The organism is Clostridium grantii DSM 8605, from assembly GCF_900129965.1.
GTDB classification, from domain to species: Bacteria; Bacillota; Clostridia; order Clostridiales; family Clostridiaceae; genus Clostridium_AF; species Clostridium_AF grantii.
This window is the reverse complement of the sequence record NZ_FQXM01000030.1, coordinates 1-44010: the sequence shown is the minus strand read 5'-3', so window position 1 is coordinate 44010 and position 44010 is coordinate 1. Positions and strand designations below refer to the sequence as shown.

Annotated in this window: 42 protein-coding genes and 2 other annotated features; of the genes, 29 read left to right on the top strand and 13 right to left on the bottom strand. The window is 28.9% G+C overall.

Annotation, left to right across the window (positions count from 1 at the left end; genetic code table 11):
- The 17 genes from BUB83_RS18175 to BUB83_RS18095 form a co-directional block, all read left to right on the top strand.
- On the top strand, nt 1-1149 hold a 1149-nt coding region (locus tag BUB83_RS18175), incomplete at its 5' end, for a flagellar hook-length control protein FliK (protein ID WP_143160590.1).
- Between the two features lie 10 nt (nt 1150-1159).
- Entirely contained in the window at nt 1160-1576 is a 417-nt protein-coding gene (locus BUB83_RS18170) for a flagellar hook capping FlgD N-terminal domain-containing protein (protein ID WP_073340508.1), read from the top strand.
- Nucleotides 1577-1590: 14 nt separating this feature from the next.
- On the top strand, nt 1591-2532 hold the full coding sequence (locus BUB83_RS18165; protein ID WP_073340505.1) for a flagellar hook-basal body complex protein: 942 nt from the start codon (nt 1591-1593) through the stop codon (nt 2530-2532).
- 136 nt (nt 2533-2668) lie between these two features.
- The gene (locus BUB83_RS18160; RefSeq protein ID WP_084133671.1) at nt 2669-3472 is read left to right on the top strand and encodes a motility protein A; all 804 of its coding nucleotides are present in this window, start codon (nt 2669-2671) and stop codon (nt 3470-3472) included.
- Complete coding sequence (locus BUB83_RS18155; protein WP_073340502.1) at nt 3465-4232, top strand: OmpA/MotB family protein; 768 nt, start codon at nt 3465-3467, stop codon at nt 4230-4232. The genes BUB83_RS18160 and BUB83_RS18155 overlap by 8 nt, the downstream gene beginning before the upstream one ends.
- A 15-nt stretch (nt 4233-4247) precedes the next feature.
- Nucleotides 4248-4712: a flagellar basal body-associated FliL family protein gene (locus BUB83_RS18150; protein ID WP_073340500.1), complete on the top strand. Its 465-nt coding sequence runs from the start codon at nt 4248-4250 to the stop codon at nt 4710-4712.
- A 15-nt stretch (nt 4713-4727) separates the two neighbouring features.
- Nucleotides 4728-5087 carry a flagellar biosynthetic protein FliO gene (fliO, locus tag BUB83_RS18145; RefSeq protein ID WP_073340497.1) on the top strand — a complete coding sequence of 120 codons (360 nt, stop codon included), beginning with the start codon at nt 4728-4730 and terminating at the stop codon, nt 5085-5087.
- A 2-nt stretch (nt 5088-5089) separates the two neighbouring features.
- Nucleotides 5090-5848 carry a flagellar type III secretion system pore protein FliP gene (fliP, locus tag BUB83_RS18140; protein ID WP_073340494.1) on the top strand — a complete coding sequence of 253 codons (759 nt, stop codon included), beginning with the start codon at nt 5090-5092 and terminating at the stop codon, nt 5846-5848.
- 10 nt (nt 5849-5858) lie between these two features.
- On the top strand, nt 5859-6128 hold the full coding sequence (gene fliQ / locus BUB83_RS18135) for a flagellar biosynthesis protein FliQ (RefSeq protein ID WP_073340491.1): 270 nt from the start codon (nt 5859-5861) through the stop codon (nt 6126-6128).
- Between the two features lie 6 nt (nt 6129-6134).
- Nucleotides 6135-6908: a flagellar biosynthetic protein FliR gene (locus tag BUB83_RS18130; RefSeq protein WP_073340488.1), complete on the top strand. Its 774-nt coding sequence runs from the start codon at nt 6135-6137 to the stop codon at nt 6906-6908.
- 10 nt (nt 6909-6918) lie between these two features.
- Nucleotides 6919-8151 carry a flagellar biosynthesis protein FlhB gene (flhB, locus tag BUB83_RS18125; protein WP_084133670.1) on the top strand — a complete coding sequence of 411 codons (1233 nt, stop codon included), beginning with the start codon at nt 6919-6921 and terminating at the stop codon, nt 8149-8151.
- Nucleotides 8152-8205: 54 nt separating this feature from the next.
- On the top strand, nt 8206-10233 hold the full coding sequence (gene flhA, locus BUB83_RS18120) for a flagellar biosynthesis protein FlhA (protein ID WP_242950710.1): 2028 nt from the start codon (nt 8206-8208) through the stop codon (nt 10231-10233).
- Nucleotides 10223-11212 carry a flagellar biosynthesis protein FlhF gene (locus BUB83_RS18115; protein WP_073340485.1) on the top strand — a complete coding sequence of 330 codons (990 nt, stop codon included), beginning with the start codon at nt 10223-10225 and terminating at the stop codon, nt 11210-11212. The genes flhA and BUB83_RS18115 overlap by 11 nt, the downstream gene beginning before the upstream one ends.
- On the top strand, nt 11209-12096 hold the full coding sequence (locus BUB83_RS18110; RefSeq protein ID WP_073340483.1) for a MinD/ParA family protein: 888 nt from the start codon (nt 11209-11211) through the stop codon (nt 12094-12096). Before BUB83_RS18115 ends, BUB83_RS18110 begins: the two co-directional genes overlap by 4 nt.
- A 72-nt stretch (nt 12097-12168) precedes the next feature.
- The gene (locus BUB83_RS18105) at nt 12169-12888 is read left to right on the top strand and encodes a sigma-70 family RNA polymerase sigma factor (protein WP_084133669.1); all 720 of its coding nucleotides are present in this window, start codon (nt 12169-12171) and stop codon (nt 12886-12888) included.
- 26 nt (nt 12889-12914) lie between these two features.
- Nucleotides 12915-13775: a hypothetical protein gene (locus BUB83_RS18100; protein ID WP_073340480.1), complete on the top strand. Its 861-nt coding sequence runs from the start codon at nt 12915-12917 to the stop codon at nt 13773-13775.
- Between the two features lie 172 nt (nt 13776-13947).
- Nucleotides 13948-14706 carry a flagellar hook-basal body complex protein gene (locus BUB83_RS18095; RefSeq protein WP_073340478.1) on the top strand — a complete coding sequence of 253 codons (759 nt, stop codon included), beginning with the start codon at nt 13948-13950 and terminating at the stop codon, nt 14704-14706.
- A 57-nt stretch (nt 14707-14763) separates the two neighbouring features.
- Here the strand turns inward: BUB83_RS18095 and ispF are convergent, their stop codons facing one another.
- Nucleotides 14764-15240: a 2-C-methyl-D-erythritol 2,4-cyclodiphosphate synthase gene (ispF, locus tag BUB83_RS18090; protein WP_073340475.1), complete on the bottom strand. Its 477-nt coding sequence runs from the start codon at nt 15238-15240 to the stop codon at nt 14764-14766.
- A gap of 337 nt (nt 15241-15577) precedes the next feature.
- Here ispF and BUB83_RS18085 point away from each other — a divergent pair, with 337 nt between their 5' ends.
- Nucleotides 15578-16489, top strand: a complete 912-nt coding sequence (locus tag BUB83_RS18085; protein ID WP_073340473.1) for an alpha/beta hydrolase — start codon at nt 15578-15580, stop codon at nt 16487-16489.
- Between the two features lie 90 nt (nt 16490-16579).
- On the opposite strand, the gene BUB83_RS18080 is transcribed toward BUB83_RS18085, so the two are convergent.
- On the bottom strand, nt 16580-17005 hold the full coding sequence (locus tag BUB83_RS18080) for a lipopolysaccharide assembly protein LapA domain-containing protein (protein WP_073340470.1): 426 nt from the start codon (nt 17003-17005) through the stop codon (nt 16580-16582).
- 179 nt (nt 17006-17184) lie between these two features.
- Nucleotides 17185-17384, top strand: a binding site (T-box leader).
- 80 nt (nt 17385-17464) lie between these two features.
- On the opposite strand from BUB83_RS18080, the gene BUB83_RS18075 reads away from it, so the two are divergent.
- The 4 genes from BUB83_RS18075 (at nt 17465) to BUB83_RS18060 (ending at nt 23188) form a co-directional block, all read left to right on the top strand.
- Nucleotides 17465-18538: a pyridoxal-phosphate-dependent aminotransferase family protein gene (locus tag BUB83_RS18075; RefSeq protein ID WP_073340467.1), complete on the top strand. Its 1074-nt coding sequence runs from the start codon at nt 17465-17467 to the stop codon at nt 18536-18538.
- A gap of 57 nt (nt 18539-18595) precedes the next feature.
- On the top strand, nt 18596-20185 hold the full coding sequence (gene serA, locus BUB83_RS18070) for a phosphoglycerate dehydrogenase (RefSeq protein ID WP_073340464.1): 1590 nt from the start codon (nt 18596-18598) through the stop codon (nt 20183-20185).
- A gap of 12 nt (nt 20186-20197) precedes the next feature.
- A complete protein-coding gene (locus BUB83_RS18065; protein ID WP_073340462.1) occupies nt 20198-21445 on the top strand; it encodes a DUF1015 domain-containing protein in 1248 nt (415 codons plus the stop codon).
- 210 nt (nt 21446-21655) lie between these two features.
- Nucleotides 21656-23188: a glucosaminidase domain-containing protein gene (locus BUB83_RS18060; protein ID WP_073340460.1), complete on the top strand. Its 1533-nt coding sequence runs from the start codon at nt 21656-21658 to the stop codon at nt 23186-23188.
- A 22-nt stretch (nt 23189-23210) separates the two neighbouring features.
- Here the strand turns inward: BUB83_RS18060 and BUB83_RS18055 are convergent, their stop codons facing one another.
- From BUB83_RS18055 to BUB83_RS18045, 3 genes are all read right to left on the bottom strand, one after another.
- On the bottom strand, nt 23211-23708 hold the full coding sequence (locus BUB83_RS18055) for an anti-sigma-I factor RsgI family protein (RefSeq protein ID WP_073340457.1): 498 nt from the start codon (nt 23706-23708) through the stop codon (nt 23211-23213).
- A gap of 126 nt (nt 23709-23834) precedes the next feature.
- Nucleotides 23835-24950, bottom strand: coding sequence for a glucose-1-phosphate adenylyltransferase subunit GlgD (gene glgD, locus BUB83_RS18050; protein ID WP_073340456.1), 1116 nt, complete (start codon nt 24948-24950; stop codon nt 23835-23837).
- 21 nt (nt 24951-24971) lie between these two features.
- Complete coding sequence (locus BUB83_RS18045; RefSeq protein ID WP_073340452.1) at nt 24972-26117, bottom strand: glucose-1-phosphate adenylyltransferase; 1146 nt, start codon at nt 26115-26117, stop codon at nt 24972-24974.
- A 244-nt stretch (nt 26118-26361) separates the two neighbouring features.
- On the opposite strand from BUB83_RS18045, the gene BUB83_RS18040 reads away from it, so the two are divergent.
- The 6 genes from BUB83_RS18040 (at nt 26362) to thrB (ending at nt 32055) form a co-directional block, all read left to right on the top strand.
- Complete coding sequence (locus BUB83_RS18040) at nt 26362-27300, top strand: DUF6263 family protein (protein WP_242950709.1); 939 nt, start codon at nt 26362-26364, stop codon at nt 27298-27300.
- A 68-nt stretch (nt 27301-27368) separates the two neighbouring features.
- Nucleotides 27369-28592 (top strand): peptidase T, encoded by a 1224-nt coding sequence (gene pepT / locus BUB83_RS18035; protein WP_073340447.1) that lies wholly within the window; start codon nt 27369-27371, stop codon nt 28590-28592.
- A 116-nt stretch (nt 28593-28708) separates the two neighbouring features.
- Complete coding sequence (locus tag BUB83_RS18030; RefSeq protein WP_073340444.1) at nt 28709-29278, top strand: nucleoside recognition domain-containing protein; 570 nt, start codon at nt 28709-28711, stop codon at nt 29276-29278.
- Between the two features lie 35 nt (nt 29279-29313).
- Nucleotides 29314-29838, top strand: coding sequence for a spore maturation protein (locus BUB83_RS18025; protein ID WP_073340443.1), 525 nt, complete (start codon nt 29314-29316; stop codon nt 29836-29838).
- 116 nt (nt 29839-29954) lie between these two features.
- Nucleotides 29955-31016 (top strand): GGDEF domain-containing protein, encoded by a 1062-nt coding sequence (locus BUB83_RS18020; RefSeq protein ID WP_073340440.1) that lies wholly within the window; start codon nt 29955-29957, stop codon nt 31014-31016.
- Between the two features lie 148 nt (nt 31017-31164).
- Nucleotides 31165-32055: a homoserine kinase gene (gene thrB, locus BUB83_RS18015; protein ID WP_073340439.1), complete on the top strand. Its 891-nt coding sequence runs from the start codon at nt 31165-31167 to the stop codon at nt 32053-32055.
- 100 nt (nt 32056-32155) lie between these two features.
- On the opposite strand, the gene BUB83_RS18010 is transcribed toward thrB, so the two are convergent.
- The 5 genes from BUB83_RS18010 to BUB83_RS17990 form a co-directional block, all read right to left on the bottom strand.
- Nucleotides 32156-33505 carry an MATE family efflux transporter gene (locus BUB83_RS18010; protein WP_073340436.1) on the bottom strand — a complete coding sequence of 450 codons (1350 nt, stop codon included), beginning with the start codon at nt 33503-33505 and terminating at the stop codon, nt 32156-32158.
- Between the two features lie 93 nt (nt 33506-33598).
- Nucleotides 33599-34441 (bottom strand): polysaccharide deacetylase family protein, encoded by an 843-nt coding sequence (locus BUB83_RS18005; protein WP_073340434.1) that lies wholly within the window; start codon nt 34439-34441, stop codon nt 33599-33601.
- Between the two features lie 4 nt (nt 34442-34445).
- Nucleotides 34446-36050: a hypothetical protein gene (locus BUB83_RS18000; RefSeq protein ID WP_073340431.1), complete on the bottom strand. Its 1605-nt coding sequence runs from the start codon at nt 36048-36050 to the stop codon at nt 34446-34448.
- Nucleotides 36051-36140: 90 nt separating this feature from the next.
- Entirely contained in the window at nt 36141-37526 is a 1386-nt protein-coding gene (locus BUB83_RS17995; protein WP_073340428.1) for a sensor histidine kinase, read from the bottom strand.
- 1 nt (nt 37527) lies between these two features.
- Nucleotides 37528-38211 (bottom strand): response regulator transcription factor, encoded by a 684-nt coding sequence (locus BUB83_RS17990; RefSeq protein ID WP_073340426.1) that lies wholly within the window; start codon nt 38209-38211, stop codon nt 37528-37530.
- Nucleotides 38212-38396: 185 nt separating this feature from the next.
- Nucleotides 38397-38643 (top strand) — a binding site (T-box leader).
- A 58-nt stretch (nt 38644-38701) separates the two neighbouring features.
- On the opposite strand from BUB83_RS17990, the gene metG reads away from it, so the two are divergent.
- Nucleotides 38702-40633, top strand: a complete 1932-nt coding sequence (metG, locus tag BUB83_RS17985; protein ID WP_073340423.1) for a methionine--tRNA ligase — start codon at nt 38702-38704, stop codon at nt 40631-40633.
- A gap of 92 nt (nt 40634-40725) precedes the next feature.
- On the opposite strand, the gene BUB83_RS17980 is transcribed toward metG, so the two are convergent.
- The 3 genes from BUB83_RS17980 to BUB83_RS17970 all read right to left on the bottom strand — a co-directional run bounded on the left by BUB83_RS17980 (nt 40726) and on the right by BUB83_RS17970 (nt 43535).
- Complete coding sequence (locus BUB83_RS17980) at nt 40726-41952, bottom strand: SLC45 family MFS transporter (protein WP_073340422.1); 1227 nt, start codon at nt 41950-41952, stop codon at nt 40726-40728.
- Nucleotides 41953-41954: 2 nt separating this feature from the next.
- On the bottom strand, nt 41955-42686 hold the full coding sequence (locus tag BUB83_RS17975) for a glycerophosphodiester phosphodiesterase (protein ID WP_073340419.1): 732 nt from the start codon (nt 42684-42686) through the stop codon (nt 41955-41957).
- A 126-nt stretch (nt 42687-42812) separates the two neighbouring features.
- The gene (locus BUB83_RS17970) at nt 42813-43535 is read right to left on the bottom strand and encodes a lytic transglycosylase domain-containing protein (RefSeq protein WP_073340418.1); all 723 of its coding nucleotides are present in this window, start codon (nt 43533-43535) and stop codon (nt 42813-42815) included.
- Between the last annotated feature and the right edge of the window lie 475 nt (nt 43536-44010).

Below are 44010 nucleotides of genomic sequence, written 5' to 3'. Positions count from 1 at the left end.
GAAGCTTTTAGTAAAGAATTAAAAAGTGTAGAACAACCAGTTAAAGCAATAGAAAATCAAAAGTTCGAAGCTATAAGAGCTATAAGAAATACCAATTTTCAAGATATAAATATAGAAACAACAAATATAAAAAATGGTATCAAAAGCTTAGAATCAGTCAATTATGCGATAGAAGAAGTTTTCACAGAAAACAAGGAATTAAAACCAGAAAATATAGAACAATTAAAACCAGAAAATATAGAACAATTAAAAGAGAAAATCCAAGAAGTAATAAAAGAAGTAGAAGCTTTTAGTAAAGAATTAAAAAGTGTAGAACAACCAGTTAAAGGAATAGAAAATGTAAGGTTTGAACCTATAAAAGATATAAGAAATACCAATTTTCAAGATACAAGTATGCAAATCACTAATACCGAGAATGGTATCAAGGAATTAGAAGCAACCAATTATACGATAGAAGAATTAAAAGAGAATTTACAAGAGGCAATAAAAGGAGTAGATTTAAAAGGGGAAGAATTAAAAACAGATGATAAATCAAAAGAGTCACTAGATAATAAACAAATAAATTATTTGACTGGCATAAGTGAAACTAGTAGTACAAAGATTTCTCCTCATAAAGCTAATATAAACAATTCGCAAGAAATTAAAAATTTGGATGAAGTTGTTGAAAATATAGTTAATAAAACAAGTATAATGAAAAATGATGAAAACTCCATTATAAAAGTAAAATTAAAACCTCAAGAACTAGGGGAACTATTTATTCAATTAGAGAAAAAAGATGGTATTATAGTAGCTAAGTTGCAAGTACAGTCAAATGAAATTAAGCAATTAGTTGAAAAAAATATGAATTTAATACAGGAAACACTTGATAATAAAAACATAAAGATTTCTCAAATTAATGTAGAATCCAAGCAAAATATTTCATCAAATCTTTCTTTTAATCAAGAAGGCAATAAAGGAAATAGTAATGAAGGAAATCCGAATGCAGACAGTAATAAGAATTTCAACCAGAATCAGAGTAAGAATCAAAATCAGTATGAGGTGAGTGGAAATACAAGAAAAAAACTTTATACTGAAACAATAAATAATCAAAGCTATGGAAATAAAAACAGAAAAAATAATGTTAATGGAAATATTAACATTCTAATGTAGGAGGAAAACAATGGCAATAGATTCGTTAAGTATAAATAGTTCATCTTATACTACTACAGGAAGTCAATCTCAACAGAATGCAACTAACAATCTAGGTAAAGATGCATTTTTAAAGATATTATCAGCACAGTTACAGTATCAAGACCCAATGGAATCTGTGGATGATTCGGCATATATAGCTCAATTAGCTCAGTTTTCAACTTTGGAACAAATGGATAATTTAAATACGAATATGCTTACTTTAATTAATCTACAAAATGTTCAATTAGGGACATCTTTGATTGGAAAAGAAGTTAAAGTTACATATGAGGGACAATCACAAACAGGAATTATAGAAAAAGTGAAAAATCTTAACGGAGAATTAACTTTTACGTGCAATGGACAAGAATATAGTATTGATAATATAAATGAAATTATAAATGAATAAGGGGGATTTTTAAAATGTTAAGATCGTTATACTCAGGCGTAAGTGGTATGAAAAGTAATCAAGTTAAAATGGACGTTATAGGTAATAATATTGCCAATGTTAATACAACAGCTTTTAAATCTAGTAGAGTTAAATTTCAAGAAACGCTTAGTAATACAATGTCTACTGCCTTAGGACCTGATACCAGTGGAAAAGGAGCAAAAAATCCAAAGCAAGTAGGACTTGGAACAACTGTAAGCTCTATCGATACAATGACCTCAGATGGAGTTCAACAACCAACTGGTAGAGAATTTGATTTTGCAATTGAGAGAGAGGGTTTCTTTGTAGTTTCATCAAATATTAATGCAGCAACAGGGGCTCCGAATACTGTAAGTTATACAAGAGATGGGTCTTTTTATAAAGATTCTGATGGAAATCTTGTGAATTCTTCGGGAAATAAAGTTTTAGGGTATGAAGTTGATATTAATGGAATTAGCAAAGACTTGGATGCCGATGGTACTACATCTGAAGGCGATTTAAGAGAATTGAAAATACCTACAGAGCTTGTCCCTGCGGTAGCTGCGTCAGCTGGCCCTCCTCCCACTACAGCTATTCCGGCAGTTACTCTAGAAACGTTCAATGTAGATAGCTCAGGATTGATAACAGCCATAGGAAGTGATCAAAACAGTTATAAACTGGGTCGGATAGCGATAGCAAAATTTACTAATCAAGAAGGTTTAACTAAAGAAGGGGCAAATACTTACGGAAAAACTGCTAACTCGGCGGAACCTATGTATGGAAAAGCTGGTGAAAACTCTTTTGGTATAATTAATCAAGGGGTACTAGAAGTTTCCAACGTAGATTTAGCTAATGAGTTCACAGAAATGATAATAACAAGTAGAGCTTATCAAGCAAACTCAAGATCAATAACAACATCAGATGAAATGTTACAAGAATTATTGAGCTTAAAAAGATAAAATAGCAAGTTAAGAAAAATAAAAAATCATTGATAGAAGACAAAGGATTTTTAGTCTTCTATCAATGATTAAAACATATTTTAGCCAATAAACTTAGCATCTAGGTGAATTGCATAGAACCAAAGGGGTGGAATATTTGAAACGTAGTTTGACCACATTGATAGGATTGGTTATGGGTTTTGTTTTGATTGTGGGATCCATAATGATGGCGGGAAGCATAAATGGATATATTGATTTACCTTCATTTCTTATAACCATAGGTGGATCAATGATGGCTTTATTTATAGGGGAACCTTTTGATAATGTGAAAAAGATACCAGCTCTTTTAAAAATAGCTTTTTCAGAAATAAATACTGATAAATCACAGTTGATTGATACATTTATAGATTTATCTAAAAAAGCAAAAAAAGATGGATTTAATTCTATAGAAGAGCAAGTTGAAGAGATTCAAGATAAATTCTTAAAAAGAGGATTGTTAATGGTTATAGATGCCATGGAAGTTGAACTTATAAAGGAAATCTTAGAATTAGAAATTGATGCAGCAGAGGAAAGACATACAGAGGGACAAAGACTCTTTAAAAAATGGGGAGAATATGCACCGGCTTTTGGTATGTTAGGAACAATTATTGGTCTTATAGGAATGCTTGCCAATCTTTCCGATGCAGCAGCCATAGGAACAGGTATGGCCACAGCTTTAATAACTACTTTTTATGGAGCTTTATTTGCTAATTTGGTTGTGCTACCAATAGCCAGTAATCTAGAGGTTAAGTCTTCAGATGAAGTTTATTTAAGAACCATGATGATAGATGGTGTTTTATCTGTTCAAAGTAAAATGAGTACTATGAATATAGAAGAAAAATTAGGAACATACTTATCGCCGCAAGAAAGACTTAAAAGAAAAGATGATTCCATAACAAAGGTGGAGTACGAAAATGCGTAAGAAAAAATCAACAGAAGGTGGAGGCTCTCCTTTATGGATGACCACCTTTTCAGACCTTATGACATTGTTGTTAACATTTTTTATACTTCTTTATTCTATTTCTAGTGTGGATGAAAACAAATTTACAGATGTTGCTAATGGACTAAGAAGTATTTTAACGGATAGTGGAGCTTCCGTAATTCAAGAAGATACCAATCCAGAAAATAGAGAAGATGATATTCTAACAGAAGAGTCACCTCCTGATGGAATTGAAGAAGAAGTATTAAATGATCAGGTTGTAACGGATAAAGAAGCTATAGAACAGCTTAGTAAAGAAATTAAAGCTTATGTAGCAGAAAAAGAATTAGAAGGAAGTGTAGAGGTTAATATAACCAGTATGGGGATTTTAATAGATATAAAGGATTATCTATTTTTCGAGACTGGTAAAGCAGATTTAAGAGAAGAGTCTCTGGGTATATTAAATACATTAGGGCAGAAATTAAAAAATATGCCTAATGAAATTATGGTAGAAGGACATACAGATAATATACCAATAAGTACTTATGAATTTAAAAGTAATTGGGAATTATCAGCATCTAGAGCTATAACAGTGGTAAGGTATTTCTCGGAAACACAAGGCATAGATCCTAGTCGATTAAGTGCGGTAGGACATGGAGAATATAAACCTAAGGTTAGTAATGATTCTAGTGAAAATCGACAATTAAATAGAAGAGTTAATATTGTTGTTAAATATTTAAATGAAGAAAATATTGAGGAATAGTGTGGGGATTAAATAATGGCGGAAAAAAAAGAGAAGAAAGAAAAAAAAGAAAAGAAAAAAGGGAAATTGATTATAGTTATTTTAGGAATAGTTCTAGTCATAGCTGCAGCAGCTTTATTTTTCTTTTTGAGAAATCCAGAGTTTGCAAACAATATAATGAATAAAGAAGAAGTTGTAGTAGAACAACAGATTGCATTAAAACAATTTATTGTAAACTTAAAAGCTGATGATAAAAATAGCTATTTAAGAACAGTTATAGTGTTAGGTTGTTTAAGTGGGGATGATGCTGCAATAATTAATAATAATGAAGATAAAATAAGAGATTCTCTTATTCAAACTTTAAGAAGTAAAACAAAAGAAGAACTTTTGCTAGAAGAAGGAACAGAAAATTTGAAAGTTGAGATAAAAGATACATTAAATGAGCTTCTAGGAGGAACAATAGTATCTAATGTATATTTTACGGATTTTATGATGCAATAGAAAGAAGGATAAATATTGGGAAGTGATTTTAGTTTTTTAGCGGCCTTTATGCAAATGTTACTAGCTCTTGTTGTAGTGCTTTTATTAATATTTATTAGTGCTAAAGTTAGTAAAAAATATATAAATCCTTTAGGAAATAAAAATTTAAAAATGCTTGAAAGACTTTCGCTATCCAATAAAAGCAGTATTTGTATAGTTAAAGTTGGGGAAGAACTATTTTTGATGGGAGTAAGCGATAATAGTGTAAATAAAATTGAAAAACTTCCTAAAGAATTAGAAGAAAAATATTTAAATAAAGAATTGGATATGAGTAATTTAAATTTAGCAAATATTATAAATAAAAGTTCCAACTTTTTTAGGAAGGATAAAGAATAATAATGAGAAAAAAGGTATGGATTTTTAGTATTATTTTTATTGCTTTTATGACTCTTATGAAGATATCGGCTTTTGCAGAACCGATACCTATTCCACAGATTGGAATTGATATAGGAGAAGCGGCCAACCCAGTAGAAACCATGGATAGTATTAAATTATTGGTTCTATTAACTGTTTTGACGCTGGCACCATCTATACTTATCTTGATGACTTCTTTTACAAGAATAATTGTGGTATTTTCATTTTTGAGAAATGCATTAGGAACTCAACAAAGTCCTCCTAATCAAATTTTAGTTGGATTGGCATTGTTTTTAACATTTTTTATAATGGCACCAGTTTACAATGATGTTATGGATAATGCGGTTAATCCTTATTTAGAAGAAACAATTACTCAAGAAGAAGCCATAGAAATAGGTTCAAAACCCATAAAGGAATTTATGTTAAAACAAACAAGAGAAAAGGATTTGGCTTTGTTTATAGATTTATCTGATACAGAAGTTCCAGACCAAGCTATTGATACTGGATTTACTGTTTTAGTTCCTGCTTTTGTTATAAGTGAGTTAAAAACAGCTTTTCAAATAGGATTTTTGCTTTTTATTCCTTTTGTTATTGTGGATATGGTGGTTGCTAGTATTTTGATGTCCATGGGTATGTTTATGTTATCTCCTGTAATGATTTCTCTTCCTTTTAAAATTTTATTATTTGTAATGGTAGATGGATGGAATCTGGTAGTTAAATCACTAGTGGAAAGTTTTATTTAGGAGGAAGTATATGAGTCAAGCCATGGTATTAGATATAATGAGAGATGCTTTTTTTACTATAATGATTGTATCAGCGCCTGTATTAATTGTTTCAATGTTGATAGGATTGATAATAAGCATTATTCAAGCAACTACTCAAATTCAAGATCAAACATTAACTTTTGTTCCAAAATTAATTGCAGTATTTTTGTCTTTGATTTTTTTTGGGAATTTTATGTTAAATACACTTATAGCATTTTTTAATAGAACTATGGTTAATTTAACAAATGTATTGAGGTAGGTGGCTATGATTACTTTAAATTTCACTGTTTTTTTTCTTATTTTAGTTAGAATTACAAGTATGTTTATTACCACTCCTTTATTGAATATAAAAGGACTTCCCAACACTTTCAAAATAGGTTTTTGTATTATAATAGCTTATTTAGTTTTTATTAATGTGGCTGAAATAGATAAAACTTTATCAGTGGGAATGGATCTATTTGTAGTATTATTGATAAAAGAGGTGGCGGTAGGATTAACAATGGGATTTGCAGTGAATATTGTTTTTATGAGTACTCAAATGGCTGGTCAATTTATTGATATTCAAGGAGGTTTTTCAGCTTCTACAATATTTGATCCTACATCAGGAGATAAATTATCTATATATGGACAGATATATTTTTGGCTTACTGTAATTTTATATTTTATTTTAAATGGACATTATTATCTTATTATTGGAGTAGTAAATAGTTTTAAAATTATTGATATAGGAAATTATAGTATTAGTGCGCTTAGTGGTGTTGCTATACTTCAATTAATAGTGAAGTGTTTTACCATAGCAGTTCAAATAGCGGCACCTATGATTTTAGTTTTTGTTATTTCGGATTTGGTTTTAGGAATAATGTCTAGAACAGTACCTCAATTAAATGTATTGATGCTGGGACTTCCTTTAAAGGTTTTAGTAGGATTATTCACTTTTTTCTCTATATTGCCTATTGTAATTAATCTTATAGGTGGAGTGGTGGAGATGATTCCGTCTGAGTTAAATAATATAATAGAAATCTTATCAAAAGGAAATTAAGGGGAAATACATGATTAATAATCTTTCTTTTTATATTTTAATAGTTCATATCATACTGATTATTATTTTTTATTATAGGAAACCACCAGCATTCAGCTTTGCAGGTTCCTTTGAAAATAAAATATCAATAAATACTAGAAAAATTTCTAATCTATTTTTGGTAGAAGATGAAAAAACAGAAGACCCTACTCCTAAAAAATATCAAGATGCAAAGAAAAAAGGACAAATTGCTAAAAGCCAAGATTTAAATTCTTCACTTCAATTATTTATATTTGCTTTAGTGGCTAGTGGACTAGGAAACTCTATTTTTAAAACCATAGCTAATTATTTAAGGCAAGGACTCTCTACGAATTATATGATGAATTTTACATCTAGTAGTGTGAGAAGTTTTTTTACAGCACAAATTTTAGTTTTAATACAAATAATAATTCCGGTTTTTGGCGTGCTATTTATTTCAGCTATAGTTATAAATTTAGCACAAACTAGATTTAATTATTCTTTTCACCCTTTAAAACCAGATTTTAAAAAATTAAATCCTATTGAAGGTTTTAAAAGATTATTTTCAAAAAAAGTATTTTTTGGGCTTTTGAAAAACTTAGCTAAGTTAGGTCTAGTTACTTATATTTGTTATAATTTTATTAAAGATAATATTGTGGATATACAACAAATTTCTCTTACCTCGGTGAATAATTATTATACATATTTAAGCCAACTATTAGGTGGATTTATTATGAAATTTGCTATAATTTTAGTTATGGTAGGAATAGTGGATTATGTATACCAAAGATATGATTTTAAGAAAAGTTTAAAAATGACAAAGCATGAGGTTAAAGAAGAATATAAACAAATTGAGGGTGACCCTTTAATAAAATCAAAAAGAAAACAAAAACAAAGACAATTAGCAATGAACAGAATGATGGCTGATGTGGAAAAAGCTTCAGTGATTGTTACAAATCCTACTCATCTTGCTTTAGCAATAAGATATGATGAGTCCATAGATGATGCGCCAAAATTATTAGCTAAGGGAGCTGATAATTTAGCGGCTAAAATAAGAGAAATAGCCAAAGCTAAAGATATACCAATAATCGAAAATAAACCTTTAGCAAGAGTAATATATAAAAGAGTAAAGATTGGGCAAGAAATACCTGCAGAATTTTATGGAGCTTTAGCAGAAATTTTAGCATTTATATATAAATTAGAACAAAAGAAAAGAAACTTTACGAAATCAAGAAGAAGAGTGTAGGTGAGTTTTTTGGAGAATAAAAATTCTTCTGGAGTCAAAAGAATAGTAAATAATATGGATACCCTAGCAGCTCTTGGTGTAATGGGAATTATAGCTATTATAATTATACCCCTTCCACCGGCAATACTAGATATACTTTTGGTATTTAATATAACATTTTCATTAATAATATTTATTCTAACAATGTTTACAACTAGTATATTAGAACTTTCTGTATTCCCAACATTGTTACTAGTAACCACTTTGTTTAGACTGGGGTTAAATGTATCATCTACTAGACTTATTTTAAGTCAAGGAGAAGCGGGAACTGTAATAACGGCTTTTGGAAGTTTTGTTACTGGGGATAATTATATAGTAGGAGCAATTATATTTCTTATTATCGTACTTATACAATTTATAGTTATAACTAATGGTGCGGGAAGAGTAGCTGAAGTTGCAGCAAGATTTACTCTTGATGCTATGCCAGGTAAGCAAATGAGTATTGATGCAGACTTAAATGCAGGAACTATTACAGATGCTCAAGCTAAAAAAAGAAGAGAAGATCTTCAAAGAGAAGCAGATTTTTATGGAACCATGGATGGTGCTAGTAAATTTGTTAAGGGAGATGCTATTGCTGGTATTGTTATAGTTATTATTAACTTTCTAGGTGGAATTGCTATATTTTCACTACAAAAGGGAATGAGTGTATCAGAGGCAGTAGCTCAATTTGGTTTATTAACCATTGGTGACGGGTTAGTAGGTCAAGTTCCAGCTTTATTAATATCTATTGCTACAGGTATTTTAATTACACGTTCAAATTCTAAGTCTAGTTTTGGATCGGAATTAACTAAACAATTATTTGCAATGTGGAAGGTAATCGCCATTGTTTCAGGACTACTTTTAGCTATAGGAACTGTACCAGGGTTCCCAGCGTTCCCTTTCTACGTGATGGCAATAATAACAGCTGGAATAGCTTATTTATTATATCAAGATCAAAAGAATGGGCCAAAAGAGATTGAAGAGCGAATACAAGAAAATGAAACAGAAGAAGCCCCTCCATCAGAAGTAAAAGTGGATGGATTAGAATCATTAGAGATAGAAATTTCCTACGATTTGATACCTTTAGTTGATAAAGAAGCTGGAGGAGATTTAGTACAAAGGATTTCTGCTATGAGAAGACAAATTGCAAATGAGATGGGTATTGTAATAAGACCTATTAGAATAAGAGATAATTTAATGCTTTCTCATAATGAATATCTTATTAAAATTAGAGGAAATGATGTAGCAAGAGGAACTATAGTCCATAATAGGCTTTTAGTTATGGATCCAGGCAGTGATTCCATTGATATACAAGGAATACCTACAGTGGAACCAGCTTTTGGACTACCTGCGGTATGGGTGGAAAAATCTGAACAAGATTTAGCGGAAATGAAGGGATATACAGTAGTAGATCCAACCACTGTACTAATAACACATTTAAAAGAAATTATAAAGCAAAATAGTCATGAGCTAATAACAAGACAAGATGTTAAGGAATTAGTGGATAGTGTTAAAGAAGAAAATAGTGCAGTAGTGGAAGAATTGATTCCAGAGCTATTAAGCTTAGGGGAAGTTCAAAAGATATTACAAAATTTATTAAGAGAAAAAGTATCAGTAAGGGATATGGTAACTATATTAGAAACTTTGGCTGATTATGCTATTAATACAAAAGATGTGGAATTACTTACTGAGTATGTAAGATATAAATTAGGTAGAAGTATTGTTCTGGATTATTTAGATGGAGATAAAAAATTAAATGTAATTACATTACACCCACAATTAGAAAAATTATTATCTGATAATGTGCAGAAATCTATACAAGGATCTTTTCCAGCTATTGATCCTAATATAAATACAAAAATACTTCAAAAAATTCATTCAAATATAGAAAACTTAGCTATGCAAGGAAAAGAGGGGGTAATTTTAGCGGCACCAAAAATTAGACCGGCTTTTAAGAGAATGATAGAAATTGCTTTTCCAAAAGTAGCGGTAATATCTTTAAATGAAATACCTAATTATATCGATATAGAAGCAGTTGGGATGGTGAAACTAGATGATAGTTAAAAAATATGTGGTAAGCAATATGCAAGAAGCTATGATTAGAATAAGAATGGACCTAGGAGATAAAGCAGTAATTATAAGTGACCACTATATAAAAAATAAAGGGCCATTAGGTTTTATGAAAAAAAAGAAAAGAGAAGTAATTGCTGCAGTCGATGAAGAAGAAATATCAAAATCTAAAGAATCAAAAAATAAGTATGAGAAAAAAGAATCAGGGAATGAAATAGAAGATTTACTTGAATTAAGTGATCTTAGTAAAGAAATTCAAAAAGAGTTTATTGAATATTGTAATGAGCATAAATTAGAAAAAGCAAATATTAATAAATTTGTTTTAAATGAATTTTTATGGGAAGAAGTAAAAAACAATGTAGTTATAAATGAAAATATAGATAATAAAATTATATCTTTTATAGGACCAACAGGGGTAGGAAAAACAACTACTATAGCTAAAATAGCGGCGAAAGAATCATTGGTTAATAATAAAAAAGTGGCGTTAATTACATTAGACACTTATAGAATAGGTGCAGTTGAGCAGTTAAAAACTTATGCTGATATATTAAATATTCCTTTAGAAGTTGTAGTGAAAAAAGAAGATATGAAAAAAGCAATTCAAAAGTTTAATAAATACGATTTGATTTTAATTGATTCTACAGGACGTAGTTTTAAAAATGATGATCAAATAAATGAAATAAAAGAATATATGGACGAAATAAAAGAAAAAAGTGTATATTTGGTACTTAGTTTAACTACAAAATTTAAAGATATAAAGGGCATCGCAGACAGTTATGAGCAAATAGGGTATGATAAATATATATTAACAAAATTAGATGAGAGTTCAGGCTATGGAAATATAATAAATATTGCAAAATATATTGATAAACCGATATCATATTTATGCACAGGTCAAAATGTTCCTGATGATATTGAAACAGCTAGTATAGATAAACTTTTCTACTATATTTGGGGAGAGATAAGATCATGATGGATCAGGCACAAAATTTAAGAAAAATGATTTCTACTAAAAATAATGAAGTAAAACATAAAGAGGAAAGTGTTAATAATAACAATGTTTTAGTTTACACCATAACATCTGGGAAAGGTGGAGTGGGAAAAAGTAATTTTACAGTTAATCTAGCTGTTGAAATGCAAAGAAGAGGGCGTAAGGTTCTTATTATTGATGGCGACTATGGCATGGCTAATGTAAATGTATTATTTGGAATAGTACCTAAAAAGACTTTGCATGATGTTATTTATAAAGGAGTTCCTTTAAGAGAAGTTGTAATTGAAAGTGAAAGTGGAGTTAAAATAATTTCTGGTGGAAGTGGATTTTTTGAAATGACAGAAGTTAGTGAGGAAAGGCAAAATGCATTAATTGAGGGCATGCTGCAACTTAAGGATATTGATATTATTTTAATAGATACTAGTGCTGGTGTTTCAAGAAATCTTTTATCTTTTATTTCTTTTTCCCAGGAAATGATATTAGTAACTACTCCAGAGCCTACATCACTTACAGATGCTTATAGTTTAATTAAGATGGTTGCAAAAATGAGTATAAAAGATTCTATAAAAGTGGTTATAAATAAAACAAGAGATCAAAGAAATGCTGATGCTATTTTTAATAGATTAGAAAAAGCAGCTTTAAGCTTTTTAGGAATACATTTAAACAAACTAGGGTATGTAGTTGAAGATTCTAAAGTAAAAGATTCTGTTATGGAGCAAACCCCTTTTATTGAATTGCATCCTAATTGTACTGCTAGTAAAAATATAAGTAGTATAGTTGATAAATTGTTAGGACAAAAATATTCAAATGCAGAAAAAACAACTATGCAACAAGTTGTTAGTAGAATGATGAGGGTTTTTAGATAAAAGTACTTTTATAAACATGAATATAAAAATTATACTTTGAAATATTATTTTAAAGGAAAATTGGTGATTCTATTGAAAAATAATTATGAACTTAAGAATAATAAAAGGGAAGAAATGATAATAGAACATCTTCCTTTGGTACATAAGATTTCAAAAGGTATAAAATTAAATAGTAATATGAGCCTTACAAAAGAGGATCTATATAGCGTAGGAGTTATTGGATTAATGGAAGCTGTGGATAAATATGACGAAGATAAAAACGTGGTATTTGCCGCTTTTGCATCTTTGAGAATTAAAGGGGCAATGATAGACGAAATACGTAAACAGTCTAATTTATCTAGAGGAAAAGTTAAGAAACTCAATGAGTATAATAATGCTGTGGATGATTTAAGAAATAAAATATTAAGAGAACCTGAAGACAAAGAAGTTGCTAAATTTTTAGGTATTGATTTAGAAGAATTATTTAAAATAAAGGATTCTGCTCAGAATATTGCAAACTATTATTTGGAGCAAAATTCTGCAATAGATGAAGACAATGAAAGTTGTTTAAAAGATTTATTAATTGATAAAAATATTAAATCTCCAGAGGATGAACTGTTAAAAAATGAAAATAGCAAACTTCTTATAAAAGCTTTGGATAAATTAAATGAAAGAGAAAGAATTATTCTTAATTTGATTTATACAGAAGAATTATCTTTAAAAGAAATAGCTTATATAATGGAGGTATCTATTTCTAGGATATCTCAAATTCACGGTAAGGCATTGAAAAAGTTAGAACAATATTTAAGATAAAATTAAATGAAACAGAGGAATAAAAAATGGTGTATATATTATTAGCTATAGGAATTTTGATTTTTGTAGGAGGTGTAATTTTATACATAAAAAGCAATAAAAAAGATATCTTAGAAAATAATATTTTAGAAAAAGATAAAAATTTATTTATGATTCAAGAGGAAGAACTTTTGGAAGATAAAGAATTATTATCTGAGAAGGAATATAATGAAATAGTTGAGGAATTATTAGAAGATAAAAAAGAGTTTAATGAAATTTTCCGTCAGCAGATGAAAGAAGATAATAGAGAATCTGAAAAATTTTTATTAAATACCCAAGTAAAAACAGTTGAAGAAGATAATTTACATGTTTATAATGAAATTATTAATGAAAAATTAGATAATATAGAAACAATGTTAAATTCTTTATCCACTTTAGATGAAAAAGAAAAACGTTTAATTGATATGGAAAAAACCCTTTTGCGAAAGGAAAAATCTATAGTTAGAAAAGAAAAAGCGATAGAAAGTAAAGAAAAGGAAATTGAGAAAAAAGAAAGTTTAATGGAAATTAAAGAAAATAGCCAAGATAAAGCTTTGGATGATATTACAGTAAATAAAATAGAAGAGGCTAAAGATGAAAAACAGTTAAAAAGTAGCCATGAAAAATTAAATGCTATTAAAAGTACAGGAAGTACAAAAAAACCAAGAACCACAAAAACTACAAGAACAACTAAAACAAAAGATGCAAGTGAAACCACAAAAAAGAATTTTGATAATAGTTCTATAAATGAAAAGGTTAAAATATTAGATGATTTAGGAAAAAGTGTGGAAGATATAGCGTCTGAATTATCTATAGGTAAAGGGGAGGTGTTATTATTAAAAAGTATACAAAAGGATTTACAAAAATAATTACTCCCACTTTTATTATAGGACTAGGACTAGGTATAATAATAACTTGTTTGATACTTATCCCCTTTAGCCCAAACACCAGTGAAAGCTATATTGAGAAAAAAGCAAGGGATATGGGCATGGTATATCCAGATGAAGTTAGAATATTTGATAATAGTGAGGTGGAAAGTAAATGATAAGAGGAATGGAAACATCGGCATCCGCAATGAAACATTTACAATTAAAACAAGATATTGTTGCCAATAATATTGCTAATAGTGATACTGTTGCTTTTAAAGAGCAATTAGTTACAGCTAAATCAGTAGAAGCAATGAACGTGAGAAATAGATTAACACATGAAGATGTAGGCTCTATAAATCCTGGAATAGAAACAAATACTGTTTATGAAAATTCAGATAAAGGAACAATATTGGAAACTGGAATAGACACAGATTTTGCTATTCTAGAAGAAGCATTTTTTAAAGTTGAAATTTCAGATGGGAATTATGCTTATACTAGAAGTGGAAATTTTCATACTGATATGAATGGAAAACTTGTGACAGATAATGGTTATGCTGTTATGGGCAAAAATACTGTTACAGGTAATGATTCCTACATATATGTAGGTGATGAAAGTATGGTGGTTTCTTCTGATGGAACAATACAAAATATTGAAAATGGAACTATAAAGTTTAATATAGTTGAGTTTGAAGATACACAAAGTTTGAGTAGAATGGGTAAAAATTTATATACAGCAGATGGAATACAAGAAATAGAAAGTCAAAATCCTAGTATTAAACAAAAAGCTTTAGAAGGATCTAATTTAGATTTAACAACTCAAATGGTAAAAATGATTGAAGTTAGTAGAGAGTATTCTGCTAATCAAAGAGCTTTAAAAAATACTGACGAAACATTACAGAAAACCGTTAATGAATTAGGATCTCTTAAATAATAGCTACAAACAAAAAAATAACCCTAAACTCGGGTTATTTTTTATTTGATTAGTTAGTTAAGAAATTTTTTCTAGCAAACAAATGCTTTGGCAAGAAATTCCTTGGCCTGTGCCAGTGAAGCCAAGCCCCTCTTCAGTGGTTGCTTTTACATTTACTTGACTTTCAGATATATTCAAGGCTTTGCTCATATTTTTTACCATTTCAGGGATAAATAAAGCCATTTTCGGTTTTTGAGCAATAATTGTAGCATCTATATTTACTATTTCATAGTTAGCACTTGCTAAAATATCTCTTACTTTTTCTAATAAAATAATGCTTGAAATCCCCTTAAGTGAGTTATCAGTATCAGGAAAGTGCCTTCCTATATCCCCTAATGCGGCAGCACCTAGAAGACTATCCATTATAGCATGTATTAAAACATCAGCGTCAGAATGACCTAATAAGCCTTTCTCATAGGGGATGGTAACTCCACCTAGAATCAAATCTCTATCATAAACTAATTTATGCACATCATACCCCATACCAACTCGCATAATAAACCTCCTAGTAAATCTTTTTATCATTATAACATGAATTCAAATTACAATGAATAGTAGTGATTATAAAGTGAAAATATAGGATTATAATTAATTAGTATAGAACATTTGGATAAATTATCATATATAGTTATCAACAGGTTTGTTAAGAATGTGGATAAAAATAGGTAGAAAAGTTCGACAAAATCAGTTATATTAGGATAAAATTCATGTTAAAATTTAACTTTTTAAATAAACTACAGTTAATTAACAATAAATTAACAAGTTATGCACAGGCTAATTGTGGACAATGTGGAAAACTTGTTGTAAATTTATTAGTAGGGGGGATACCATTATGAAAAATTTAATAATATTAATATTGGTTGTAGTCATTGTTATTTTTCTTTACAAGGCAGTAACTTTTTATTTTAATAAGTTAGTTAAAATGAAAGTTAAGAATTCATTGGAACTTTATGAGTCTCAAGCATCTAAAGGACTTATAGATAAGAAGTATTATGATACCTTGGAGAAAGAAGAAGTGGTTATAACAACTAAAGACAATTTAAAATTAAACGGACTTTTTATAAAAGGAGATGAGAAAGTCAATAAAACAATAATAATAGTACATGGAATTACCGTAAGTCATAGTACGTCTATTAAATATGCTGAAATATTTACGAAAAAAGGATGGAATGTTTTAATATATGATCATAGAAGACATGGTGATAGCGACGGTGATTACACTAGCTATGGATATTATGAAAAATTTGACTTAGATTTATGGGTTAATTGGATAAAAGAAAGAGTGCCGGAATCTCAGTTAATTGGTTTACATGGTGAGTCCATGGGAGCGGCTACGGTACTTCAATACGCAAGTATAAATAAATATGTGGATTTTATCATAGCAGACTGTGGATATTCTGATTTATACCAATTACTAAAAATAAGAATGAAGGAAGACTATCATTTTTTATTGACACCTTTAATACATTTGACTTCTATTAGAGTATTAAGAAAAGCTAAGTTTAAAATTAAAAAAGTTAAACCTATAGAAGATATAAGAAATTCAGATATACCAACTTTATTTATTCATGGTACTGAAGATAAATATGTACCTACTTTTATGGGACAGGATATGTATAAAGCTAAGAAAAATAATAAGAAATTATATTTAGCTGAAAAAGCAGCTCATGCTTGTTCTATAGATGTGGATAAAGTGAGATATGAAAAAGAGGTGTTTGATTTTATAGATGAATATTTTCAGTGATTTTTTCTGCACCTTAAAATATTGTAGGGGCGGGTTTCCATGCCCGCCCGTTTATAAAGCAGAAATCAATTAGAATTAAAATGATCCAGGCTATTCTATTATGTTGTTTTCTTCCTCAACTGAAGATTCAGTTATGTTTTTTTCAATAACTTCTGTTTCCATTGAAGGATTTTTAAGAGAAGATATAGTAGTTCTTAATGAATCTACTTCTTTCTTCAAATAAGAATTTTCTTCTTCAACAGAAGTTTTTTCGTTTTGAATAGAAGTTTTTTCATCTTCAAGAGTAACTAATTGCTTGTTAGATTTTTTTAAACTCATTTTAATTTTAACACCACGGTAAAAGCCTAAAATAGCCACAATTATGGCACCAAAAACAGCAGATACAAATATTACCAAGGCTTGAGATACTTCAACATTAGCAAATAAAAAATTTATATTTACGGCCGCAGAATTTTGTAGAGCAAAAATTGTAACAATTATTGCGAATATAAGGGAAAAGATAAAACCTAATTGCATTATATAACCACCCTTCTTTTAATTGAGAATTAAAAACTGAAATATTATGTATTTTCTTCAATTTTAGAATTCATTTAAGTATATTATAGTATAATTTATACAAAAGGCAAAATATTTATTAAAGTTCATATAAAAATTACTTGCATTATTATAAACTATTCATTATAATTATACCTAAAATAAAAGCTAAAAAGGGTAGTAGTAAATAAGGTTTTTTATCAAAGAGAGCTAATGGATGGTGTGAATTAGCATAGAAATTTATTGAATCCGACCTGGAGCTGTGTAGGGGTGAAAACTTACAACGGGAAGTCCGTTATACTTTGAGACTGTTTATCAGTGAACTAAGGTGGTACCACGTGAAAATACAAGCGTCCTTGAGAAATCAAGGAGGCTTTTTTTGTATAGTAAAATAAATTGTAGATAATTTTATAATTATATTAGGGAAAGGGGACTTCTAAAATGGAAAAAATATTAATGACACCGGGTCCAACTACGGTACCGGAGAGAGTATTGAGAAAAATGGCTGAGCCAGTAATTCATCATAGAACAAAAGAGTTCAGTGAAATATTTGGTGAGTTTTCAGAAAGATTAAAGTATGTTTTTCAAACACAAAATTCAGTATTAACTTTTCCAGCTGCGGGGACAGGTGGATTAGAAAGTGCAATTGTAAATATGTTTTCAGAAGAAGATAGAATTTTAGTTGTTTGTACAGGAGTTTTTGGAGAAAGGTTTGCTGAAATTGGTAGAATTTTTAAGTTGAAAGTGGATACTATCAATATACCTTGGGGCAATTGTGTTACTGTAGAACAAATAAAAGAAAAGTTTAATGAAAATGAGTATAAGGGACTTATAGTAACTCATAATGAAACATCCACAGCAATTGTTAATCCAATAAAAGAAATTGGGGAATTTATGAAAGAGGAAGAAGCTTTATTTATAGTTGATTCTGTTAGCGGATTAGGTGGATTAGACATTCAAATGGATAATTGGAATATTGATGTTTTGATTACAGCATCACAAAAGGCTTTAATGGCACCTCCGGGACTTGCTTTTGTAGCAGTGTCAGAAAAGGGATGGGAAAGTGCTAATAAATCCAATCTACCAAAATTTTATTGGGACTATAAAAAAGCAAGAAAAGTATTAGAAAACAAAAATCCTCAAACACCATATACACCAGCAGTTTCTCTCATTTTAGGAACTAATGAAGCACTTAAGATGATTGAAGAAGAGGGATTAAGTAATGTATTTAAAAGACATGAATTATTGGCTGAAAAATTAAGAAAAGAAACAAAGACAATGGGCTTAGAAATATTTACAAATGCAAATTGTTTATCAAATAATTTAACTGCTTATACAATAGAACAAGAAGGAAGAGCGGCAGCTATAAAATCAAGAATGGAAAAAGAATTTAATATAGTGATAGCCGGTGGGCAGGCTCATTTAAAAGGTAAAATGATTAGAATAGGACATATGGGGTATGTGACTGAAGAAATGATAGAAAGAACGGTAGCTGCTTTAAAACAATGCTTATAGAAAGTATGTAAACTATGCACTATGAATTGTACACTAAATATAAGGGGGATTTTATTAATGAAAGAAAGAATAATAATTGCAGAAAAAATAGACGATACTGGGATTGAATTACTACAAAAGGACTTTGATGTAGATATTTGTATAGGCATGAAAAGAGAGGAATTGTTAAAGAAAATTGGTGATTATAGTGCTCTTGTAGTTAGAAGTGAAACCAAAGTTGATGGAGAAATAATGGATGCAGGCAAAAATCTTAAAATAATTGGTAGAGCGGGAAATGGTATTGATAATATAAATGTACCAGAGGCAACTAAAAGAGGGATTATTGTAGCTAACACACCAGATAGTAATACTATATCTGCTTGTGAAATAGCTATTGGTCTTATGCTTGCTCAAGCAAGAGATATACCTTATGCTGATAAACATTTAAAAGAAGGTAATTGGAGTAGAAATACCTTTGAAGGAACAGAACTATATAATAAAACATTAGGAATAATTGGACTGGGGAGAATAGGCGCTTTTATGGCAAAAAGAATGAAAGCTTTTGGAATGAATATAATAGCCTACGATCCATATATTGCAGATGATAGATTTAAAAGATATGATGCTGAGAAAAAAAATACTCTTGAAGAATTATTAGTAGAATCAGACTTTATAACAATTCATACTCCTAAGACAGAAGAAACTATAAATATGATAAGTTATAGAGAATTTGAATTAATGAAACCTACAGCTAGACTTACTAATGCTGCAAGAGGTAAGCTTATAGATGAAGAAGCTTTATATTATGCTTTAAAGAACGGTAAAATAGCTAGTGCAGGACTAGATGTACATGAAAAAGAGCCTAGAGGAGAATCTCCTTTAAATGAACTAGATAATATAGTTTTAACACCTCATATTGGAGCAAATACACTGGATGCTCAAAAAAATGTAGGATTAACAATTGCATTACAAATAAGAAATGGACTTCAAGGTAAAATAGTAGCAACAGCGGTTAATCTACCAGGTATGGATAGAGATGAGTTTAAACACATTAAACCTTATTTGAGTTTAATGGAGTCTTTAGGAAAATTATATTTCCAAATAAATAAAGAATCTGTTAAATTTGTAGAAATAAATTATTGGGGAGATGTGGCAAAAGGAGATGTAGAATTAGCAAATATAGCTTTCTTGAAAGGCCTACTACAGCCTATCATGGGAGAAAAAGTTAATTATATCAATGCTCAAATCTGCGCAAAACAAGCAGGCATAGGCATGAATGTTAAAAAGTTTAGTGAATACTATAACAACTATTCAAATCTAGTTAGAATTAAAATAATTAATAAAAACATGGAAGAGTTTTCTTTATCAGGCGCAATTGCTACAAATGCTGAAGGTAAAATTGTTGAGATTAGTGAATATGAAGTTGATGCTAAACTAAGTCAAAATATGATTTTTATTCAAAATAAAGACGTTCCAGGCGTTATCGGTAAAGTGGGAACTTTAGTAGGTACTTGTGGAATAAATGTTGCTACAATGCAAGTTGGAAGAAATTCTAAAGGGGAAAAAGCTTTAATGATTTTAAATGTAGATGAAAAAATTAGTAAAGAAGATTTAGATAAATTTAATAGTGTGGATGATGTAATCTGGGCTAAAGCAATAGAAGTATAAGGAGTTAAAACTATGGTTTGTATAAAAGCATTTAAAGCTGTAAGACCAAGTGAAGAATTTCCTGATAAAGTTGCAGCATTGCCTTATGACGTTATGAGTAGTGAGGAAGCAAGAATAATGGTTGAGAACAATCCTTATTCTTTCCTTCATATAGATAAAGCAGAGATAGATTTGGGACAGGATACTAATCCTTATGATAAAATAGTGTATGAAAAAGCTAAAGAAAATCTTAATGATTTTATTGATAAAGGTATTTTTGTAAAAGAAAATAAAGAATGTTTGTATGTTTATCGCTTAATTATGCAGGGAAGAGTCCAAACGGGAATAGTGTTTTGTGCTTCTGTAGATGATTATATCAATAATAAAATTAAAAAGCACGAGCATACTAGGGAAGAAAAAGAAATAGATAGAATTAATCACGTTGATTATTGCAATGCTAATACTGGTCCTATTTTCTTGACTTATAAAAATAGTGAAGAAATAAATTTAATAGTGGAGCAGTGGATAAATTCTAATGAAACTTTGTATAATTTTAAAAGCGAAGATGAAATAACTCATATAGTTTGGAGAATAGAAAATGAAGAAGTAGTAAATAAATTGATAAAGCTTTATGAAAATATACCTGAAGTATATATTGCAGATGGACATCATAGATGTGCTTCAGCAGCTAAAGTGGCAACTATTAGAAGAAATAATAAAGTGAATTTTAAAGGACATGAAGAGTTTAATTATTTTCTATCAGTAGCTTTTCCGCATAAAGATTTATATATTATGGATTATAATAGGATAGTTGAGGATTTAAATGGGTTATCAGTAAAACAGTTTTTGAAAAAAATAGAGGAAAAATTTAGTATAAATATATACCAAGGAACTGGACCAATTGCTTTAATAAAAAGAGGAACTTTTGGTATGTATTTGGAACAACAATGGTATGAATTAAAAATAAAAGAAGATCTTATAAATAAAAATGATTTAGTTAAATCATTGGATGTATCTATTCTTCAGGATTATTTATTGAAACCAATTTTAGGAATACAAGATCCAAGAAAAGATAAAAGAATTGATTTTGTTGGTGGAATACGTGGATTAAAGGAGCTTGAAAAAAGAGTAGATGAAGGAATGAAAGTAGCTTTTCTTATGTATCCTACTAGCATTGAAGATTTAATGAGCATTGCAGATATAGATGAGGTTATGCCACCAAAATCTACTTGGTTTGAACCTAAACTAAGAAGTGGATTGTTTATTCATGAATTAGAATAATTTTATAAAAATGTATTTCAAAAGACCTGCTTAAATAGTAGGTCTTTTATTTTTGGATTTTAATACCTATTGAAGATTAGTTAATAATTTTATTAAAAAATGTAATTCATTAAATTAAAAATTTAATAAAATAAAATAATAAATTAAAATTGTAAAAATTTATTGAATTTTTGATGAAAACAAGGTAAAATCTTTATAGGGGGTGTAGATTTGAAAAGTAAATTAAATATAGTTAAAATAGTTATCATAACAATTGTGTTTATAGGTTTACTAGGAAGTGAAAAAGCTATTAGTGAAAATAGCATAGGTGATAAAAGTGATATTTCTTTAACTAAACCGTGGACAGTAACCCTTAGTGCAGAAGTGGACAAGAATAGTATAAATTCAAATACCGTAAAAGTAATAGATGAGAGTGGAAAATCAGTTGCAGCTACAATAACCTTAGCTACTGATAACAAAACTATTGTCATAGATCCACCTATAGATGGATATATTCCATCATCTAGCTATTACGTTGTTATAGATGAAACTTTAAAATCAATTGATGGGACAAGCCTTGATGGAACAGTAAAAATGAAATTTATCACAAAAAATAGCGTTGAAGATTTCACAAATTATTCAGAGTTGCCTTCAATTAATAGTTTTAAAACGGAACAAGATACTTTGATTAATAATTCAAAAATTGATTTTAAAATCACATCAAATACTAATGACAATGTACAGTATAGAGTTTTTGTTTATAAGTATACCAATGATTTTTACGATGTTACATATAAATATTCAAATGTAAATTATACAGAAATTACAAGCGGATATAGTAGTGCTATAAAAGGATCTTCTATTTATACATTGACTAAAAATAGTGGGTTATCATCAGGAAGATACAAGGTAATGGTATACGTAAGAAAAGCAAATAATCAAGGTCAACATAACAATACATATACGGATTATGATAATTTTTATTCAGGATATATAAAAGTATTAGATTCTTCAATAATTTCAAATAAAAAAGCAAACGAAACAATAAAAACAGATAATTATAGTAAGACTTTAGATGAAATGGTTACTAATCAAATAACAAATGGAGCACCAGTTACTAGTACAGGCTCTTCATGGATAAAACCTAGTGCAGCTATTTTAAAATTTTATATAAATCCTAATAACTTCATGGATGATTATGGAAAATATATTTTTATGGACTTAAGATATATGGATGGAGTTACAGTGGATGATTTAAATAAGTTGTTAGTAGGAAAAGGTATTTTAGAAGGAAAAGGACAAGCATTTTTAGATGCAGCTTTAGCAAAAAATATAAATCCAATATATTTAGTATCACATTGTTTATTAGAAACTGGAAACGGAACATCTTCTTTGGCAAAAGGAATAGAAGTTTCTGAAGTGAATGGATTGCAGGTAGAAAAGAAAATAACTTACAATTTATTTGGCATAAAGGCAACAGATAGTAACCCTAATAAATATGGTTCTGAATATGCTTATACTCAAGGATGGTTTTCTATTGAAGATGCCATATTAGGTGGAGCTGAATATATAGGCAGTGGATATATTAATAGTTCAAAGTACAATCAAAACACTTTATATGAAATGAGATATAATGTGAATGTGAGCTGGCATCAATACTCTTCAGATGTAGCATGGGCTTATAAACAAATTAAGAATATTAAATCATTAATTGAAGCTTGTAAAAATGCACAGCCAATTTTTGAAATACCTATATACAAATAAAAAGTCCACTTTAGTGGGCTTTTTATTTGTAATCATATCCATTTTGATTAATTATAAGCTTGAGTTTTTTAGAAAACATAAACTCTTTAAAATTATCTACATTGATAAGGTTGTTTTTATCACTTGAAATGAATAAATTTATAGCTTTTTGAAAAGAGTAATAATCTTCTGATATTAAAGTTTCTTTTTCACAGGATAATATTATTTCTTTTAAAGCATCCTCTAGGATAGAATTGTTTAAATCTAAGTTATCTGCAAGTTCTTTACCGTCAGCTCTAAGTGGTTCAAAAGAAACTACACGATTAAATTTATTGACTTTTAACTGAATCCTTGGAGGGATATCTAAGATTATAGTTGAGGAAGGTTTAAAATAAAAATAAATACTTCCTATAGTAGCTAAAATAATTAATAATGCAATTGCTATAGGCATTAAACCAAGATTTTTCTTTTTATTTATCTTTTCTTGTTGCATTTGTAATCTTTTTTCATGTAATAATATAACTTTACTTCTGTCATCCATTTATTAAGCCACCTTTCAATTTAAGTAAACCATTATCATTATAGTATAGTAGAGAAAATAAATCGATATTATAAATTTTTGTAATAAAAAAGAGCCTAGGCTCTTTTTTATTTATATTTAACATCATTATCTAGTATAATAATGCCTTTTTTCAATTACTACAGGATTTTCTGAATCACCCTTTAATTCTTTCCCTTTTTCTAATATAACATTCTTATCTAATATAACATTTTCTAAACGTGCATTTTCTTTGATGATACAGTTTTGCATTATTATTGAATTTTTTACTACAGCACCTTTTTCAATAATAACACGTCTAGAAACTATACTATTCTCTACATAACCGTCAATAATACACCCATTTGCCACCATAGAGTTGTTTACTGAGGAAATATCAGTATATTTAGTAGGGGGAGCATCTTTAACTTTTGTATAAATAGTTCTATCAGCAAAGAATAATTCTTTATTTGTTTTTGTTTTTAGCATATCCATATTGATTTTATAATAGTTTTCAATAGAATCAACTTTTTCTAAATAACAATCAAGTTCAAAAGCATTAACAGAAAGTTTATTAATATTTTCATTAATGTATTCTGAAACAGTAGTATAATAGCCTGTTGAAATACATTCAGATAGTATAGAAATTAGAACCTCTTTGTTTATTATAAACATATTAGCATAAACTGTAAGTTCATCTTGACTACCTATATTATTTCCTACACTTAAAACTTTTTTATTTTCATCTAAGTTTAAGGTTTGATTTCCTAGGAAACTTATTTTACCATTCTTGATGTTTTTAGAAATAAGAGTTACATCACTTTTAGATTTTTCATGAAATTCTATAGCTTTCTTATAATCAATATTACAAATCATATTAGAATATGAATAAATAACATGAGATTGGTGACTTCTATGTAAGTATTCAATATTATCTTTTATTAAAGTAATATCGCTTCTGTTTGAAATGGTATTATGAGTATTAAATATAAATAAACCATTTCTTCTTCTATCTAAATCCCAATCTTTTCCTGAACCTAAATGATCCATTAATGACCTAGAATTACTATTAGTAAAAATCCCAATGTTTCTAACACCTGAATTTACCATATTTGATAATGTGAAATCTATTATTCTATATCTTCCGGCAATAGGGATTGAAGCTAATTGTCTATTTCTTGTTAAACTTTTAATATTAGAATCATCATCAATTAAACTGATAATTCCCATGTAATCATTTATCATAATGGCACCTCCAATTTTGATTTACTTTACAACTGAATTTGATTTAACATCGGAATATTCACCTACAACTGTTATTTCATCAGCATTTCCTACAACTGAATTTTTTCTAATGGTTACATCGTTAGCTATAATACTTTTTCTTACTATAACATTATCACCGATTTTAGAATTTGCCATTATTACAGAGTCTTCTATTATACTGTTTTTCCCAATATGAACTCCAGGGAAAAGAATAGAATTTTTTACTGTACCAAAAACCGTACATCCTTCAACTAAAAGAGAATTTTTTATCTTAGCAGTTGTTCCAATATATTGAGGTGGTTTGTTGGGATTTACAGAATATATTGTCCATTTTTTATCATGAATATTTAGTTCATTATTTGGGTCTAGTAAGTCCATATTAGCTTGCCAGTAACTATCAATTGTTCCAACATCTTTCCAATAGCCAGAGAATGGGTAAGCCATCAACTTAAGGCCATTTGATAAGAATTTTGGAATTATATTTTGACCAAAATCATGATTAGAGTTTTTATCTTTTGCATCATCAATTAAATATTTTCTAAGAAGTTTCCAATCAAAAACATAAATACCCATTGAAGCGTTAGTGCTTTTTGGATGTTCAGGTTTTTCTTCAAATTCGTAAATTGTACCATCTTCATTTGTATTCATAATTCCGAATCTGCTAGCTTCATCTATGGAAACATCTATAACAGCAATTGTAGCTGCAGCTTCTTCTTCCTTATGAAATTTAACCATTTTTGCATAATCCATTTTGTAGATGTGATCACCAGAAAGTATAATTATATATTCAGGATCAAAGGTATCCACATATTGTATATTTTGGTAAATAGCATCTGCTGTTCCCATATACCAATATCCGCCATCTTGCTTCATATGAGGAGGAAGGACGCTTACGCCACCATTGTTCCTATCTAAATCCCAAGGAGTACCTATACCAATATGTGTTGTTAAAACGTGTGGTTGATATTGAGTTAAAACACCTATAGTATCTATACCTGAGTTGGAACAATTACTTAAAGCAAAATCAATTATTCTATATTTACCGCCAAATGGAACTCCTGGTTTAGCATTATTTTCTGTTAAAGCTTTTAGCCTAGTACCTTGTCCACCAGCTAGAATCATAGCAATGCCTTCTTTTTTTAGCATTTAAATCACCTTCCCTTAGAATTATTATGATATTTTTAAAAATATTTAATTGGTATACTATAATATTACAATATTTAGTATTTGTAATCAATAGTATATAGAAAAATCTATAGAAAATTTAGAAAATAAATTTTGAATAAATAAATTTTACAACAAAAAAACTGTTTTTTTATAATAAAAACCTTATTAAAAATTAATACTAATTATATAGTAATTCGAAATAAGGGAGGTTATATTTTTGAAGATGAAATTTAGATATATGATTATTATGTTGATTATTACAATTTTTATTCCAGCTTGCTCTATGAATAAAGTAGATGTTAAATTAAAGTTAAAGCAAGGAGATATGTTTCAAGTGGAAGAAAATTTTGAGAAAGATATAGTTAATGCATTAGAAGAAATAACAGAATTAAATAAAATCAAAAAAACAGTTAATTACGGAGTTTTTCTTAAAACTGTTGATGAAAGAAAAAATTTAGAGTTTATGGTTACAATGAAATCTATAAGTGCTAGTTTTACTATAAACGGACAAGAAAGTATACAATATAGTTCTGAATTTAATGAGATACAAGATAATAAAGTCAGCAAAGTGCTATCTTATTTAATAGATAAAACTTTTGTTGTTTATGTTAGGCAAGATGGGAAAGTAGATGAAGTTGTTGGTTTAGATGAAAGCATAAAGGATGGAATTGAAAATATACAATTTGACAGTTATGAGGAAAAAGAAAAGACTTCAAAATTGATTTATGAAGAATTCGGTAAAGATAATTTTATAAGTAAAATAAATAACATGAATATTTTGTATAAAGACCAAGGAGTTAAAAAGGGAGAGAAATGGACTACTGAAGGAGAGATGAAAGAAATAATTGATTTTGATGTAAAAAGTGAATTTAAAGTAGTAGAAATATCTGATGAAACTTTTAAGGTTGATAGAAAATCAGAATTTACTACAAATGAGCAATTAAGTAAAAAAATAATAAACGCTAATGCTTATGAATTTGATTTAAAAGGAAAAGAAGAGGGCGAATTATATTTAGATAAAGAAAGTGGGATTATAAAAAGTTTAACTAGTTCTTTTTCAGGGGAAGGAATAATAAAGGTAACTTCAAACGATGCTAATGAAGGAGCAATAGAATATCCAATAAATGTTAAAGTTAAAACCAATATTTCTGTTTCTAAGTAAATCTATTATAATTTTCTTATATAGTTTATAATAAAAGAATCAGAATATATAACTATCGGAGGAATATAATGGATAATTTAAAAGAAAGATTTTTAAGATATGTGAAAGTTGATACAAGAGCAGATGAAGATGCTAACAAAACTCCTAGTACGGAAAGCCAGCTTGTATTTGCTAAAGAGTTAGTTAAAGAGTTAAAAGATATAGGATTAGTAGAGGTATCTGTAGATGAGAAAGCTTATGTTATGGCTACTTTGCCATCGAATATAGAAAAAAGTATTCCTACAATTGGATTTATAGCTCATATGGATACAGCGCCTGATTATTCAGGGACAAATGTAAAACCTAATATAATAGAAAATTATGATGGGAAAGATATTTTATTAAATAAAGAAGAAAATATTATTATGAAGGTTAAAGACTTCCCAGAATTAAAACAGTATAAATCACATACATTAATTACTACAGATGGAACTACATTATTAGGAGCAGATGATAAAGCAGGAATAGCTGAAATAATCACAGCTATGGAGTATTTAATAGCCCATCCAGAAATTAAACATGGTAAAATACGTATTGGATTTACTCCAGATGAAGAAATAGGTCAAGGGGCAGATTACTTTGATGTTGAAAAATTTGGAGCTCAATTAGCTTATACTATGGATGGTGGTAAAATTGGGGAATTGCAATTTGAAAATTTTAATGCAGCAGGAGTTAAAATTAACGTAAAAGGAAGAAATGTTCACCCAGGTAGTGCAAAAGGTAAAATGATAAATTCTATTTTTATAGGGAATGAATTGATGAATAAACTACCCAAAGATGAAGTTCCTGAAAAAACTTGTGGATATGAAGGGTTTTACTTCTTGACAGATTTTAAAGGTTCAGTTGAAGATACAAGTTTAGAGCTAATTATAAGAGATTTTTGTAGAGAAAATTTTGAAAAAAGAAAAGAATTTTTATTTTCTTTAGAAAAAGAATTAAATCAAAGATATGGTGAGGGAACTATAACTATTGAAATAAAAGATCAGTATTTTAACATGAAGAAAAAATTTGAGGATAAAATGTATATAGTAGATAAAGCTAAGAAAGCAATGGAACTATGTGGGATAGAAGCGATTGTCGACCCAATTAGAGGCGGAACTGATGGAGCAAGGCTTTCCTTTATGGGATTGCCAACTCCAAATATTTTTGCTGGAGGACACAATTTTCATGGTAAATTTGAGTTTGTACCATTATCTTCTATGGAGAAAGCCGTTGAAGTTATTATAAAAATAGCTGAATTATATGGTGAATAATTAAAAAGCAAACCTAGATATCAATAAATGGTATCTAGGTTTATTTTTTTATGTTTACATAAATCTAAAATATAGCTCATAAAATATACTAATATTACTGAATAAAAGGAGTACACATGATTAATATTATTTGGTTTTTTATTATTGCAATAGGCGTTATTTTTGGACTAGCTACAGGAAAAGGAGAAATTTTATCTAAGTCAATTATAAATTCTACAGAAGATTCAGTAACTTTGATTATTGGATTAATTGGTTTAATGTGTTTATGGAGTGGTGTAATGAAGATTGCTCAAAAAAGTGGTATAACAGATAAATTATCTAAACTTTTAAATCCTATTTTAAGAGTTTTGTTTAAAACCGCTTCTCCAGAAGCTATGGGCAGTATATTAATGAATTTAACTTCCAATATGATGGGGTTGTCTAATGCTGCTACACCTTTTGGCGTGAAAGCAATGGAGGAAATGCAAAAGGGAAATAAGGATAAAGATACAGCAACTAATGATATGGCTTTATTTTTAGTTTTAAATGCGGCTTGTATACAATTAATACCCACCTCAGTAATTTCAATGAGAGCAGCCTGTGGATCTTCTAATCCGGGAGTGATAATAGTACCGGCTATACTAGCTACAGGATTTGCTTCAATTATGGGAATTTTTTATTGCAAAATTTTAGAAAGGTTTTTTTGATATAATGGCATCATTAAAAGATTGGAGGAAATCAATTGAAATATTTTATAATATCTATTATTCCTATACTTATTGTTTTTATAGTGATTTATGGCGGGATAAAGAAAGTTAAAGTTTATGAATGTTTTGTGGAGGGGGCAAAGGAAGGTCTTACATTATGTTTCAATATTTATCCATACTTATTAGCAATGTTAGTAGCAGTAGGAATTTTTAGATCCTCTGGGGCTTTAGATTATTTGATTTATCTTGCAAAGCCATTAGTTGATTTTATAGGACTTCCACCAGAAATACTTCCATTAGTCATGATAAAACCTTTATCAGGAAGTGGAGCTCAAGGAGTTTTTGTATCCATACTTAAAGAATATGGAGCTGATACATACATAGGAATACTAGCTTCAGTAATTATAGGAACTACGGAAACTATTTTTTATACTTTAACAGTTTATTTTGGGGCAGTGAATATAAAAAAAATAAGACATACGCTTTGGGCAGCATTATTAGCGGACTTAACAGCAATTATTGCAGCTATTACTATAGTGAATATTATGTTCAATAAGTAAAAAAATAATATTATACATTTATTAGAAATTGTAAAGGTAGTGCAAGTATAATATAATGGAATAAAGAACATAAAACAGTATTCTTAAACTAAAAATATAAGACATGAGGTATGCATATGATGAAAAAAATTGAGTATGATAAAAAAGGTTTTATTCAAGATGTTCTAAAAGAGAATATATACACTTTGCATATTTTTTTCTTTATAATTGCTGTTTCGGATTTGATAGTATGTTTATTTCAACTATGGATACAAGATTTTAATAGGCCCATTAATGTTGAATATATCATACAAGCATCTCCAATAGTATTTGGATTTGTGGAATATTTTAGATTGAAAAAGTGGCTAAAAGAAGGTCAGGTTAAAAACAAAAAATCTTATATATATATTGATATTGGGATTATAATGTTTTGGGGTATTTTGGCAACTATGATAGATATAAATTCATCTTTAGGATTAACCGCACATGTAATTATGTTATTTGTAGTAGTGGAAATGCTTTATCATTCACCTATTGTAAGTTTTATGATTTCTATAATCCCTTCAATAATATTATCTTTGTTAATACTATATTTTAAAGATAATATAATATATTCAACTATAAATGTAATGGTAGTAATGGGGTTATCTTTTTTCATATGGATGTCCTCTTTGAGTAAATATAAGTTAAAACTTCAACTATTTATAGAGAAAAAACAATTAGAAAAATTATCAAAAACTGATTTGCTTACAAATTTATACAACCATACCGAAATTTTAAATATTTTAAAAACTACATTAATAGGGCATATTGATGAGAATTATACTGTAGGAATAATAATGATGGATATTGATTATTTTAAAGTTGTAAATGATCAATATGGACATCAAAAAGGTGATTATATTTTAAAAGAAGTAGCTTTACTTATAAAAAATATAGTAGCGGATATGGGGTTTGTAGGTAGATATGGTGGAGAAGAATTTTTGATTGTTCTAAAGCACTTAGAAGTAGAACAAATGATTGAAATAGGACAAGCTATAAGAAGTAAAGTTGAAGGCTACGACTTTAATGGGATAAAAATCACTATAAGTGGTGGTTTTAAAGAATGTAACAGTGAAAATTTCACAAGTGCTATTAAAGATGCAGATAATAATTTATATAAGGCTAAAACTCAAGGAAGAAATAAAGTGTGTTTTTGAGAAAGAAGGATAAACTAATAGAAGTAGATTTTAAAAGGATTCTATATTTATACAAAATAATTAATTATTATTACAAAAATATTGAATATAGCAATTTGATATGATATTATAATTCAAAAGAAAACACAACTTAAAGGACGTGCAGAATATGATAAAAGTTAGAGTGCCAGCTACTACTGCCAATATGGGGCCAGGTTTCGATGTTTTTGGTATGGCGTTACAATATTATAATGAAATTGAATTTGAAGAAATAAAGCAAGGTTATGAATTTTATAGCGAAGGGAAAGAAACTGATATCCCTATAAAAGAGAATTTAATAATAAACAGTTTTTTAAAAATATTAAGGAAATATAATTACGAAATAAAAGGTTTTAGAATAAATATATCTAAAGCCAAGATACCCCTTTCAAGAGGTATGGGGAGTAGTTCCTCTTGTATTGTAGCAGCTATAGTTGCGGCAAATACTTTCCTGGGAAATATATTATCAAAAGAAGATATAATAAAAGAAGCTACTGAAATAGAGGGACATCCTGATAATGTTGTTCCAGCTTTTTTAGGTGGAATGGTTATATCTACTATGGTAGAAAAGCAAGTTATTTACTCAAAGGTGAAAGTTCCAAAGAGTTTAAGTATGGTAGTTATGATACCAAATTTTAAAACGAGTACTGAAGAAGCAAGACAAGTATTACCTAAAAATTATACCAGAGAAGATTGTGTATATAATATATCTAGAGCAGCATTACTTGTAAATGCTTTGAATAATAATGAATTGGACAAACTAAGAGTAGCAATGGGAGATAAAATTCATCAAGAATATCGTAAGACATTGATTAATAACGCAGATGATGTTTTTAGAAAGTCTGAAGAGTTTGGTGCTTTAGCAGAATTTGTTAGCGGATCAGGGCCTACATTGATGGCTATCATACATGAAGATAATTCGGAATTTGTAGATAAAATGGAAGCTTTTTTAGCTACCCTAGACAATGAGTGGGAAGTTCATTTGTTAAAACCTGATTTTAATGGAACGACTGTAATATAATATTTAAGTTTGTAGGGTCGGGTTTCAATGCCCGCCCGTTATAGCATACCCACTCGTTGTAGTGGGTACTGGTCGGCGTGGAAACCGACCCCTACAGAAGCTATTGAACAAACCTAGAAGTAAGCTTTTTCCTAAATACAAATATCATAAAAACAGCCTCAAAAATCCACTGAACTGCAGTTATCCACCAAACATAAACTACGGAGAAGTTCATTATATAAATAAAGTAATACATTAAAGGTAATCTTATAAACCAACTTGAGATGAAGGATATTTTAAAAGGGATTTTTGTATCACCAGCTCCTTTTAAGGCACCTCCTAATATCATAGAGATGGCTATAGGAATTTGTTCAAGAGCAGCTATTTTCAAGCATTGTATTCCTAGAGTAATTACATCTACTTCATCTTTAGTTATAAATAGTTTTATAAAGAACGTAGGAAATAGAAAGAAAATCAATGAACATATACCCATTAAAAAGGTACCTAAGGCAACAGAGGCATAAGCATATTCTTTAGCTTCTTTATACTTTTTCTCACCTGTTTTTTGACCTACTAAAGTGGTAGCTGCAATAGCAAAACCCCAACCAGGCATAAAGGATAAAGATTCTATGGTGGTGGTTATTTGGTTAGCAGCAAATGATACCTCTCCTATACGCATTATCATAAATACGCAAAGTAAACGACTGATATCAAAAGAGGCTTCTTGAAGGGAGGAAGGAATTGCCAATTTAATAACTTCTTTTACATCAGTTATTGAATAGCTTAGTAATAATTTAGGGCGTAGTTTTATATTTGATTTTTTCCATAGATATATAGAAGAGAATATAAAACCAATAGTATGAGCTACAGCAGTAGCTATAGCAGCACCAGCAATACCTAGCTCAGGAAAGTTAAATAAGCCGAATATCAGAATAGCATCCAAACTTAAATTAATAATATTTATAATCCCAGATGTAATTAATGGAGTTAACGTGTTTCCATATCCTCTTAATATACCATTTAGCATAGCGGTTAGCATATTAAAGAATAATCCAAAAGAAACTATCTTCATATAAATTGTTCCCAAACGTAAAACGTTAGAATTAGCACCTGCTAGAATTAAAATATCCTTGGCAAATACAAAAAGTGTGATGGTTATTATAAGTGACAATAAAGTTCCGATTACGAATCCAATAGTTGCAAATTTTTCGGTGGCAGAAATATCATTAGCTCCAAATTTTCTTGCAACAAGTGAAGTCATAGCCACAGAAATACCTATAGAAATAAATATATTTACAAAGGTATAAAGAATTTCAGAGGATAAACCCACAGCACTTACGGCAGTTTTACCACCATATCTTCCTACCATCATAGTATCTAAAACCCATATCATCATATATAAAATCATTTCACCTACTGCAGGTAAAGCTAATTTTAAAACATCTTTAGTTACTTTTCTATTTATAAACATAAAATACCCCCATGTAAGTTATCTTTATAATATTAATTTATTATGGGGGTATTTACAAGAAAATTATGATAAAGATTTTTACATACATTTGAACTATTTTGTTAATGCTTCTAAGGTTTTAAAGGTGTAACCTTCTTGTTGCAAAAATTCAATTACGGCTGGTAAAGCTTCTGCAGTGGTAGTTTTTGGAGTAGCATCATGCATCAGTACAATAAGTTTTTTTTGATTATTATAGGTTTCTTTTATTTGTTCAAGAATTTTATCTGTTTCTAGTGTATTAGCTAAATAATCTCCATTTATACAATTCCAATCTACATAGTGATAACCGGCAGCAGAAACAACTTCTCTATGGGCTGCTTTGCTTTTTTGGAAAGCTCCTTGAGGGAATCTGATTAATTTATAATCATAACCAGGTATAATTTCTTTTAGCACATCTTCAGCTTTATGAATATCTTTCATAAAATTGTCAGGGTTAGCATATAAATATTCTTCATCATGTCCATAAGTGTGATTAGCAACTATATGACCATTGTTATGTTCTTGTAGTACGAGTTCAGGAAATCTTTCAGCTTTCAAACCTAGTACAAAAAAAGTGGCTTTAACATTATATTCATCAAGGACCTTTAGTATTTCAGGTGTAACTTCTGTAGAAGGGCCATCATCAAAGGTTAAATAAGCTATTTTTTCAGGATCAGCTACGGTGTCATTATCAGTGGAATTATTTGCATCTTCTTTGATTTCAGAAGGAGTTTCATTTTTAGTGCTATTTTCAGTTGGCTGTGAAGATTTATCTTCTTCTATAAGTGTAGTTGAATTGTTATTGTTGTTCTCTGGTGTATTTCTAGCACATCCAGATAGTAAAACAGACATTACAAGAAATGATGCCATTAAAAAAAAGTTAAGTGTTTTAGTATGAGGAATTCTTTTGTTATTCATGTAATCAATCCTTTAAATTATTTTTTAATAAATTTACTGTTTCAGTCCAAGAGTCTACATAATTTCCAGTAGCCCATTGTGACATTACGGGAATTTCACCTTCTTTTAAATCTATTTCTAAAAGAGAACTACTTGATAGAACTCCATTTTCCATAGAATAAAGAAGAATTTTTTTGTCTGTAAGAATTATAACAAAATTTTCTATTGGAGAAGAATAAGCATCTACGGCCTCAGGAACTTTTTCTTTTATAGATAACCAAGATGGATATAAAGTATCAAAAGAAACTAATTCTCTAGGAGGAACCATAGGAATAGGAAAACTACATAGTGTTCCTTTAGCAGCTTTATCAATAATATCTAGAGATCCTTTTAAAATCCACTGACCATTTTCTCGAGTAACTCCATAACTTAGCTCATCTACAGAAGAATTTAAAGAGTTTTTAGTTTTGTCATCTACTGAATTTAGAAAAGCAATAGCGCCTTCTTGTAACAATGTATAACCGGATTCTCCTAATATTTTTTTGATCGGTATTGAGGTTTCATTATTACTATATAAAGTATCAATAGAAATCATTCTCATAAATTCATAATTAAAATAAGATGTTTCATTTTTTTCTAAAGTGATTCCTTTATAATTAAGCGACAAATAATCATTGCCAATAAAATTTATATCTAACAAGTGATTAAATTCTATATCTTCATATAATGGCCTACTATTTTTTTGTGTGGAGCTATTTGAATTTAAAGGTATAGCTGATAGGTAATCTTGTACATAATTATTTCCTAGCACTCTATTTACATCAATTCGCCAGAAACCTGTTTTTCTTGGGAGTAAAATAGTAGGAACTTCTTTAACTGGATTTACATAATATCCATTAAAGGAAATCCATAGAGTTCTATAAGTAGGTTCCATTACGTTGTCATTTATCAAATAAGGAGTTTCAGTATCTTTTTTTTCATAGCTTTTTAGGCCTAAAAGTATACCAGATTGAGTTAAATTATTCTCTAAGGAATCTTTTTCTTCCTCTACCATAGAATCACTTTGTATCAAGCTAGATGTTATGGTAGGGGAAATGTTTTCTATTAATTGGCTTGCTTTAGATTTAGATGTTTCCGTTGTTTCCTTATCGTCTACTCTTTTTAAATAATATAATATATCATTAAAGGATGTGACAACAGAGTCTTCATTTATAAAAGCAAAATTATTTAAAAATACATTTTCACTACTAAGGGTTACTACTTTTATATAATCACTACGAAAATTTATGCTTTTAGGATTTAATTTATAGCTATTAATGAAGTAATCCTCAGCACAAACTGATTTTATTTTATAATTCAAGTTAAAGTATTCAGAACTATTTATATCAGCTTTATCTTTTGTAAAGATAAGATAGGTACCTAAAAGTGAGGAGGTATTAGGTTTTGATTCAGTAAAATCTAAGGGAACCAAGGTGTTTTCTACTATCCATGTACCATATAGAGAAATATTATTTTTTTCTGGGGGCGAAATTTCAGCGGTGTAGGATATTTTAGAGGTATTGCATGATGTTAGTGTAGTTATAAACAAAACTATGAAAGTAATTAAAAATATATATTTTTTATGTTTCATCATGATGCCTCCCTTTATTTTTAGTATATATTTAATTATAAAGCATTAAAAAAATATTAGGTTACAAAGTTATTAATAATTTTACAAGTATTATTGTAAAGGAAGTGATAATTTAACAATAGTTCCTTTGCCCTCTGTACTTTCAATAAATAAATCTCCATTATGAAGATTCATGATTTCTTTGCAGATAGATAAACCTATTCCATTTTTAGAATTAGAGTTTTTACCTTTATAAAATTTTTGTGTAATATGAGGTAAATCTTTTGAGGAAATACCTGACCCTGTATCTTCGATAGTAATAAAAATAAAATTATTTTTTATTTTTGTTTTTATATATATATAATCTCCGGGTAATGTAAAATTAAAAGAATTGTCTAGAACATTTAATATTGTTTGAGTTAATCTATTTTGATCAATATTAATAAAAGGAAGATTACTTTCAAAATTTGTAGTCAGATTAATATCTAAATTTAGAATTCTTGGTTTTATTTTTTTTATAAATTCTTCTAGAAAATAATTTAAATCAGTTTTAGTTTTAGATAAAGTTATTTTTCCAGAGGACAATTTTGAGAAGTCTAATAAATCTTCCACTAAGGTGCTTAATCTATCCGTTTCATTTTCTATAATTTTTAATCCTTCTTTAAAATCATCGGAATCTTTTGGGGCTATATACTCTAAGGTTATAGCCCACCCTTTAATAGAAGTCAATGGAGTTCTAAGTTCATGAGAAACTGAGGCTATAAATTCATCCTTCAATTTAGCATTCTTTAAAATTTCTTTCGACATAATATTAAGAGTATCAGTTAATTTACCTAATTCATCCTCACTTATTTTTTCTATTTCTTCGTTATAATTTCCTTTAGCTAGATTTTCAGCACCCTTAGTTATTATTGAGAGTGGTTTAGTTATAGTAGAAGCGATAAATATACTAACAATTGCGGATACAAATATAATTAATAAACCCAAACCAAATAAATAATAAGATATCCTAGAAATAGTAGCATCGATTTTTCTTAAGGAGGTTACAAATCTTAGTACCCCCACTATTTCTGTGTTGGATTTTAATGGATAAGCTACACTCATTAATTTTTCATTAGTTTGTTCAGAGATTTCAATATTATATCCTAATTCATTCATCAAAGCAGAAGAAAAGTCTTTTGTTTTTATAGCTGAAGCAGGAAAAAAACCTATGGAATCCATTAAAATATTTCCATTAATATCGAGAATTTGAACTTCCGCATTTGTGTTTTTCCAAAATATATCAACATCATTAGCAATGTTTTTTTCCAATGATTCATTTGAGAGATATGTATTATAAAAATTTGAGGATAATTCTATTTCATTTACTAAAATCTCTTTAGCATTAGAGTAATAATACTTTTGCAATAGTGAAATTAAACCTACTTCCGCAAGTAAAACAGTTATTATAATTATAACTAAATAACTTAAAGTTAATTTTCTTTTTATGGATTTCAAATCAATTCTCCTTCCATATATATCCCATACCCCATATGGTTTCTACATAATCAGGCTCGGAAGGATTTTTTTCAAGTTTACTTCTTAAACGACGGACGTTAACATCTACAATTTTAGGGTCACCAATGTAATTATAACCCCATACTAAATCTAATAGCTCGGACCTGTTTAACACCTTATTTTTGTTTTCTATTAGGATTTTAAGCAAAAGAAATTCTTTGGGTGTAAGGTTTAGCTGAAGATTGTCCTTGGATACTAGTTTAGCGTCTAAATCAATTTTAAAAGGGCCAGATATAAGATTATTACTTTTAGATTTAGAGTCCATTCTTCTCAATAATGATTGAATGCGTGCAGAAAGTTCTAAAGGATTAAAAGGTTTTACCAAATAATCATCAGCTCCATGATTTAACCCTTCGATTTTGTCTTTATCTTGGCTTCTGGCGGTTAACATAATAATGCCTATATTAGGATTAGTTTCTCTTATTTTTTTGCAAACTTCGAACCCATTAATACCTGGGAGCATTACATCTAAAAGAACAACTAAAGGACTTTCCTGATTTACAATATCAAGTCCTGCTTCACCAGAATCAGCTTCCAATACATTAAAACCATGCTTTTTTAAAACTATTTTTGTAAATCTTCTTATAGATGCCTCGTCTTCAACTAAAAGAACTTTTTCATTCATGGAATATCAACCTTTCTATATAAGATTTATCTTTGATTAATTTAAAAATACAAGTTATTTATTTCGCACCAAATAAATTATATCATAATATTTGTAAGAGTTCAGTGGAATAATTATTTAATTTTGGGATATCATATTGACATAAGAGCGTATTTATCATAATATTTTAGTATAAGAATATATTTTGCATTGCGTTGAAGAGAAGAGTAGTAAATGAAAGTGTTTAAAGAGAGCTAGGAAAGGTGAGAACTAGCAACATAGAAATTTATGAACATGGCCTTGGAGCAAATTGCCTGAAATTAAGTAAGGTTTTTCGGTAGCAACCGTTATATTGTAGGGTGATAAAATCCATTTTAGGAGGAGTCACTTATTAAGGTCTTTATAGTGATATAAAGATAAAATAGGGTGGTACCGCGTATATACGTCTCTAAGTAAAATATTGCTTAGGGCTTTTTTGTGTTCAAAAATCAATCAAACTAGGAGGAAGAAAATGAGTAAAGGGAATTATTATATTACAACACCAATTTATTATCCATCAGCAAATCTTCATATAGGAAACACATACACTACGGTTGCAGCTGATGCTATTGCAAGATTTAAGAAAACTACAGGGTATGATACATTTTTCTTAACAGGCACAGACGAGCATGGCCAAAAACTTCAAAGAATTGCTGAAGAAAAAGGGGTTACACCAAAAGAGTATATTGATGTAGTTGTGGACGGAATAAAAGATCTTTGGAAGTTGATGAATATTGATTATGATAAATTTATTAGAACTACAGATGATTATCATAAGAAAACTGTTCAAAGAATATTTAAACAACTTTATGATCAAGGAGATATTTATAAAGACCATTATGAAGGAAGATATTGTACTCCTTGTGAATCTTTCTGGACTGAAACTCAATTAGTAAATGGAAATTGTCCTGATTGCGGAAGACCAGTTGAAACAGCAAGAGAAGAAGCTTATTTCTTTAAAATGTCTAAGTATGCAGATAGATTAATAGAGTATATTGAAGCAAATCCAGATTTTATTCAACCAGAATCAAGAAAAAATGAAATGCTTAATAATTTCTTAAGACCAGGTCTTCAAGATTTATGTGTTTCAAGAACTACTTTTGATTGGGGAATTCCTGTTTCTTTTGATGAAAAACACGTTATCTATGTTTGGGTAGATGCTTTATCAAACTATATAACTGCTTTAGGATATGATCAAGATAATGATGAATTATACCAAAAATACTGGCCAGCAAATGTTCACCTAGTAGGAAAAGATATTTTAAGATTCCATACAATTTATTGGCCAATTATGTTAATGGCTTTAGGGTTAGAATTACCTAAACAAGTATTTGGTCATGGATGGTTATTAGTAGATGGCGGAAAAATGTCAAAATCTAAAGGTAATGTGGTAGACCCAGTTGTACTTGTAGAAAATTTTGGAGTAGATGCTGTTAGATATTATCTTCTTCATGAAATTCCATTTGGCCAAGATGGTATATTCAATAGTGAATTATTTATTAAGAAAACAAATGCAGATTTAGCCAATGATTTAGGAAACTTATTAAATAGAACTATTGCTATGCTTAATAAGTATTTTGATGGAGAAATTCAACCGCCTACAGCAAAAGAAGATATTGATGATGAATTAATAAAACTTGCTTTAGAAGCACCAGGAAAAGTAGAAGCTAGAATGGATGCACTAAAATTACCAGAAGCTTTAGATGAAATTTGGACTTTAGTTAGAAGAAGTAATAAATATATAGATGAAACTATGCCTTGGATACTTGCAAAAGATGAAGCTAAAAAAGAAAGACTAGGAACAGTATTATATAACTTAATAGAAAGTTTAAGATTTGTAGCTGTTATGGTTTCATCATTCTTGCCGGATACTAGTGCAAAAATGAGTGAACAATTGAAAATTGAACTTACTAGCTGGGATAGCGTAGCCTCTTTTGATGGAACAAAAGCTGGAACAAAATTAGGAGTTGGAGAGCCAATTTTCCCAAGAATAGATGTAGAGAAAAAATTAGAAGAGCTTGAAAAAATAAGAGAAGCTCAAATAAAAGCAAATGAAGTTCCACAAATGGAGCCAATCAAACCAGAAATCACAATAGAAGATTTTGAAAAGATTGATTTAAGAGTAGCAAAAGTACTTGAGTGCGAGCCGGTTAAAAAAGCTAAAAAACTTTTAAAACTAAAACTAGAATTTGGAACAGAAACACGCCAAGTAATTTCAGGTATAGCGCAGTACTATAAACCAGAAGATTTAGTAGGTAAGTATGTAGTTATAGTTGCAAACTTAAAGCCTGTTAAATTAAGAGGGGAATTATCAGAAGGAATGATAATAGCTGCTTCTGATGATAAGGATAAATTATTTGTAGTAAATCCAGGGGAACTTCCAACTGGATCTGTAGTAAGATAAGTTAAATACAATTTAATTAAAAAATATTATCAAACTAAAATGGAACCTATAGAATAGACACTTAAAAAAGTCTATTCATATAGGCTGTTTTTTTATACAATAAAATCAGAAACTTTAACAATCGGGCTTTCTGTAGAAGAATCTTTGATGAGTAGTATAAATATTAATGCTATGACAAAGAACAGTGTTCCATAAACAAACATGAATTGATATCCTATTTTATCCATGATAAAGCCCAGTGCTGGTGGAGAAACTATGGCTGCTATAGATGAAAAGAAATAGTAAAAGCCTGTATAAGTACCAACTTGTCCTTCGGGAGCCATATCTGTAACAAAAGGGTAGGAATTTATATTTATCATAGCCCAAAATAAGCCGCATATTGAAAAAAGAATTCTTATAAGTATTATACTTTTTACAAAGGCTAGAATTATGAAACACATTAGCATACCAATAATACCAAGTGTTATGGTTTTTTTCTTGCCTAATTTTGTACCTAAAATACCAGAGGGCACAGCAAATAATAAAAAAGAAAGAGAAATAAAGGTTAAAGTACTGGCAGCTGTTCCACCTGATACTCCAATATACCTTTGTCCATAAAGAGTAAATAAGGCTTCGATGCCTTGAAAAGATATAAACCAGCTACAAATTGCGAAAAGAAGATATAAAGTATTTTTATTTTTAAAAAGAGATTTTGTATTTTTCAAAAAACTAAGATTATTTATGGTTTCTTTTTCATAGTTGATAGAGTCTCTTTTTTCTTTTATAAATGTGAAAAGAATGAGTAAGGAAAAAAGCATAAGAATTGCTGCCATATAGAAAGGAAACTTTTCACTTTTACCCCATAGAATAGAGCCCACAAAATAACCAAGAACAGAGCCTAGTCCACCCATGACATTTATTATACTGTTAGCCATACTTCTATTTTGGGGAGGAGTAATATCTGGCATCAAAGAAACTACAGGAGATCTAAAAATGCTCATGCATAAGTTCATAATAACAAGAAATAGGATAAGAGTTTTTACACTACTATAATTAGGTAAAATAAATATAAATAAAGCAGCTAAGGGCATGCCTATCATGATAAAAGGCATCCTTTTACCAAATTTAGTATTAATAGAATCACTCATACTTCCTACGGCAGGTTGTATAAAAAGAGCAAAATAGTTATCAAAAGTCATTATAAAACCAATAAGAGCTGTGCTTTCAATAAATTTACCTAACAATAAGGGTATGAAAGCGTTATATACAGACCAGGTAATGCTAATAGCAAAAAAGCCAAAGCCAAGCAAAAATACTTTTGAATATTTATTTAGTTTCATAATTATTCCCCCAGTATGATTTTTAGTTTTTCAGGATAATTTGTTATAATACCATCTACTTTTGCGGATGCAAAGAATTTCATATATTTTTCATCGTTTACTGTAAAAGTATTTATCATTATACCGGATTTTTGTATACCAGTTATGATATCTTGATTTAAAGCGTAAAAGTATGGGTGGAGGGCATCAGCGACTACATATTTTATGTAAGTTTCTGGTTTATAAAGACCAGACATGTAAAGAAGACCAGTTTTTATATTTGATGAAATTTCTTTACATTTAACCATGGAATAGTGATTAAAACCTGATAAAATAACTTTGTTATCCATATTATATTTATAAATCATATCTATCACTTTTTCTTCAATATTGGGGTATTGTATTATATTACTTTTTAATTCTAAGTTAATTTTTAACTTTGTTTTACTTGTGAGTTCTAGAAACTCTTTTAATGTAGGGATTGTACAGCTTGAATAATCTTGAGAAAACCATGAGCCAGCATCTAATTTTTTTATTTCTTTTAAAGAATAATCTTTAAGTAAACCATTACCGTTAGTAGTTCTATTTAATTGTTCATCATGAAGAATAACAAGTTCTCCATCTTTGGTCATTTGAACATCTGTTTCAATACCAGTAGCTCCCATTTCAATAGCTTTTTCAAAGGCTAGCATAGTATTTTCAGGGTAATTTCCACTAGCGCCTCTATGGGCATAATTAATAGTCAAAATAATCATCTCCTTAAAAATAATTACAAATTATAGTTATTACTATTGTATACCTTTTGAGTTAAATTGTAATTAAAAAGATATTAATCTTGTGTTAAGATTAATATCTTTTGTGAAAAGTATTATTTTATAAAATTAAGCATTTTTAAAGTCCTCATAATTAGATATAACTTTATATACATAATTAACAGTTTCTTTTGGCATCTTTGAAATTTCACTAACAGTATTTACTCCTAGTCTATTCATTCTACCTATTCCACCATTATAAGCGGAAAGAGCTAGTTTAACATCTCCATCAAAATTATCAATTAATGACTTTAAATATTTTGTACCACCATCAATATTTTGGGATATGTCAAAAGAGTCAGTTACACCCAAACCTTTTGCAGTAGAAGGCATAAGCTGCATAAGACCTTCAGCACCTGCAGAAGATTTAGCATTAGGATTAAAAGACGATTCTTGTTTAATTACAGCAGAAATTAAATTGCTATCTACTCCATATTTTTGTGAAGCTAAATTTATTGCAGAGGATATTTCATTATTATTTATTGAAAGATTTAAATTAGTAGATTTTTCTGAACTAGAATTATTCCCATAGAAGTTGGAAGTAAGAAGTTCCGGGTTATTTCTTAAAGTTGATATCATAGTGGCTAAGCTATCAAGGCCGCTAAAATTATCTTCAGTATTTGAACTATTAAAATTAGAACTATCAAGGGAGAGTGAACTTATACTAGTTTGATTTTGTAGCATTAAACTAAGAAGCATTGAAAATGTTTTAGCGGAGTCTTTTTCATCGGAAATCAAATTAGAATTTAAGTTGTTAACAGATAGAATTTGAGTCAATTGATTTATATTCATAAGTAAAAATCACCTCGTAAATTACAGTTTTTTATATTAAAATATACTAAGTTTTATTCAAGTATATTATAACATGGTTTTCTTGTTATAGTGAAATATTAAATATTTTTCGTTTGTTAAAATAACTAATTATATGTTATAATCAACCTGCAATGCATGGAATAGAGTAATAGATAGACTCTCGGAATAAATTGAAAATAACATTAAAAAAAGTAATAAATTAACTGGGAATTCTATTTGTGTTCTAAAAGTAGCTTAATTTAGTATTCAATTTGTAAAAAAGGGCATGGCAAATAAACCTACGAGGTTGAATTTTTTTTAAATTCTTTAAAACCATAGATTAGTTAAAAATAATTTTTTTAAGATCTAAAGAATCATTATTATGGCTCTGCCAAGCATCAATGTGCTGGCACATCATGATTGCATAAGTACGGATATACCACATTTTAGTAGAACGATGGCGACCATCTTCTAA

Coding starts and splice junctions, on each gene's coding strand:
- fliP (WP_073340494.1), top strand. CDS start 5,090: ATGAGAAAAAAGGTATGGATTTTTAGTATTATTTTTATTGCTTTTATG.
- BUB83_RS18065 (WP_073340462.1), top strand. CDS start 20,198: ATGGTTTGTATAAAAGCATTTAAAGCTGTAAGACCAAGTGAAGAATTT.
- glgD (WP_073340456.1), bottom strand. CDS start 24,950: ATGATAAATGATTACATGGGAATTATCAGTTTAATTGATGATGATTCT.
- BUB83_RS18030 (WP_073340444.1), top strand. CDS start 28,709: ATGATTAATATTATTTGGTTTTTTATTATTGCAATAGGCGTTATTTTT.
- BUB83_RS17975 (WP_073340419.1), bottom strand. CDS start 42,686: ATGATTATTTTGACTATTAATTATGCCCATAGAGGCGCTAGTGGAAAT.
- BUB83_RS18040 (WP_242950709.1), top strand. CDS start 26,362: ATGAAATTTAGATATATGATTATTATGTTGATTATTACAATTTTTATT.
- ispF (WP_073340475.1), bottom strand. CDS start 15,240: ATGCGAGTTGGTATGGGGTATGATGTGCATAAATTAGTTTATGATAGA.
- BUB83_RS18155 (WP_073340502.1), top strand. CDS start 3,465: ATGCGTAAGAAAAAATCAACAGAAGGTGGAGGCTCTCCTTTATGGATG.
- metG (WP_073340423.1), top strand. CDS start 38,702: ATGAGTAAAGGGAATTATTATATTACAACACCAATTTATTATCCATCA.
- BUB83_RS18045 (WP_073340452.1), bottom strand. CDS start 26,117: ATGCTAAAAAAAGAAGGCATTGCTATGATTCTAGCTGGTGGACAAGGT.
- BUB83_RS18165 (WP_073340505.1), top strand. CDS start 1,591: ATGTTAAGATCGTTATACTCAGGCGTAAGTGGTATGAAAAGTAATCAA.
- flhB (WP_084133670.1), top strand. CDS start 6,919: ATGATTAATAATCTTTCTTTTTATATTTTAATAGTTCATATCATACTG.
- BUB83_RS18095 (WP_073340478.1), top strand. CDS start 13,948: ATGATAAGAGGAATGGAAACATCGGCATCCGCAATGAAACATTTACAA.
- BUB83_RS17980 (WP_073340422.1), bottom strand. CDS start 41,952: ATGAAACTAAATAAATATTCAAAAGTATTTTTGCTTGGCTTTGGCTTT.
- flhA (WP_242950710.1), top strand. CDS start 8,206: ATGGATACCCTAGCAGCTCTTGGTGTAATGGGAATTATAGCTATTATA.
- pepT (WP_073340447.1), top strand. CDS start 27,369: ATGGATAATTTAAAAGAAAGATTTTTAAGATATGTGAAAGTTGATACA.
- thrB (WP_073340439.1), top strand. CDS start 31,165: ATGATAAAAGTTAGAGTGCCAGCTACTACTGCCAATATGGGGCCAGGT.
- BUB83_RS18150 (WP_073340500.1), top strand. CDS start 4,248: ATGGCGGAAAAAAAAGAGAAGAAAGAAAAAAAAGAAAAGAAAAAAGGG.
- BUB83_RS18020 (WP_073340440.1), top strand. CDS start 29,955: ATGATGAAAAAAATTGAGTATGATAAAAAAGGTTTTATTCAAGATGTT.
- BUB83_RS18085 (WP_073340473.1), top strand. CDS start 15,578: ATGAAAAATTTAATAATATTAATATTGGTTGTAGTCATTGTTATTTTT.
- BUB83_RS17990 (WP_073340426.1), bottom strand. CDS start 38,211: ATGAATGAAAAAGTTCTTTTAGTTGAAGACGAGGCATCTATAAGAAGA.
- BUB83_RS18110 (WP_073340483.1), top strand. CDS start 11,209: ATGATGGATCAGGCACAAAATTTAAGAAAAATGATTTCTACTAAAAAT.
- BUB83_RS18000 (WP_073340431.1), bottom strand. CDS start 36,050: ATGAAACATAAAAAATATATATTTTTAATTACTTTCATAGTTTTGTTT.
- BUB83_RS18080 (WP_073340470.1), bottom strand. CDS start 17,005: ATGCAATTAGGTTTTATCTTTTCCCTTATATTCGCAATAATTGTTACA.
- BUB83_RS17970 (WP_073340418.1), bottom strand. CDS start 43,535: ATGAATATAAATCAATTGACTCAAATTCTATCTGTTAACAACTTAAAT.
- BUB83_RS18075 (WP_073340467.1), top strand. CDS start 17,465: ATGGAAAAAATATTAATGACACCGGGTCCAACTACGGTACCGGAGAGA.
- BUB83_RS18130 (WP_073340488.1), top strand. CDS start 6,135: ATGATTACTTTAAATTTCACTGTTTTTTTTCTTATTTTAGTTAGAATT.
- BUB83_RS18100 (WP_073340480.1), top strand. CDS start 12,915: ATGGTGTATATATTATTAGCTATAGGAATTTTGATTTTTGTAGGAGGT.
- fliQ (WP_073340491.1), top strand. CDS start 5,859: ATGAGTCAAGCCATGGTATTAGATATAATGAGAGATGCTTTTTTTACT.
- BUB83_RS18010 (WP_073340436.1), bottom strand. CDS start 33,505: ATGTTTATAAATAGAAAAGTAACTAAAGATGTTTTAAAATTAGCTTTA.
- BUB83_RS18005 (WP_073340434.1), bottom strand. CDS start 34,441: ATGAATAACAAAAGAATTCCTCATACTAAAACACTTAACTTTTTTTTA.
- BUB83_RS18055 (WP_073340457.1), bottom strand. CDS start 23,708: ATGGATGACAGAAGTAAAGTTATATTATTACATGAAAAAAGATTACAA.
- serA (WP_073340464.1), top strand. CDS start 18,596: ATGAAAGAAAGAATAATAATTGCAGAAAAAATAGACGATACTGGGATT.
- BUB83_RS18115 (WP_073340485.1), top strand. CDS start 10,223: ATGATAGTTAAAAAATATGTGGTAAGCAATATGCAAGAAGCTATGATT.
- BUB83_RS18170 (WP_073340508.1), top strand. CDS start 1,160: ATGGCAATAGATTCGTTAAGTATAAATAGTTCATCTTATACTACTACA.